Annotated in this window: 48 protein-coding genes and 2 pseudogenes (2 of these 50 running past the window's edge); 20 read left to right on the top strand and 30 right to left on the bottom strand. The window is 73.6% G+C overall.

Going from position 1 to position 55,382, the window contains the following annotated elements:
• The 3 genes from AB0N17_RS19280 to AB0N17_RS19270 form a co-directional block, all read left to right on the top strand.
• Positions 1-595, top strand: partial view of a LysR substrate-binding domain-containing protein gene (locus AB0N17_RS19280; protein WP_366012562.1) — the 3' portion only. It extends 320 nt beyond the left edge of the window; 595 of the gene's 915 nt are visible here — the last part of the coding sequence; its start codon lies beyond the left edge, outside the window; the stop codon is at positions 593-595.
• 67 nt (positions 596-662) lie between these two features.
• On the top strand, positions 663-2,165 hold the full coding sequence (locus AB0N17_RS19275) for a carotenoid oxygenase family protein (RefSeq protein ID WP_366012561.1): 1,503 nt from the start codon (positions 663-665) through the stop codon (positions 2,163-2,165).
• 28 nt (positions 2,166-2,193) lie between these two features.
• Positions 2,194-2,709: a DUF664 domain-containing protein gene (locus AB0N17_RS19270; protein ID WP_366012560.1), complete on the top strand. Its 516-nt coding sequence runs from the start codon at positions 2,194-2,196 to the stop codon at positions 2,707-2,709.
• Here AB0N17_RS19270 and AB0N17_RS19265 read toward each other — a convergent pair.
• The 8 genes from AB0N17_RS19265 to AB0N17_RS19230 form a co-directional block, all read right to left on the bottom strand.
• Entirely contained in the window at positions 2,691-3,761 is a 1,071-nt protein-coding gene (locus AB0N17_RS19265) for an adenosine deaminase (protein ID WP_366012559.1), read from the bottom strand. The two genes, AB0N17_RS19270 and AB0N17_RS19265, sit on opposite strands and share 19 nt — an antisense overlap.
• A 79-nt stretch (positions 3,762-3,840) precedes the next feature.
• A complete protein-coding gene (locus tag AB0N17_RS19260) occupies positions 3,841-4,233 on the bottom strand; it encodes a VOC family protein (protein WP_366012558.1) in 393 nt (130 codons plus the stop codon).
• Between the two features lie 109 nt (positions 4,234-4,342).
• The gene (locus tag AB0N17_RS19255) at positions 4,343-5,269 is read right to left on the bottom strand and encodes a M48 family metalloprotease (protein ID WP_366012556.1); all 927 of its coding nucleotides are present in this window, start codon (positions 5,267-5,269) and stop codon (positions 4,343-4,345) included.
• Positions 5,266-5,649 carry a BlaI/MecI/CopY family transcriptional regulator gene (locus tag AB0N17_RS19250; RefSeq protein WP_366012555.1) on the bottom strand — a complete coding sequence of 128 codons (384 nt, stop codon included), beginning with the start codon at positions 5,647-5,649 and terminating at the stop codon, positions 5,266-5,268. The genes AB0N17_RS19255 and AB0N17_RS19250 overlap by 4 nt, the downstream gene beginning before the upstream one ends.
• Before the next feature lie 110 nt (positions 5,650-5,759).
• The gene (locus AB0N17_RS19245) at positions 5,760-6,695 is read right to left on the bottom strand and encodes an aldo/keto reductase (RefSeq protein ID WP_366012554.1); all 936 of its coding nucleotides are present in this window, start codon (positions 6,693-6,695) and stop codon (positions 5,760-5,762) included.
• A gap of 41 nt (positions 6,696-6,736) precedes the next feature.
• Positions 6,737-8,059: an aldehyde dehydrogenase family protein gene (locus tag AB0N17_RS19240; protein WP_366012553.1), complete on the bottom strand. Its 1,323-nt coding sequence runs from the start codon at positions 8,057-8,059 to the stop codon at positions 6,737-6,739.
• 117 nt (positions 8,060-8,176) lie between these two features.
• Positions 8,177-9,379, bottom strand: coding sequence for an RNA polymerase sigma factor (locus AB0N17_RS19235; RefSeq protein WP_366012552.1), 1,203 nt, complete (start codon positions 9,377-9,379; stop codon positions 8,177-8,179).
• Between the two features lie 11 nt (positions 9,380-9,390).
• Entirely contained in the window at positions 9,391-9,741 is a 351-nt protein-coding gene (locus AB0N17_RS19230) for a YciI family protein (protein WP_366012551.1), read from the bottom strand.
• A 113-nt stretch (positions 9,742-9,854) separates the two neighbouring features.
• Here AB0N17_RS19230 and AB0N17_RS19225 point away from each other — a divergent pair, with 113 nt between their 5' ends.
• Positions 9,855-10,916: an acyl-CoA dehydrogenase family protein gene (locus tag AB0N17_RS19225; protein WP_366012550.1), complete on the top strand. Its 1,062-nt coding sequence runs from the start codon at positions 9,855-9,857 to the stop codon at positions 10,914-10,916.
• Here AB0N17_RS19225 and AB0N17_RS19220 read toward each other — a convergent pair.
• The 3 genes and pseudogenes from AB0N17_RS19220 to AB0N17_RS19210 form a co-directional block, all read right to left on the bottom strand.
• A pseudogene (locus AB0N17_RS19220) lies at positions 10,899-11,434 on the bottom strand (HXXEE domain-containing protein). The gene AB0N17_RS19225 and the pseudogene AB0N17_RS19220 sit on opposite strands and share 18 nt — an antisense overlap.
• Positions 11,435-11,462: 28 nt before the next feature.
• Positions 11,463-11,766, bottom strand: a pseudogene (locus AB0N17_RS19215) (hypothetical protein); the annotation flags it as partial.
• Positions 11,767-12,019: 253 nt separating this feature from the next.
• Positions 12,020-12,196 carry a hypothetical protein gene (locus AB0N17_RS19210; protein ID WP_366012549.1) on the bottom strand — a complete coding sequence of 59 codons (177 nt, stop codon included), beginning with the start codon at positions 12,194-12,196 and terminating at the stop codon, positions 12,020-12,022.
• A 196-nt stretch (positions 12,197-12,392) separates the two neighbouring features.
• On the opposite strand from AB0N17_RS19210, the gene AB0N17_RS19205 reads away from it, so the two are divergent.
• Both AB0N17_RS19205 and AB0N17_RS19200 read left to right on the top strand, forming a co-directional pair.
• Positions 12,393-13,910, top strand: coding sequence for an SDR family oxidoreductase (locus AB0N17_RS19205; protein WP_366012548.1), 1,518 nt, complete (start codon positions 12,393-12,395; stop codon positions 13,908-13,910).
• A 161-nt stretch (positions 13,911-14,071) separates the two neighbouring features.
• Positions 14,072-15,448 carry a deoxyribodipyrimidine photo-lyase gene (locus AB0N17_RS19200; RefSeq protein WP_366012547.1) on the top strand — a complete coding sequence of 459 codons (1,377 nt, stop codon included), beginning with the start codon at positions 14,072-14,074 and terminating at the stop codon, positions 15,446-15,448.
• 824 nt (positions 15,449-16,272) lie between these two features.
• Here the strand turns inward: AB0N17_RS19200 and AB0N17_RS19195 are convergent.
• Positions 16,273-17,310 (bottom strand): MerR family transcriptional regulator, encoded by a 1,038-nt coding sequence (locus tag AB0N17_RS19195; protein ID WP_366012546.1) that lies wholly within the window; start codon positions 17,308-17,310, stop codon positions 16,273-16,275.
• Positions 17,311-17,515: 205 nt separating this feature from the next.
• Between AB0N17_RS19195 and AB0N17_RS19190 the strand changes: the two genes are divergently transcribed.
• Both AB0N17_RS19190 and AB0N17_RS19185 read left to right on the top strand, forming a co-directional pair.
• Complete coding sequence (locus AB0N17_RS19190) at positions 17,516-18,187, top strand: sigma-70 family RNA polymerase sigma factor (RefSeq protein WP_366012628.1); 672 nt, start codon at positions 17,516-17,518, stop codon at positions 18,185-18,187.
• Between the two features lie 260 nt (positions 18,188-18,447).
• A complete protein-coding gene (locus AB0N17_RS19185; protein ID WP_366012545.1) occupies positions 18,448-18,882 on the top strand; it encodes an SPW repeat protein in 435 nt (144 codons plus the stop codon).
• Positions 18,883-19,086: 204 nt separating this feature from the next.
• Here AB0N17_RS19185 and AB0N17_RS19180 read toward each other — a convergent pair whose 3' ends face one another.
• Together AB0N17_RS19180 and AB0N17_RS19175 are read right to left on the bottom strand one after the other, a co-directional pair.
• On the bottom strand, positions 19,087-19,599 hold the full coding sequence (locus AB0N17_RS19180; RefSeq protein WP_366012544.1) for a GNAT family N-acetyltransferase: 513 nt from the start codon (positions 19,597-19,599) through the stop codon (positions 19,087-19,089).
• A gap of 63 nt (positions 19,600-19,662) precedes the next feature.
• Positions 19,663-21,096, bottom strand: coding sequence for an APC family permease (locus AB0N17_RS19175; RefSeq protein ID WP_366012543.1), 1,434 nt, complete (start codon positions 21,094-21,096; stop codon positions 19,663-19,665).
• 117 nt (positions 21,097-21,213) lie between these two features.
• Here AB0N17_RS19175 and AB0N17_RS19170 point away from each other — a divergent pair, with 117 nt between their 5' ends.
• Positions 21,214-22,416: an ROK family transcriptional regulator gene (locus tag AB0N17_RS19170; RefSeq protein ID WP_366012627.1), complete on the top strand. Its 1,203-nt coding sequence runs from the start codon at positions 21,214-21,216 to the stop codon at positions 22,414-22,416.
• Between the two features lie 88 nt (positions 22,417-22,504).
• Positions 22,505-25,213, top strand: coding sequence for an exo-beta-D-glucosaminidase (locus AB0N17_RS19165; RefSeq protein ID WP_366012542.1), 2,709 nt, complete (start codon positions 22,505-22,507; stop codon positions 25,211-25,213).
• Between the two features lie 39 nt (positions 25,214-25,252).
• Here AB0N17_RS19165 and AB0N17_RS19160 read toward each other — a convergent pair whose 3' ends face one another.
• Positions 25,253-26,707 (bottom strand): hydrolase, encoded by a 1,455-nt coding sequence (locus AB0N17_RS19160; protein WP_366012541.1) that lies wholly within the window; start codon positions 26,705-26,707, stop codon positions 25,253-25,255.
• A 212-nt stretch (positions 26,708-26,919) separates the two neighbouring features.
• On the opposite strand from AB0N17_RS19160, the gene AB0N17_RS19155 reads away from it, so the two are divergent.
• Complete coding sequence (locus tag AB0N17_RS19155; protein ID WP_366012540.1) at positions 26,920-27,183, top strand: GlsB/YeaQ/YmgE family stress response membrane protein; 264 nt, start codon at positions 26,920-26,922, stop codon at positions 27,181-27,183.
• An 8-nt stretch (positions 27,184-27,191) separates the two neighbouring features.
• On the opposite strand, the gene AB0N17_RS19150 is transcribed toward AB0N17_RS19155, so the two are convergent.
• The gene (locus AB0N17_RS19150; RefSeq protein ID WP_366012539.1) at positions 27,192-27,968 is read right to left on the bottom strand and encodes a GNAT family N-acetyltransferase; all 777 of its coding nucleotides are present in this window, start codon (positions 27,966-27,968) and stop codon (positions 27,192-27,194) included.
• A 9-nt stretch (positions 27,969-27,977) separates the two neighbouring features.
• On the bottom strand, positions 27,978-28,379 hold the full coding sequence (locus AB0N17_RS19145; protein WP_366012538.1) for a MerR family transcriptional regulator: 402 nt from the start codon (positions 28,377-28,379) through the stop codon (positions 27,978-27,980).
• A 59-nt stretch (positions 28,380-28,438) separates the two neighbouring features.
• Between AB0N17_RS19145 and AB0N17_RS19140 the strand changes: the two genes are divergently transcribed.
• Together AB0N17_RS19140 and AB0N17_RS19135 are read left to right on the top strand one after the other, a co-directional pair.
• On the top strand, positions 28,439-29,737 hold the full coding sequence (locus AB0N17_RS19140; RefSeq protein ID WP_366012537.1) for an MFS transporter: 1,299 nt from the start codon (positions 28,439-28,441) through the stop codon (positions 29,735-29,737).
• Entirely contained in the window at positions 29,721-30,203 is a 483-nt protein-coding gene (locus AB0N17_RS19135) for a nucleoside deaminase (RefSeq protein WP_366012536.1), read from the top strand. The genes AB0N17_RS19140 and AB0N17_RS19135 overlap by 17 nt, the downstream gene beginning before the upstream one ends.
• 190 nt (positions 30,204-30,393) lie before the next feature.
• Here AB0N17_RS19135 and AB0N17_RS19130 read toward each other — a convergent pair whose 3' ends face one another.
• Both AB0N17_RS19130 and AB0N17_RS19125 read right to left on the bottom strand, forming a co-directional pair.
• Entirely contained in the window at positions 30,394-31,248 is an 855-nt protein-coding gene (locus tag AB0N17_RS19130) for a GNAT family N-acetyltransferase (protein ID WP_366012535.1), read from the bottom strand.
• 145 nt (positions 31,249-31,393) lie between these two features.
• Entirely contained in the window at positions 31,394-32,062 is a 669-nt protein-coding gene (locus tag AB0N17_RS19125; protein WP_366012534.1) for a chaplin, read from the bottom strand.
• A 274-nt stretch (positions 32,063-32,336) separates the two neighbouring features.
• Between AB0N17_RS19125 and AB0N17_RS19120 the strand changes: the two genes are divergently transcribed.
• Positions 32,337-33,959 carry an alpha/beta hydrolase gene (locus tag AB0N17_RS19120; RefSeq protein WP_366012533.1) on the top strand — a complete coding sequence of 541 codons (1,623 nt, stop codon included), beginning with the start codon at positions 32,337-32,339 and terminating at the stop codon, positions 33,957-33,959.
• Between the two features lie 125 nt (positions 33,960-34,084).
• Entirely contained in the window at positions 34,085-34,615 is a 531-nt protein-coding gene (locus tag AB0N17_RS19115) for a DUF4232 domain-containing protein (protein WP_366012532.1), read from the top strand.
• On the opposite strand, the gene asnB is transcribed toward AB0N17_RS19115, so the two are convergent.
• Both asnB and AB0N17_RS19105 read right to left on the bottom strand, forming a co-directional pair.
• Positions 34,608-36,449 (bottom strand): asparagine synthase (glutamine-hydrolyzing), encoded by a 1,842-nt coding sequence (asnB, locus tag AB0N17_RS19110; protein WP_366012531.1) that lies wholly within the window; start codon positions 36,447-36,449, stop codon positions 34,608-34,610. The genes AB0N17_RS19115 and asnB overlap by 8 nt on opposite strands.
• Before the next feature lie 281 nt (positions 36,450-36,730).
• Positions 36,731-37,510: an alpha/beta hydrolase gene (locus AB0N17_RS19105; protein WP_366012530.1), complete on the bottom strand. Its 780-nt coding sequence runs from the start codon at positions 37,508-37,510 to the stop codon at positions 36,731-36,733.
• A gap of 156 nt (positions 37,511-37,666) precedes the next feature.
• Between AB0N17_RS19105 and AB0N17_RS19100 the strand changes: the two genes are divergently transcribed.
• Both AB0N17_RS19100 and AB0N17_RS19095 read left to right on the top strand, forming a co-directional pair.
• Positions 37,667-38,761, top strand: coding sequence for a chemotaxis protein (locus AB0N17_RS19100; RefSeq protein WP_366012529.1), 1,095 nt, complete (start codon positions 37,667-37,669; stop codon positions 38,759-38,761).
• A gap of 102 nt (positions 38,762-38,863) precedes the next feature.
• A complete protein-coding gene (locus AB0N17_RS19095; RefSeq protein WP_366012528.1) occupies positions 38,864-39,889 on the top strand; it encodes a Gfo/Idh/MocA family oxidoreductase in 1,026 nt (341 codons plus the stop codon).
• Here AB0N17_RS19095 and AB0N17_RS19090 read toward each other — a convergent pair.
• On the bottom strand, positions 39,879-41,903 hold the full coding sequence (locus AB0N17_RS19090; protein ID WP_366012527.1) for a phosphocholine-specific phospholipase C: 2,025 nt from the start codon (positions 41,901-41,903) through the stop codon (positions 39,879-39,881). The genes AB0N17_RS19095 and AB0N17_RS19090 overlap by 11 nt on opposite strands.
• Before the next feature lie 153 nt (positions 41,904-42,056).
• Positions 42,057-42,467 (bottom strand): SsgA family sporulation/cell division regulator, encoded by a 411-nt coding sequence (locus AB0N17_RS19085; RefSeq protein ID WP_366012526.1) that lies wholly within the window; start codon positions 42,465-42,467, stop codon positions 42,057-42,059.
• Positions 42,468-42,814: 347 nt separating this feature from the next.
• Here AB0N17_RS19085 and AB0N17_RS19080 point away from each other — a divergent pair, with 347 nt between their 5' ends.
• On the top strand, positions 42,815-44,239 hold the full coding sequence (locus tag AB0N17_RS19080) for a SpoIIE family protein phosphatase (protein ID WP_366012525.1): 1,425 nt from the start codon (positions 42,815-42,817) through the stop codon (positions 44,237-44,239).
• 35 nt (positions 44,240-44,274) lie between these two features.
• On the opposite strand, the gene AB0N17_RS19075 is transcribed toward AB0N17_RS19080, so the two are convergent.
• Positions 44,275-45,765: a hypothetical protein gene (locus tag AB0N17_RS19075; protein ID WP_366012524.1), complete on the bottom strand. Its 1,491-nt coding sequence runs from the start codon at positions 45,763-45,765 to the stop codon at positions 44,275-44,277.
• Between the two features lie 270 nt (positions 45,766-46,035).
• On the opposite strand from AB0N17_RS19075, the gene AB0N17_RS19070 reads away from it, so the two are divergent.
• Positions 46,036-47,181 (top strand): aminoglycoside phosphotransferase family protein, encoded by a 1,146-nt coding sequence (locus AB0N17_RS19070; RefSeq protein WP_366012523.1) that lies wholly within the window; start codon positions 46,036-46,038, stop codon positions 47,179-47,181.
• A 258-nt stretch (positions 47,182-47,439) separates the two neighbouring features.
• On the top strand, positions 47,440-49,410 hold the full coding sequence (locus tag AB0N17_RS19065) for a peptidoglycan recognition family protein (protein ID WP_366012522.1): 1,971 nt from the start codon (positions 47,440-47,442) through the stop codon (positions 49,408-49,410).
• A gap of 15 nt (positions 49,411-49,425) precedes the next feature.
• Here AB0N17_RS19065 and AB0N17_RS19060 read toward each other — a convergent pair whose 3' ends face one another.
• The 6 genes from AB0N17_RS19060 to AB0N17_RS19035 form a co-directional block, all read right to left on the bottom strand.
• Positions 49,426-49,923, bottom strand: coding sequence for a hypothetical protein (locus AB0N17_RS19060; protein ID WP_366012521.1), 498 nt, complete (start codon positions 49,921-49,923; stop codon positions 49,426-49,428).
• A gap of 57 nt (positions 49,924-49,980) precedes the next feature.
• Positions 49,981-51,411 carry a 3-hydroxybutyrate oligomer hydrolase family protein gene (locus AB0N17_RS19055; RefSeq protein ID WP_366012520.1) on the bottom strand — a complete coding sequence of 477 codons (1,431 nt, stop codon included), beginning with the start codon at positions 51,409-51,411 and terminating at the stop codon, positions 49,981-49,983.
• Between the two features lie 134 nt (positions 51,412-51,545).
• Positions 51,546-52,796, bottom strand: a complete 1,251-nt coding sequence (locus tag AB0N17_RS19050) for a PHB depolymerase family esterase (RefSeq protein WP_366012519.1) — start codon at positions 52,794-52,796, stop codon at positions 51,546-51,548.
• Between the two features lie 376 nt (positions 52,797-53,172).
• Positions 53,173-54,075: a universal stress protein gene (locus tag AB0N17_RS19045; RefSeq protein ID WP_366012518.1), complete on the bottom strand. Its 903-nt coding sequence runs from the start codon at positions 54,073-54,075 to the stop codon at positions 53,173-53,175.
• Positions 54,076-54,217: 142 nt separating this feature from the next.
• On the bottom strand, positions 54,218-54,460 hold the full coding sequence (locus tag AB0N17_RS19040) for a DUF397 domain-containing protein (protein WP_366012517.1): 243 nt from the start codon (positions 54,458-54,460) through the stop codon (positions 54,218-54,220).
• Positions 54,461-54,553: 93 nt separating this feature from the next.
• Positions 54,554-55,382, bottom strand: partial view of a thiolase domain-containing protein gene (locus AB0N17_RS19035; protein ID WP_366012516.1) — the 3' portion only. The gene runs 338 nt beyond the window's last position; only the last 829 of its 1,167 coding nucleotides appear in the window; its start codon lies off the right edge, out of view — the gene reads right to left on this strand; it ends in the stop codon at positions 54,554-54,556.

Here is a 55,382-nt window from a genome sequence, read left to right as displayed (position 1 = left end):
CCGGCTGCTGGCCGCGTTCCGGGGCCGGCACCCGGACGTGGAGATCCGGCTGCGGCAGGCCGGCTCCCTCGCGCTGGCCGAGGAGGTCGCGGCCGGCCGGCTCGACCTGGCCTTCGCCTACCGCACCCAGGACGACAGCGACCAGCTGCGCTCGGTGGCGCTGACCAGCGAGCCGATGACCGTGCTGTGCCATCCGAGCCACCGCCTCGCCTCGGCCGCGGCCGTCCTGGCCCCGGACGACCTCGCCGGGGAGGTCTTCGTCGACTTCCACCCGGACTGGGGCCCGCGCCGCACCACCGACGCCGCCTTCACCGCGGCCGGAGTCCGGCGCACGGTCGCGCTGGAGGTCAACGACGTGCACAGTCTGCTGGACCTGGTCGACGAGAACCTGGGGATCGCGGTCGTACCCCGGCACTTCCGGCACAAGCGGCCCTCGCTCACGGCGCTGCCGCTGAAGGGCGCGGGCGCGACGGAGTACGAGACCGTGGCCCTGCTGCCGCCGGACCGGGCCACCAGTCCCGCCGCCCGCGCGCTCGTCACCCTCCTGGAGACCGGGGACCTGGCACCACCCCCGGAGGGGGCCCAGCCCTCCTGATTCCGGCCGTCCGCCGCCGCAGACTCATGACCGTCGGCCACGATGACGACGGTCAGGAGCAGACGACATGGCGGAACACACACGGCGCACCGTGCTGCGCGGCGCGGCCGGGTGCGCGGCGGCGGGCGCACTGGCGGGCACCACCTCACCCCGGGCCACCGCGGCCCGGGCCGGGATGCCGGCACCTCGACACTTCCCGTTCCTGGAAGGGGCGTTCGAGCCCGTCACCGAGGAGCTGACGGCCTTCGACCTGCCGGTCACCGGCCGCGTGCCGCGCGAGCTGAACGGCCGCTTCCTGCGCAACGGGCCCAACGTGCTCGGGCTGGAGGATCCCCGGGCCCACCACTGGATGCTCGGGGAGGGCATGGTGCACGGCGTCCGGCTGCGCGACGGCAGGGCCGAGTGGTACCGCAACCGCTGGGTGCGTTCCTCGCAGGTGGCGAAGAAGCTGGGCGAGCCCCACCCGGGTCCCGTCCCGCCGGACGACTTCGCGTGCAACACGCACGTGATCCCGTACCGGGGGCGGATCCTCGCCCTGCAGGAGAGCGGCCCGCCGCCCTACGAACTCGACGGCGAGCTGAACACCCGGGGCACCTACGACTTCCGGGGCACGCTGGAGGGGGCGTTCACCGCGCACACCAAGTTCGACGCGCACGCCGGTGAGCTGCACGCGATCGCCTACTACCCCGCCTGGGACCATGTCCGGCACCTGGTCGTCGACCCGGCGGGACGCGTCGCGCGCACGACCCGGATCCCGGTCGCCGACGCCCCGATGATGCACGACTTCGCGCTCACCGAGCGGCACGTCGTCGTCTTCGACATCCCGGTCACCTTCGACCCGGAGGCCGCCGGGCGCGGTGCGCCGGTGCCCTACGTCTGGAACCGGCACCACCCGGCCCGCGTGGGCGTCATGCGGCGGACCGGAGGGCCGGTGCGCTGGTTCGCGATCGATCCCGTGTTCTTCTCGCACACCCTCAACGCCTACGACGAGGGCGGCTCCGTCGTGGTGGACCTGACGTCCTATCCGGCGCCGTTCGACGTCGCCGGGCGCGGCTCGGACGGGCCGTACGCGGCCGGCACGGCCAGGCTGGAACGCTGGACGATCGACCTGCGGCACGGGCGCGTACGGCAGCGGGTGCTGGACGACCGGCCGCAGGAATTCCCCCGCGTGCACGAGGGGCTGGTCTCCCGGCGGCACCGCTTCGGCTACACGGCGGCGGCCGCCGATATGACGGCCGCGTACCTGACGCCGGACGGCGGCGCCCCGCCCGACCGCGCCTTCTCCAACGCGATCGTCAAGCACGATCTGCTGCGCGGCGGCACCCAGGTGCACCGGCTGCCGAGGCAGGCGGCGGCGGGCGAGGCGGTCTTCGTGCCGCGGGATCCGCAGGACGCGCAGGCCGCCGAGGACGACGGATACGCGATCGCGTACGTCCACGATCCCGACCGGGGAGCGGCGGACCTGCTGATCCTCGCCGCGCAGGACTTCACCGGCGAGCCGGTCGCCCGGGTGCACCTGCCGGGGCGGGTGCCGCTCGGTTTCCACGGGAGCTGGATTCCGGACGCGTGAGCGCGGAGTCTTTGGGATCGTGGACGGTATGCATGCAAAGGACATCCTCATCGACGGCTTCGGCCGCATCCAGGAAGAAGTCCATGCCGCCCTCGACGGCCTCGGACCGGACGGACTGCACCACCGTCCGGCCCCCGACGCCAACTCCGTCGCCTGGCTCGTCTGGCACCTCACCCGGGTGCAGGACGACCACATCGCCGACGCCTTCGACCTCGACCAGGTGTGGCTCTCCCAGGACTGGGAGAAGCGCTTCGGACTCGACCTGCCCCGGCACGACACCGGCTACGGGCACAGCCCCGCCAAGGTCGCGAAGGTGCGGGTCGAGTCGGCCGCCCTGCTGACCGGGTACCACGACGCCGTCCACGAGCAGACGCTCGGCGCCCTGCGCGGTCTCGCCGCCAAGGATCTCGAACGGATCGTGGACGAGCGCTGGGATCCCCCGGTCACCCTGGGCGTCCGCCTGGTGAGCGTCCTGTCCGACGACCTTCAGCACATCGGACAGGCCGCCTATCTCAGGGGGCTGGTTCAGAGCGCCGCCGCGTAACCCGGCAGGACCACGTCCTCGATGAGGGCCTTGCGCTCGTCGAACGGGATGAACGCGCTCTTGAGGGCGTTCACCGTGACCGTGCGCAGGTCCTCGACCGTCCAGCCCGCCTCCTCGACCAGCAGGGACATCTCCCGGGTCATCGTCGTCCCCGAGACCAGCCGGTTGTCGGTGTTGAGGGTGACCCGGAAGCCCAGGTCCTTCAGCGCGGTGATCGGGTGCTCCGCGATCGAGGTGGCGCAGCCGGTCTGCAGGTTGGAGGTCGGGCACATCTCCAGGGCGATGCGGCGGTCGCGCACCCAGGAGGCGAGGCGGCCGAGCTTGCCGTCCACGATGTCCTCGGTGATGCGCACACCGTGGCCGATGCGCTGGGCGCCGCACACCTGCAGGGCCTGGTGGATGCTGGGCAGCCCGTGCGCCTCACCGGCGTGGATGGTGAAGGGCACGCTCTCGCGGCGCAGGTGCTCGAAGGCGTCCAGGTGGTCGGCGGGCGGGAAGCCGTCCTCGGCGCCGGCGATGTCGAAGCCGACGACGCCGGCGTCCCGGTAGGCGACGGCCACGTCGGCGGCCTCGCGGACCCGGTCGAACATCCGCATGCCGCACAGCAGGGTGCCGACGCGGACGGGGGTGCCGGCGGCGGCCGCCTTGGCCATGCCGGCGGCGAGGCCCTCCTGGACGGTCTCCACGACCTCGCTCAGGGACAGCCCGCCCTGGGTGTTCAGCTCGGGGGCGTAGCGCACCTCGGCGTAGACGACACCGTCGGCGGCGAGGTCGAGGACGTACTCCTCGGCGACCCGCAGCAGGCCCTCGCGGGTCTGCATCACGGCGAGGGTGTGCTCGAAGGTGGCTATGTAGCGGACCAGGTCGCCGGAGTTGGCGGCCTCGAAGTACCAGGCGGCCAGCTCGTCGGGGTCGGTGGTGGGCAGGGTGTGGCCGACCGCCGCCGCGAGCTCGACGACGGTGGCGGGGCGCAGGCCGCCGTCGAGGTGGTCGTGCAGCACCGCCTTGGGGAGGCGGCGGATCACTTCGGCGTCTACGCGCGTAGCAGTCATGGCGTGTCTTTCCTTGTGCAGGCGGTTCGAAACTGCGGGGGGCGTGCGGCGGGAGGAGCGCACGCGGGGGGGAGGAAGCTCAGCCGGCGGGCTGCAGCAGGTCCCAGCGGTTGCCGTACAGGTCCTGGAAGACCGCGACGGTGCCGTACGGCTCGTGGCGCGGCTCCTCCAGGAAGGTCACGCCGGCGGCGGCCATGCGGGCATGGTCGCGGGCGAAGTCGTCGGTGTGCAGGAAGAAGCCGACGCGTCCGCCGGTCTGGTCGCCGACGCGGGCCCGCTGTTGCTCGTCCTTGGCGCGGGCCAGCAGCAGGCCGGTGCCGGTGGCGTCGCCACCGGGTTCCACGACGACCCAGCGGGAGCCGTCGGGGCGCGGGGCATCCTCGGCCAGGTGGAATCCGAGGGCCTCGGTGTAGAAGCGGATGGCCTCGTCGTAGTCGTCGACGACGAGGGCGACCAGGGCGACGCGTCGCATCGGGACCTTCCGGTGGGGGTGGTTAGCGGGTGAGGTTATACGTAAAACCCTGCCGGCGCCAGTCCCGTTCTACGCGCGTTGTCCCGGGGTGGCCGCGAGCATCCCGCGGTCAGGGCCGCTCGTCGCCCTGGGCGACCTCGACCCGGTGGTGGAAGTCGGCCATGCCGCTGACCGAGGCCACGCAGGAGACGGCGGTGCAGGCGATGAGCAGCGCGGCGACCGGCCGGCCGGTGCGCCGGGCGCGGGGGGCGGCCAGCAGTGCCTGGACACGCTGCGGGACGGGACCCGTGGTCGCCGCGGCGGCGAAGTCGGGGCGCCCGGAGGCGGCGGGCCGGCCGGCGAGGGCCGCACGGGCGATGGCCCGGGCGGTGAGCCGGCGGTCGCCGACCGAACGCGCGGCGGCCTCGTCGGCGGCGCGCTCGGCGGCGAGGCGGATGGTGTCGCGGACCGGGCGCAGCGCGGGGTGGCAGTGGGCGGCGAGTTCGGCGGCGGCGAGGAAGTAGTGGTGGCCGCCCTCGTTGTGCGCCCGCTCGTGCGCGAACAGGGCCTCCCGCTCGGGGGCGTCCAGGCTGCGGAGCATCGCTGTGGTGACGACGATGCGGTGGGGGCGGCCGGGCAGGGCGTAGGCGTCGGGGCGGGACGAGTCCACCACGCACAGGTCACCGGCGGCGGGTCCGCGCCCGGCCTCCGTGCGGGCCGCGCGGAAGGCGCGGGTCTGGTGCAGCACCGAGCGGACCAGGGTCCAGCCGCAGACCGCCAGGGCGCCGACGGAGGTCGCGGCGGCGGGCAGGACGACCAGGTCGGAGGCGGTGTGCAGCGGATGGACCAGCTCGCCGAACGCGGCGAAGAGCGGGACCTCCAGCAGCCCGATGAGGACGAACGCGCCGAGCGCGGCCAGCGAGCACCCGGCCAGCACGATCGCACAGACGGTGACGGCCCACAGCGCGGCGACCGGGGTCAGCCGGGCCAGCGTCCGGCGGGCCAGGGCCGGCAGGGCGAACGGCAGCAGCAGGGGCAGCAGGAGCAGGGCGGTCATCGGTCGTCGGACTCGAGCAGGTCACGCAGGACGCGTTCGTCGTCCGGGTTGAGCTGGGCGACGAACCGGGCGAGGACGGTCTCGCGGTCGCTGTCGCGGTCCAGTTCGCTGTGCATCCGGCGGGCGGTGAGACCCTGGGCGTCCTGGACGTCCCGGACCGGGAAGTAGGCGTAGCCGCGGCCCTGGCGCCGGCGCTCGACGACTCCCTTGTCGTGCAGCCGGGTGAGGATCGTGGTCACCGTCGTACGGGCGAGGTCCGTGCCGAGGTTCTGCTGGACCTGTCCGGCCGTCCGGGGCGCGCCCGCGGCCCAGAGGGCGGCCAGGACGCTCGCTTCGAGTTCACCGGCCGGCCGGCGTTCGTCCTTCACGTCGTCGGTCATGGGAACGTTCCTCACCCCCGGAGTGGTATGCGGTCAGGGCAACCGTCTACAGAATAGTAGTCAACCGGGCCTTCGTACGGCTGTGCGGCCGCAGGGGACGAGGGGCCCGGTCAGGGCCGACGGTCGCCGGTGCCGCTCGGTCGGCTCCGGCCGCCGTGCAGGACGTCCAGTCGTCTCAGCTCCTCGCCGGTGAGGCGCAGGGCGCCCGCCGCGACGTTCTCCGTCAGGTGGTCCGGGTCGCCGGTGCCGGGGATGGCGAGGACGTGCGGACCCTGGTGCAGGGTCCAGGCGAGGCGGATCTGCGCGGGGCTCGCGCCGTGCGCGCGGGCGACGGCGAGCACCTCGTCGTCGTGGGTCGCGGTCGCCGCCCGTTCCGCGCCCTGACCGGCGACGGCGAAGAACGGCACGAACGCGATGCCGTGTTCGCCGCAGATGCGCACCATCTCGTCGTCGACGGGAGCGGGGCGGTCGAGGGCGTACCGGTTCTGCACGGACACCACCGGGGCGATCCGCAGCGCCTCGGCGAGGTGGCGGGGGCCGACGCCGGAGATGCCCAGGTGCCGGATCAGACCGGCCTCGCGCAGTTCGGCGAGGGCGCCGAAGTGCTCGGCGATCGACTCCTGGTCCATCCGGCGCAGATGGACGACGTCGAGGTGGTCGCGGCCGAGCTGGCGCAGGTTCTCCTCGACGTGGCCGCGCAGCTGGTCGGGCCGGGCCGGTGTGCCCCACTCGCCGTCGTGGTCGCGGACGGGGCCCACTTTGGTGGCGATGACGAGGCCGTCCGGGTACGGGCCGAGGGCGGTGTTGATCAGTTCGTTGGCGGAGCGCAGGGATGAGAAGTAGAAGGCGGCGGTGTCGATGTGGTTCACACCGAGTTCGACGGCCCTGCGCAGCACGGCGATCGAGCGGGCACGGTCGCTCGGGGTGCCGTGGTGGAAGGCGGCGCTGCCCGTCAGCCGCATCGCGCCGAACCCGATGCGGTGGACGGGCAGGTCGCCGAGTCTCCAGGTGCCGGAGGCGTCCGCGGTGATCGTTTCAGCGGTCATCCGGCGGAGTGTCGCACATCCGGCCCCCAGGACGGGGGGATTCAGCTCAGCGGCTTGTGCAGCACGGCCTTGCGGTGGCTGAACGCGTCGAGGGAGTACCGGCCGTGGTAGCTGCCCGTGCCGCTCTCCCCGACGCCGCCGAACGGCAGGTCGGAGACGGTGAGGTGGGCGAGGGGAAGGCCGTGGCCGAGACCGCCGGAGGAGGTTTCGGCGGCGATCCGCGCCCGGGTCTCCTCGGACTCGGAGAACACGTACAGCGCGAGGGGCTTGTCGCGGTCGTTGATGAAGTCGATCGCCTCGTCCCGGCCGGCCACGGTGACGATCGGCAGGATCGGGCCGAAGATCTCCTCCTGCATGACGGGCGACCCGGGGTCGACGTCGGCGAGGACGGTGGGGGCGATGTACCTGGTCGTGCGGTCGCTCGCGCCGCCGGCCGCGATCCGGCCGGAGCCGAGCAGTCCGCGGAGCCGGTCGAAGTGCCGCTCGTTGATGATCCGGCCGTACTCGGGCGAGGCCTCGGGGTCGGTGCCGAACAGCGACTCGACCGCGCGGACCAGCGCGGCCTCCAGCGCGGGGGCGGTCTCCGGGTCGGTCAGGACGTAGTCGGGGGCGACGCAGGTCTGGCCGGCGTTGAGGAACTTGCCGCGGGCCAGCCGGTCCGCGACCACGTCCAGGTCGGTGTCCCGGTCCACGAACACCGGGGACTTGCCGCCCAGTTCGAGCGTGACCGGGGTGAGGTGCTCGGCGGCGGCGCGCATCACGATGCGGCCGACGGTGCCGTTGCCGGTGTAGAAGATGTGGTCGAAGCGCTCGGCCAGCAGGGCCGTTGTCCGGGGGACGCCGCCCTCGACCACGGCGACCGCGTCGGTGTCGAGGTAGGCAGGGATCAGCTCGGCCAGCGCGGCCGAGGTCGCCGGGGCCAGCTCGCTGGGCTTGGCGACGACCGCGTTGCCGGAGGCCAGTGCGCCGACCATGGGGGCGAGCAGGAGCTGCGCGGGGTAGTTCCACGGGGCGATGACGAGGACGACGCCGAGGGGGTCGTACTGCGTCCAGGCCGTCGCGTCGGCGCCGAGGTGGGCCGGGACGGGCGCGGGCTCGGGCCGCAGCCAGTCCGGCAGGTGCTCCAGCGTGTGGTCGATCTCGCGGATCGTGAAGTCGATCTCGGTGCGGTAGGCCTCGGTGCGGCTCTTGCCGAGGTCGGTGTGCAGGGCGGCGGCGAGGTCGGCGCCGCGTTCCGTGAGCAGCGTGCGCAGGCGGAGCAGCTGGTCGGTGCGCCAGGCGACGGGCTTGGTGCGGCCGGTGCGGAAGGTGGCGCGCAGCCGGGCCACGATGTCGGCGGGCTGCTCGGGGGCGGGGTGTGTCACGGGGGCCTCGCTGGTGGTGCACGGGCGGTTGGGCCCGTGCCTGGGTCTCGGCAATCGGATGTAAAGACCAACCTTTCAGGTACTCAAGTTAATTCCGGTCGCGTTGCGTGACGAGGGTCACGGCGCTTCCGGGGCGAGCTCTCGCCGGCGCCGCTGCAGGAAGGCCCGTTCGGCCTCGCTTCCGGCCAGCTCGGCGGCCCTGCCGTACTCCGCCGCCGCCTCGGCGGTCCGGCCCAGGCGGCGCAGCAGGTCGGCGCGTACGGCGTGGAGCACGTGGTAGTCCGCGAGGGCGAGGGCGTCGACCAGACCGAGGGCCGCGGCCGGTCCTTCGAGCTCCGCCACGGCGACCGCCCGGTTCAGGGCGACGACCGGGGACGGGGCCACGGCCATGAGCTGGTCGTACAGGGTCACGATCTGCCGCCAGTCGGTGGCCTCGGCCGTGGGCGCGTCGCTGTGCACCGCGTGGATCGCGGCCTGGATCTGGTACGGCCCCGGCCGGTCCCGGCGCAGACAGCGGCGGACCAGGTCCTGGCCCTCGGCGATCAGCTCCCGGTCCCACAGCGCGCGGTCCTGCGCGGGCAACGGGACCAGGACGCCGTCCTGCCCCTGCCGCGCGGGCCGGCGGGACTCGGTCAGCAGCATGAGCGCGAGCAGGCCGGTGACCTCGGGTTCGTCCGGCATCAGGTCGGCGAGCAGCCGGCCGAGGCGCAGGGCCTCCGCACCCAGGGCGGGGTCGCCGGTGAAGCCCTCGTTGAAGATCAGGTAGACGACGGCGAGGACCCCGCCGAGCCGGTCGGGCAGATCGGCGTCGCGGGGCACGCGGTACGGGATGCCCGCGTCCCGTATCTTCGCCTTGGCCCGCACCAGCCGCTGGGCGAGGGTGGCTTCGGGCACCAGGAAGGCGCGGGCGATCTGGGCGGTGCTCAGGCCGCCGAGCAGCCGCAGGGTGAGGGCGACCCGGGAGCGGGGGGCGAGCGCGGGGTGGCAGCAGGTGAAGATCAGGCGGAGCCGGTCGTCGCGCACGGGGCCCTCCTCGGGCGGTGCGGCGGGCGTGCGCAGCCGGGCGGCCTCGGCGTGCCGGGCGTCCCGGGTGGACTCGCGGCGCAGCCGGTCGACGGCCCGGTTGCGTGCGGTGGTGATGATCCAGCCGGCCGGGCTCGGCGGCACGCCGGTCTCCGGCCAGCTGCGGACGGCGGCGGTGAAGGCATCCTGCACCGCCTCCTCGGCGAGGTCGATGTCGCCGAGGAAGCGGACGAGGACGGAGACCGCGCGCCCGTACTCGGCACGGAAGACGGCCTCGACGCCGGCGCTGTCCCGCACGGTGCCGACCCTCAGTGCTGGTCCACGAAGGGCCGTACCTCGATGGGCAGCGTGGTCGCCAGGGCGGCTTTGCGGCCCCACTCCAGGGCCTCGTCCAGGTCGGCGGCGCGGATCAGGCACAGCCCGCCCAGGTATTCCTTGCCCTCGGCGTAGGGGCCGTCGGTGATGAGGACGTCGCCGCCCTCGGGGCGCAGCACGGTCGCGGTCTCCGGGCCGTGCAGACCGCCCGCGAAGACCCAGGCGCCGGCGGCGCGCAGCTCGTCGTTGAAGGCCTCGACGTTGCGCATGATCCCGGCGAGCGCGTCCGCGGCGGGCGGCGTGCCGTCGGCCGGCTGGACCACACTGAGCAGGTAGTGCTTCATGACGTCCTCCTTGGCGTCTACAGGGTCTCTCGGGGTGCCTGACACCTCCTACACGAACGGCACGCCCGCGGATCGACACCGCGCCCCGGGAATTCTTCGGAAGAATCTTCGGCATGACCACCACCGCGCATCCGCTCGTCGTCCGCGCCCGCCGGCTCGCCACGGACCTGCTCGCCCCCCAGGCCGAGTGGGTCGACCAGGAGGGCGTGCCCGGGAGCCACATCGCGGCGGTGAAGCGGTCGGGTCTGCTCGGGGTGGTCGCGCCGGTCGCTTACGGCGGTTCCGGGGCGCCGCCGGCCGTGCTGCGCGAGACGGCGGAGATCCTGGCCGGGGCGTGCTGTGCGACGTGGTTCGTGCAGACCCAGCACCACACGCCGGTGCAGACTCTGGCGCAGAGCGAACTGCCGGTGCGGGAAAGGCTGTTGGGTCCCATGTCCCGCGGGGAGCTGCTGTCCGGGGTGGCCTACGCGCACCTGCGGGCGTATCCGCGCGTCCCGGTGCGGGTGCACCGGCAGGGGGACGGCTGGCGGTTCGACGGGACGGTGCCCTGGTACACCGGGTGGGGCCTGAACGACGTGATGCTGCTGGCCGGGATGACCGCCGCCGGTGAGGTCCTGTTCGCCTTCACCGAGGCGCGCGAGCAGCCGGGGCTGCGGGCGTCGGCGCCGATGCGGCTGGCGGCCCTCACCGCCGCGTGCACGGTGTCGCTGGAGCTGGACGGGCTCTGGCTGCCCGAGGAGGCCGTGGCGCTGCGGGCACCGTACGAGACCTGGGCGCCCGGGGACCGGGCCCGGACGCTGAACGCCCCTCCGGCCGTCTTCGGGCTCGCCGAGGCCGCCCTGTCACTGCTGGACGAGAGGACCGCGGAGCCCCTGCGGTCCCGGCTCGCGGACGTGCGCCGCCGGGCCTACGCCCTGGCCGACCATCCGGTGCCGCAGGAGCGGGCCGGCGAGCGCCTCGCGGTGCGCGCGGAGGCGTACGAGGCGCTGCGGACGGCCACCACCGCGGCGGTGGTGGCCGGTGGCGGCCGCTCGATGGCCCTGACCAGCCGGGCGCAGCGGCTCGCGCGGGAGGGGCTGTTCCTGCTGGTGCAGGGACAGACGGCCGAATCGCGTGAGGCGCATCTGCGGGCGCTGGTCCACGGGGAGGTGTCGCGCTCAGCGCCGCCGCAGTAGAGCGCGGGCCACGGTGTGCGTGCCCACCGCTGCCGCCGCGGCGAAGGCGAGGCCCTCCGCGAGGTCGCGGGGGCGGGCGGGAGGCAGGGCGCCGGCCCGGCGCAGGCGGGCGCGGGCCCACACGGTGAAGGGGAGCACCACCAGCGGTGTGGTCACGGACCCCGGCGTGTACCCGCGCACGGTCGCGGCCTGGGCCAGGTGGACCAGGCCGTGCAGGCCGAAGCCGTTGAGTGCCGTCCGGTATGCGGCGGAGCGGCCCCCGGTGCGCCGGCCGTCGGCGGCCGCCGCGGCCACCACGACGCCCATCGCGGGACCGCGGTGCCGAACTCGCGGCCGTCCACGGCCTCCATCTGCCGCCACACCGTCTCGGGCACCCGGGGGAACCGCTTGCGCAGCTCCGGCACATGGGTACGCAGCCAGCGCGGCAGCATGAGCAGTTCCTCGGTGTCGTGGACGGCCCGTGCGGCGAGCAGCCCCCAAGTGACCGCCCCGGGAACCTCGTTCGACCTGTCTGTCATGAACCCGAAGTCTGCCAGGGCGGGTTGATCATCCCGCGGACGGCACCCGCGCCGAGGGGGCGTCGGCCTCGCCGCCGGGGTGCGTCCAGAGCCCCTGAGCCGCGAGAGCACCTGTGCCGCGAGAGCCCCTGTGCCGCGCACCGGGGCAGGACACCCTCGCCGAACCGGTACGCCTCCAGACGCGGGTAGCCGGAGAGCACGAGCTCGTCGATGCCGAGGGCGTGGTACTCCTCGATCCGAGCGGCGACCTCGTCGTGGCCGCGGGTGAGGCCCGTACCGCCGCCGCGCACCAGGCCGAAGCCGGCCCACAGGCCGGGGTGGATCTCCAGGCCCCCCGGCCGCCGCGAGGAACCGCGCCGGCGTCGGCGGAGCCGAACAGCCGGACGATCTCCGCCGGCGTCCCGGCGCGTACGTCGACACCGCCGCGCTCGGCGGGCACGGTCACGGCGAGCGGCTTGCACCTATGCCGACCGGGCGCGGTCTCGCTCAACGCGGGCTGTGACGCACGCAGTTCGTCGACCGCCGTCCGGTCGCCCCGGTGGAGGTGGCGGGCACGGGGCAGGCGGACCGCTGAGGCCCGCCGGGTCAGGCACGGCCGTCGTCGTCCGGCCGGTCGACCACGACGAGGAAGGCGTCGGACCTCAGGTCCATCACCACGGTCGCGGGCTGTCCCTCGGCACGGCGGGCCGCCGCGTACTCCTCGGCCGGCCAGGACCCACGCGGCGCCCCGGCGGGGAATCGCTCCAACACCTTCGCAGCCATGACTGCCGGTCACCTCCAGCGATCTCGTCGGACGGAATGTACGTCCTGTACCTCTCGCCTGCCCCGGACAGCCGCGGACATGTCACCCGGCCGGGCGTTGCGGGGCGCCCGGGGAGGGAGACACGGCGGCCGTGCATCCGACCGGGGTACCCGGCGGGAAGAGCCCCGGGAACCACCGACGCGGAGGACCTGAGCGATGAACGACCACGAGCCGACGGAACGACTGCGCTGTCTGGTCACGGGCGCGACCGGCTACATCGGCGGACGGCTCGTGCCCGAGCTGCTGACCGCCGGGCACCGGGTGCGCTGCCTGGCTCGCTCCCCGGGCAAGCTCCGCGACCACCCGTGGGCGGACGAGGTGGAGATCGTCCGGGGCGACGTGACCGACGCGGGCTCGGTCGCCGAGGCGATGCGCGACGTCGACGTCGCCTACTACCTGGTGCACGCGCTCGGCTCCGGCAAGGACTTCGAGGCGGCCGACCGCCGCGCGGCCCGCATCTTCGGCGAGCGGGCGCGGGCGGCCGGCGTGCGCCGCATCGTCTACCTGGGCGGTCTCACCCCGGCCGGTGTTCCCGAGGAGGACCTCTCCCCGCACCTGCGTTCCCGCGCGGAGGTCGGCCGGGTCCTCCTGGCGTCGGGCGTACCGACCGCCGTGCTGCGTGCCGCGGTCGTCATCGGCTCCGGCTCGGCCTCCTTCGAGATGCTGCGCCACCTCACCGAACGGCTGCCGGTGATGGTCACGCCGAGCTGGGTGCACACCCGCATCCAGCCCATCGCCGTACGCGACGTGCTGCGCCTCCTCGCGGGCTGCGCGCGGCTGCCCGGTGACGTCAACCGGACCTTCGACATCGGCGGCCCGGAGGTCCTGACGTACCGGGACATGATGCTCCGCTACGCGCGCGTGGCGGGCCTGCCGCCCCGGGTGATCCTGCCCGTCCCGGTCCTCACCCCGGGCCTGTCCAGCCTGTGGGTGGGCCTCGTCACCCCGGTCCCGGCGTCCCTCGCCCGGCCGTTGACCGAGTCGCTGCGGCACGAGGTGGTCTGCCACGAGCGGGACATCACGCGGTACGTACCGGACCCGCCGGGGCATCCGCTCGGCTTCGACGAGGCGGTACGGCTGGCCCTGCGGCGGGTCCGCGAGGCGCAGGTGATCACGCGCTGGTCGTCGGCCGCGCTGCCCGGAGCGCCGAGCGATCCGCTGCCCACCGACCCCGACTGGGCCGGCGGCAGCCTCTACACCGACCACCGGGGAGCGGCCGTGGACGCCCCGGTGGACGAGCTGTGGCGGGTGATCGAGGGCGTCGGCGGCGAGAACGGCTGGTACTCCTTCCCCCTCGCCTGGAGCCTGCGCGGGTGGCTGGACCGGCTGGCCGGGGGGGTCGGCCTGCGCCGGGGCCGCCGGGACGGGCAGCGGCTGCGGGTGGGCGACTCGCTGGACTTCTGGCGGGTCGAGGAGATCGAGCGGGGCCGTCTGCTGCGGCTGCGGGCCGAGATGCGGCTGCCCGGCCTGGCCTGGCTGGAGATGTACGCCGAGCCGGACGGCGACGGGTGCAGCCGCTATCGCCAGCGCGCCCTGTTCCATCCGCACGGCCTGCTCGGACAGGCCTACTGGTGGGGCGTCTCCCCCTTCCACGCCGTCGTGTTCGGCGGCATGGCCCGCAACATCGCGCGGGCGGCGGCGCGACGCACCCCGGAGGGCGCGCCCGCCAGGTGATGCGGCGTCCGCCAGGTGGCGTCGGCGTCCGCCGGGCCGACCGGGCTGAGCCGTTGGCACCCGCTGCTGAGCCGTCGACACCCGCTGCCGGCACCCGCATCCGCCGGGCCCACCGAGCCGGAACCGCCCATCGTCCACCTCCCGCTGCCCGGAGCCGCACCATGTACGTCTCGCTCGTCCTGTTCACCGGCGACCTCCGTCTGCACGACCATCCGCCCCTGCGGGCCGCGCTGGCCGGGGCCCGCGAGGTGGTCCCCCTCTTCGTGCGCGACCGCGCCGTGGCGGAGGCGGGGTTCGCCGCGCCCAACCGGCTGGCCTTCCTCGCCGACTGTCTGCGCGACCTGGACGGGGGGCTGCGCGAGCGCGGCGGACGGCTCGTGGTGCGCTCCGGCGACGTGGTGAAGGAGGTCTGCGCGGTGGCCGCGGAGGCCGATGCCGACGAGGTGCACCTGGCGGCCGACGTCAGCGCCTACGCCGCGGCGCGGGAACGGCGGCTGCGGCGCGCGCTGGAGGCGGACGGGCGGCGACTGCACGTCCACGACACGGTGACCACGGCGGTGGTGCCCGGCTCGGTGACCCCGTCCGCCTCCGATCACTTCGCCGTGTTCACGCCGTACTTCCGCAGGTGGTCGGCGCAACGGCTGCGGGACCCGCTCGCGGCCCCCCGCTCGGTGCGCGTGCCGGACGGCATCGGCTCGGAGGGCCTGCCGTCCCGTGCCGCGCTGCCGGGGGTCTCACCCGGGCTGGCCACGGGCGGCGAGCGGGAGGGCAGGAAGCGGCTCGCCGCCTGGCTCCACTCGGGCGTGGCCGGCTACGAGGACGGGTACGACGACCTCGCCGGGGACGCGACCTCCCGGCTCTCGCCGCACCTGCACTTCGGCACCCTGTCGCCCGTCGAACTCGTCCACCGGGCGCGCCAGGCGGGCGGCCCGGGCGCGGAGGCGTTCGTACGGCAGCTCGCCTGGCGCGACTTCCACCGGCAGGTCCTCGCGGCGCGGCCCGCCGCGGCCCGTGACGACTATCGCACCCGGCACGACAGCTGGCGGTCCGAGCGGACCGCCCGTGCGGACATCGAGGCGTGGCGGGAGGGCCGTACCGGCTATCCGGTGGTCGACGCGGCGATGCGCCAGCTGCGGCACGAGGGCTGGATGCACAACCGCGGGCGCCTGCTGACCGCGAGCTTCCTGGCCAAGACGCTGTACGTCGACTGGCGCGTCGGCGCCCGCCACTTCCTGGAGTTCCTGGTCGACGGGGACGTGGCCAACAACCAGCTGAACTGGCAGTGGGTGGCGGGCACCGGCACGGACACCCGCCCGCACCGGGTCCTCAATCCCCTCGCCCAGGCCAGGCGGTACGACCCCGACGGCACGTACGTACGGCGCTGGGTGCCCGAGCTGGCGGGGGTGCCGGGCGGCGCGGTGCACGAACCGTGGAAGCTCTCGCCGCCGGACCGGGAGCGCATCACCGGCTACCCGGACCCGATCGTCGACCTCACCGAGTCCCTGGCCCGCTTCAAACACGCCCGTGGCCGCGACTGACCGAACGGTGAGACGGCGGGCGTGACCGGCGCTCGGCCGGCGGGGCGGGGCGGAACCGACGGACGGACGAGAGCCGGTGGACGTGGGATCGGCCACCGGCCGGCGGGGCAGCGCGCGTCGGCCTGCCATCCGCCTGGAACGGGCCCCGATCGGCCGGGGACAGATGTCTGCCGACCGGGGCGGGCGCCTGCCGTCTGGGGCGGGCGCCTACCGTCAGGGGCGGGCGCCCACCGTCTGGGGCAGGCGGCAGGGGCGGCAGGCGGCTGTAGCGGGCGCCTACCGACAGGGGTGGGCGGAGGCCTGCGGGTGGCGGGCGGCAGGCGGCGGACCGCCGCGGCTGTAGCGGGCGCCTACCGACCGGGGCGGGCGGAGGCCTGCGGGTGGCGGACGGCAGGCGGCGGGCGGCTGTAGCGGGAGGCGGTCTCCCGGTAGCAGGCGGCGGGACGCCGCGTCGGCTCGTGGGCGTCCCGCCTCACAGGACGCGCGGCCCGATGGCCGTCACGCACCGGCAGCGATCCGCCGGCCCCCGGAGGGGCTGAGCGCGGACCAAGCCGCCCGCGCCTCCCGCGGCCGTCACGCAGCAGCAGGGACGCCGTCGCCCCCTGGAGGGGCTGAGCGCGGGCCACGGGGCGCCGGCCGGGCTCAGCACGGACCAGGCCGCCCGCGCCTCCCGTGGCCGTCACGCAACCGACAGCGATCCGCCGGCCCCTGGAGGGGCTCAGCGCGGACCAGGCCGCGGGCTCGCCGCACGGCCGTCACGCACCGGCAGGGATGCGCCCGCCCCCCCCGGAGGGGCTCAGCGTGGGCGGGGCCGTCGCCCCGCTTCAGGGATGCGGCGGTCCGAGGCGCCGCGCGGTCCGGGGGCGGTGTGTCGTCGTCAGGAGGTCGAGCGCCTCGCGCAGGCCGGTGGGACGTGCCATGCCTCGGGCGGGACGCCCCGCCCAGCCCGGGCCCGCGAGCAGCACCAGTGGCCCGGCGCGGGCGCCCTTGACGCCCCACTCCATGGCCGCGATGTGCTCGGCCAGCGGCAGGCTCGCCGTGGAACGTGCCTGCGCCCACAGCAGCACGGCGGCCGGACCCACGCGCCGCACCGCCGCCGCGAGCGCCTCCGCCGGGACGGCGGCGCCGAACATGCGCGTCGGGACCGGGACATGGCTCAGCGCGGCGTTGAGCGCCTCCAGCGGGAGGGTGTGCTGCTCGCCGGGGACACAGGCCAGGACGACCGGCGCCGCGCCGGCGAGGTCGTCGGCCGGCCCGGCCTGCCGGGTGTGCCGGCGCAGGGTGGTGGAGACGTGCCAGGACAGCAGGTGCTCCACCTCGACGTACCGGTCGCCCGACGAAGCCCACTGGCGGCCCACGGCGTGCAGGGCCGGCACCATCACGTCCTGCCAGGCGGCCACCACCCCGTACGCGGTCACGACGGCTTCCAGCCGCTCCTCCAGGGCCGCTGCGTCCAGCCGCACGGCCGCACGGGCCAGGCCCCGGCCGTGCCGGCCCACGGAGGCCGGGGACGGGGTGCCGGACGTCCGTGGTCGCGCGGCCGGCGGGGGTACGGCCGGCGGGGGTGCGGCCGATGGGGGTGCGGCGGTGTCGCGGGCGGCGCCCCGGTCCGTGCGCTCGCGCGCGGCGCGCGCGGCTTCCGCGGGGGGCACGCCGGACGCGGTCAGCCGGCACATCGCCTCCAGCACCGCCACGTCGCCCGGCGCCCAGCGCCGGTGCCGGCCGTCGGTGCGGGCGGCGGGGCCGATGCCGTACCGACGGTCCCAGGACCGCAGCGTGGTGGGCGAGACGCCGAGCCGGCGGGCGAGCGCGCCCGTGGTCAGCCCCGGCTCCCCGGCCCCGGCCCTCTCCGGAGTACCCATGCGGCGACTATACGACGCACAACCGATGCGGGTTGAGGGGCCGGCGGACCGGCTCCCACGATGGGGGGCCAGGAGGAAGGGACAAGGCATGAGCCCCGGCACCGTCACCGTCACCGTCACCGTCACCGTCACCGTCACCGTCACCGGTAGCCCCGTCACCGCCCTCCGGGTCCGTAGCCACGCCGCACGGGAAGGAGCCGTCGTCATGAGCCCGCTTCCGACCGCCGTCCCGCCGGGCGGCGCCGTGGCATCGGCCGAGCGGTCCACCCGCCGGCCGCCCCGCCCGTCCACCGGGGGACCGTCCGCAGAGGAGTCGTTCGCCGAGGGCCCGCTCGCCGACGAGGAGCTGGCCCGGGGCCTGGCGGCCGGTGACGACGCCTGTCTCACCGCGGCCTACCTGCGCTGGTCGGGCCTGGTGCACACGCTGGCCCGGCGCTCGCTCGGCGACGCCGGGGAAGCCGAGGACGTCACCCAGCAGGTGTTCCTCGGCGCCTGGCGCGGGCATGCCGGTTACCGGCCCGAGCGCGGCGCGCCGGCCGGGTGGATCGTCGGCATCGCCCGGCACCGGATCGCCGACGCCCTCTCCGCGCGGACCCGCCGCGGCGAGTTGGCCGCCGCTGCCGCCGGGGTGCTGGCGCGGACCGAGCCGGACGAGGACCGGCCCGAGGCCGTGCTGGACCGGGTGCTCGTGCGCGCCGAGCTGGCCCGGCTCCCCGCGGACCAGCAGCGCGTACTGCGCCTCGCCTACTTCGAGGACCTCACCCAGACCCAGATCGCCGAGCGCACCGGGTGGCCGCTGGGCACCGTCAAGAGCCATGCCCGCCGGGGCCTGCACCGGCTGCGGCGCAACCTGTGCGCCGACGACGGGGCCTTCTGAGAGTCCCGCCGAAACGCCCGGAACGCCCGGGACGCCCGGGACGCCCGGAACACCCAGGACACCCGGGACACCAGGACACCCGGGACACCAGGACGCTGCACGAACGATGCGCATGCTGTCCACCGGCCACCGAACGCCCGTCGCCGCACGCATTCACACCTCTACACATAAAGAAGAAATAAGAGCAAAATGGGATAAGCGGCGCTTACCGCACTCCGCACCAGACGCGGTCCGGCCTGCACAGTCAAAGGAGACGAGTCATGGCCAACCTCCACAGGGGTGACATCTCCAGCCACCCAGATGTCTCCGAAATGCGCGACCGTTACGCCCGCATGCTCGGCGGGCGCGACGTGGCGCTCGTGGACGGGCCGGTGTTCCTGCTCGGCCTGTACTGCGCGGCATCGCCGTGGATCGTTCACTACGCGGCGAGCCAGCCGGCCCTCACGACCCACAACCTGATCATGGGAATCGCGATCGGCCTGCTGGCGCTGGGATTCACCAGGGCACCCGAGCGGATGTACGGCCTCAGCTGGGCCATGTGCGCCCTGGGCATCTGGATGATCATCGCCCCCTGGATCGTGGGCAGCAGCCCCGACACGGGCGTCATCGTCAACAACGTCGTCATCGGCGCACTGGCGATCGTCCTCGGGCTCGTATGCGCCGGCACGGCGGCGAGGAGCACACCCAGGCCCTAGGAGGAGACGCGGGGAAGGAAGCACAGGGAGCACCGGACACCGTAACGAAGGGAAGGGCCGGTCCGCTCGGGCGGACCGGCCCTTCCCCGCGCCCGCCTCAGCCGCCCGGCACCGTCCACGGCTCCTGCGGCAGGGTCCGGCCGGTCGCCGGCAGCGACGTCAGGCCGGCCGGCACGGCACCCACGGTTCGGGGATGTGACCGGGTCAGCCCGTCACGGCGAAGGAGATCCAGGCGTCCGGCGGCAGCTCCGGCCGGCCCGGCACCGGCCGCAGCTCGCGCGTCCAGGCGCCCCCGGCGACGTCCTCGGCGACGCGCTCCCAGAAGCACACGGCGGCCCGGTTGTCCTCCTGGAAGGCGATCTCCCAGGGCCCGGGGTGCCGCCCGAGCACCTCGCGCACCGCGCGCAGCCCGATGCCCCGGCGCCGTGCCCCGCGCACCACGAAGAAGCTGTTCAGCACCCGCACCGGGCCGTCCAGCCCGCGCACGAAGGCGAGTCCGGCGGGGCGCTCGCCGCAGGCCAGCAGGTACGGCACCCAGCCGGGCGCGGTGAAGGCGTGTTCGAGGCGGTCGCTGCGGAAGCCACCGTCGGCGCCCGGCAGCACGCCGTGGAACTCGGACAGATCGTGCCGGAACATCAGCCACAGCCGTTCCACGGTGGGCCGGTCCTCGGCGGTCGCGAGACGGACGGAGACGTCGGTCGTGTGTATGTCGGTCATGAAACGGATCCTCCCCGGCGGACGGGGTCCGGGCCGGGGAGGATCGCACGTGCACGGGTAAATCTAGCTCACCGCGACGACGTCGTACTCCTCGCTGACCTCTTTCGCACCGAACGGCCACACCTTCTCCGTCCGCGCCCAGACCAGGAAGGCCACACAGCCGAGGGCGAGCCAGGCCAGGGACCACTCGATGGGATGGCGGCCCGGCGAGTTCTCGTCGGCGTACCCGTAGATGACGCACCAGCCGGCGAAGGCGACGACGCTCGGGAGGGGGTACAGCCACATCCGGTAGGGGCGGGGCAGTTCCGGCTGCCGTCGGCGCAGGACGGACAGGGCGACGATCTGGGCGAGCGCCTGGACGATCACCATCACCGTGGTGAGCAGCTGGATCAGGGTGGCGAGGTCGGTGTGGCGGCCGATGAGGAACCCGACGGCGGTGATCACGCCCATCGTGGCCAGTCCCAGCATCGGGAAGCGGTGCTTCGGGTGCAGCCGCTCGTACGGCCGGAAGAAGACCCGGTCGCGGGCCGCGTCGTAGGGCACCCGGGAGCCGCCCAGCAGGCCGGTGAACACCGAGGCGAAGGCGGTGACGAGGATGAGCACGGTGACCGTGTCGGCGGCCCCCTTGCCCCAGGTCTCCTCCAGCACCGCGGAGGCCACCGAGGTGGAGGCGATGTCGTGCGGGTCGGTCATCCGGTGCCAGTCGACGACGCCGAGGGTGCCGATCTGCAGCAGCAGGTAGATCGCCATGATGCCGAGGATGGAGAAGAGGATCGAGCGGGGCAGCGTACGGCCCGGGTTCTTGATCTCGGCACCCATGTAGGCGGTGGTGTTGTAGCCGAGGTAGTCGTAGATGCCGATGGTCAGGCCCCCGGCGAAGCCGAGCCAGAAGTGGTCGCTCGTCAGGTCGAAGGCGTGGGCCGGGTAGGTGAAGGCCAGGTGCGGGCTGAAGTCGGTGGCCGCCGCGACGATCACCAGGAGCACGGATGCGATCATCACCGTCCACATCACGGCGGTGATCCGGGCGATGTGCTCGATGCCGCGCCAGAGCAGCACCACGACCAGGACGATGACACCGAGCCCGATCAGATCGCCCTCCGTGCGGCCCAGCCCCGGGGCGAGATAGCCCAGGTACTGGACGAAGCCGACCACGCCCGTGGACATGATCAGCGGGATGAAGAGCATCGCCGTCCACACGAAGAGGAACGGCATGAGGCGGCCGGTGCGGTACTGGAAGGCCTGGCGCAGATAGACGTAACTGCCGCCGGAGCCGGGCATCGAGGCGCCCAGCTCGGCCCAGACCAGTCCGTCGCACAGCGCGAGGACCGCCCCCGCGACGAACCCGATGACCGCCTGCGGACCGCCGAACGCGGCGACCATCAGCGGGATGGTCACGAACGGGCCGATGCCGCACATCTGGCTCATGTTGATGGCCGTCGCCTGGAACTGGCCGACGCGACGGACGAATCCACCCGTGGGTGGCGGGCTACCGGACATGGGGACTCCTGACGCGACGCGCGCTCGACGGCACCCGGCGGGGCCGACTGGCCGATAAAGTTAAGGAGCCTTACTAGACGCGTCAAGTATGCGCGGGGAATGCACGAGAATGGTGCGATGGCCGCCGGTGACGTCATGGATCAGCACGAACAGCCCTGGAGCCGCAGGCGTCTGCGCAGCACCAACGAGCGGCTCCTGCTGGACCGGCTGCGCGCCCTCGGCGCCGCGTCACGTGCCCAACTGGCCCGGGAGACCGGCCTGTCGAAGCCGACGGTCTCCAGCGCTCTGGCCTCGCTGGAGAAGGCCGGTCTGGTCCACGAGGCGGGCACCCACGCCCCGGAGCGCGGACGCACGGCCGTGCTCTACGCCCCCGACCCGGCCGCCGGGTACGCGCTCGGCGTGGACATAGGCCGGGGCTGGCTGCGGGTGGCGGTGGCCGACCTGGACGGCTCTGTCGTCGCCCGGTCCGACGTGCGCAACCGGGCCCGGGCCTCGGCCGCCCTGGCCGGACTGGTCGTGGACACCGCCCGCCAGGTGATCGCGAACTCGGGCGTGGACCCGGCGGAGGTGGTGCACGGGGTGGTCGGCACCCCGGGGGTGTACGACGAGCAGCGGCGGCGGGTGCGGTACGCGATGCATCTGCCGGGCTGGGGGCGCGCCGGGCTCGTCGACCGGATGCGCGAGGAGCTGGGGGTGCCCCTGGAGGTGCACAACGACGCCAATCTGGCGGCTCTCGGCGAGTACACCTTCGGCGTCGGCGCGGGCAGCCGGCTGTTCGCGTACCTGCTGATCGGCACCGGTCTCGGCATGGGGGTCGTCAGCGAGGGCCGGCTGTTCACGGGGGCGCACGGGCTGGCCGGGGAGATCGGCTTCCTGCCCTGGCCGGGGCGGCAGAAGCCGGAGCGTCTGGAGGACGCGGTGTCCGGCGTGGCGGTGGTGGAGGCCGCCCGGCACTTCGGGATGAGCGGGCAGCTCACGGCGAAGGCCGTCTTCGACGCGGCCCGGCGGGGCGATCCGGCCGCGGTGCGGGCGGTCGAGCTGGAGGGCGAGCGGATCGCGCACACCGTGGCGGCTGCCACCGCCGTGCTCGACCCGGACCTCGTGGTGCTCGGCGGCGGCGTCGGCCACAGCGTCGACCTGCTGCTCGGCCCGGTCCGGGACCGGCTGCGCGCCCTCACCCCGCTGCGCCCGCGGATCGCCCCGAGCCGGCTCGGCGAGGACGCGGTGCTGCTCGGGGCGGTCGCCACGGCGCTGGACACGGCCAGGGAGCTGGTCTTCGCACGCCGAACGGCCGAAACGCCGGCGGGTCACCGCCCCTGACGGCCACGGTCGTTGACACTCTCGGTACGGCGCCCTAGCGTGCCTCCGGTTAGTAAAGTTTCCTAACTTTACAAGGCTGGAGACCGCCGTGTTCCGTCGCCCCGCCCCCCGCCGCAGGCTCGTCACGGCCGCCCTGGCGTTCGGCCTGCTGGCCCCGCTCACCGCCGGCGCCTGGGACGCGGCACCGCGGCAGCGTCCGGCCCGGATCACCCCCGTCCCCTCCGCCGCCGGCACCGCAACCCCGCTCGCCGGCTACGCCATCCAGTCATCGGCGAAGGTCGACGACTCCCCTGAGGCCGTCTCCTCTCCCGCCTATCCGGCGACGGACTGGTACCCGGCGGGTCCCCGGTCCACGGTGCTGGCCGCGCTGCTCGCCGACGGCGTGTACGCCGACCCGTTCCACTCCACGAACCTGCAGAAGATCCCGCGCGCCGACTTCCAGGTGCCCTGGTGGTACCGGTCCGACTTCACCCTCGAGGACACCGCCCGGCGCACCTCCCTCGACGTCAGCGGTGTGATCTCGGCCGCGGACGTCTACGTCAACGGGCACCAGGTGGCCCGGGCGGCGGACGTCACCGGCGCCTACACCCGGCACGAGCTGGACGTCACCTCGCTGGTCAGGGCCGGCACCAACACGGTCGCCCTCCGGATCAGGCCGAACGATCCGGACAAGGACCTCACCATGGGCTGGCTCGACTGGCTGCAGCCGCCGCCCGACCGGAACATGGGCATCGTCCGCGACGTCGTGGTCCGCAGGGGCGGCCCGGTCGCGCTGCGCGACGCGCACGTGGTCACCGATCTGGCCGTGCCGTCGCTGGCCACGGCCGACCTGACGGTGCGGGCCCGGGCCCGCAACGACTCCGGCGGCGCGGTCACGGCCGAGATCTCCGGCCGGGTCGCCGGCACGCGTTTCACCAAGGCCGTCGCGCTCGCCGCCCACGAGACGAAGACCGTCACCCTCTCCCCCGCCGACGTGCCCGGCCTGCACCTGACCTCGCCGAAGGTGTGGTGGCCGGCCGGCATGGGCGACCAGCCGATGTACGACCTCGACCTCACCGCCACCGTCGCCGGCACCACGTCGGACACCGCGCACACGGCCTTCGGGATCCGCGACGTGCGGGCACCGTTGAACTCCGACGGCGCCCGCCAGTACCGGATCAACGGCCGCCCGCTGCTGGTCAGGGGCGGCGGCTGGTCCCCGGACGAGTTCCTGCGCTGGGACCGCTCCTACGCCGAGGACCGGCTGAAGTACGCCGTCGACCTGGGCCTGAACACCATCCGCCTGGAAGGCCACCTGGAGCCCGACGAGTTCTTCGACCTGGCCGACCGTCACGGCGTCCTCACGCTGCCGGGCTGGGAGTGCTGCGACAAGTGGGAGGGCGACGTCAACCCCGACGGCTCCGGGGAGAAGTGGAGCGACGCCGACCACGCGGTCGCGAAGGCGTCCATGGCCGCCGAGGCCGCCCGGCTGCGCGACCACCCGAGCGTGCTCTCCTTCCTGATCGGCAGCGACGCCGCCCCGGACGCGACGATCGAGAAGGACTACCTGGACGCCCTGGAGGCCGCCGACTGGCCCACCCCCGTGGTCCCCGCCGCCTCCGAGAAGTCCTCACCACGGCTCGGCGCCTCGGGCATGAAGATGACCGGCCCCTACGAGTGGGTGCCGCCCGGCTACTGGTACGCCAAGCGCGAGGGCGGAGCCACCGGCTTCAACTCCGAGACCAGCGCGGGCCCGAGCATCCCCACCCTGGACACCCTGCGGCGGATGATGACGCCGGCCGAGCTCGACTCGCTCTGGAAGGACCCTCAGGCACGGCAGTACCACCGCTCGCCGTCCTCCGTCTTCGGCACGCTCAAGATCTACGACAAGGCCCTCACCGGCCGGTACGGCGCCCCCACCGGGCTCACCGACTACGTCCGCAAGGCCCAGCTGGCCCAGTACGAGAACGTCCGGGCCCAGTTCGAGGCGTACGGGCGCAATGCGACGGACACCAGCCGGCCCGCCACCGGGGTGATCCACTGGATGTTCAACAGCGGCTGGACGTCACTGCACTGGCAGCTCACGGACCGCTACCTCGATCAGAACGGCTCCTACTTCGGTGCGAAGAAGGCGAACGAGCCGCTGCACATCCAGTACTCCTACGACGACCGCTCGGTCGTCGTGGTGAACCGCCGGCACACGCCGGCGCGGGGGCTCACCGCACGGGCCACCCTGTTCGACCCGGACGGCACGCAGAGGTACGACAAGAGCATTCCCGCCGTCACGGTGGACGGCGACGGGGCGCACGCCACCCCCCTCACCCTGCCGTCCTCGGTGAGCGGGCCGGCGCGCACCCGTCTGCTGCGCCTGGTGCTGACGGACCCGGCCGGCAACGAGGTCAGCCGGAACGTCTACTGGCTGTCCACCCGGCCCGACACCCTCGACTGGAACGGCAGCACCTGGTACTACACGCCGACGACGAGCTACGCCGACCTCACGGGGCTCGCCTCGATGGCACAGGTCCCCGTGTCCGTGACGGCGGCGACCACGACGGCGGACGGCACCTCGACCACGACGGTGACCCTGCGCAACAGCGGGAGCGGTACGACCCCGGCGCTGCTGACGGACGCGCATCTCGTCGACGACCGGGGGGCGCCGGTGCTGCCGGTGCGCTGGTCGGACAACGAGGTGAGCCTGTGGCCGGGTGAGTCGGTGACGCTGACCGCCACCTACCGGACGGCCGGCCTGCGCGGATCGGCGCCCCGGGTGCGCGTGTCCGGCTGGAACACGCCGGAGCGGACGGTGCCGGCGGCGTGACGGAACGGGGGCGGGCCGGGCGGCCCGCCCCCGGCCGGTTCAGCTCACGTCGAGCGCGGTGTCGTCCACGACGAACGAGGTCTGGTACTTGGAGCCCTCGGTGCCGGTGAACTTCAGGGTGACGGTCTGCCCGGCGTAGCCGCTGAGGTCGAAGCTGCGCTGGGTGTACCCCGAGGCGGCGTTGAGGTTCGAGTACGTCGCCAGGGTGCCGAGGACCGTGCCCGAGCCGTTCAGGACCTGGACCTTGAGCGTGTCGTAGGCCGTGCCGGTCGTGGTCTCGTCCGTGTCGACGTGCAGGTAGAAGCTGAGCCTCGCCGAGCAGCCGGACGGGACGGTCACCGACTGGGAGAGGGTGTCGGTGGTGGCGGTGCCCATGCCGTCGAGCCAGGCGTAGTACGAGCCGGAGCGGGGCGACTCGCCGCTGGAGCTGGTGATGACACCGCTGGTGGCGCTCCAGGTGGAGTTGCCCGACTCGAAGCCGCTGTTGCCGAGGAGCTGGGCGGCCGTGCAGGTGCCGGTGCCGCCGCCGCCTCCGCCGCCGCCGCTGCCGGTGCCCGCGCCGGCCAGCCAGGCGGTGGCGTTGAGGGCGAGGGCCGCGTTGGTGGCGCCGGAGTCGTTCCAGCCGTCGTACAGGGTGTTGCCGGACTGGCCGGTGCCGTCGTCGATCGGCGAGCTGTCGCCCCAGAAGGCGATGCGGCCGCTGCCGAAGGTGCTGGTGAGGAAGAAGGCGCCGGTGTTGCCCGAGTAACCGCTGCGGTAGACAAGGCCCTTGACGGAGGAGTTGTCGGCGGGCTTGAGGGTGGCGGTCGTGCCGTTGGCGAACAGGCTCTTGGTCACCGTGCCGAAGGACCCGTGCAGCACGGGGTCGGTGCTGTCGCTGATCGCGGCCGGGTAGCCGGAGGCGATGTTCAGCGAGTCGATCGAGAAGCCGAACGGGTCGGTGGAGTCGACGCTGTTGTTCGTCATCAGGTCGTTGAGGATCTTGACCGCGTCGGCACCGTCGTTGTTGCGGTCGGAGCCGGTGTGGTCGGAGACCATGAACAGGCCGCCGCCGTTCTTCACGAAGTTCATGATCGCCGTCTTCTCGGCGCTCGTGAACAGCGTGTTGGGCTCCGGCAGGACCAGCGTGTCGAAGTTCGACAGGTCGGTCGAGGACGAGCCGCCGTAGCTGAGGCTGGAACCGGACGGCAGCGTCTTCAGGCTGTATTCGCCGGTCTTCTGCAGCGCCACGCCCCAGGAGGACAGGGCGCCGGTCCAGTCGGTCTCGGCGGACGGGGAGGAGTCCTGGCCGAGGGGATCGGGCTGGCTGGTGGAGATGATCCAGTCGGCGTTGCCGGCCGTCTCGGCGTGGGCGTTGTCGAACAGGATGCGGTGCGTGGTCGCCGCGTGGGCGGCGGTGCCGCCGCCGAGCTGGACGGCGGCTCCGGTGAGGAGCAGCCCGAATCCGGCCAGGGCGGTGGTGAGTCTGCGGCGGGATCTCCTGGATCCAAGCATCCGGCGAACCTCCATGAGGGGTGGGGAGAGGCGGTGCGGGCGCCAAGTCTGCGCGCGTAGAGCCTGGTTGAGAGTTCTACACGCGTCGATTGGTTGAAAGGTACATGGCATGAAGGCCGGGTGAACAGAAACTCCCGGTAATAAGCGGATCGGAGTGCCTGCGCCCACAGCGGGCAGATGCTGGGTGGGGATCCTGTCGAAAAGGGGTGGACATGGAGATCTCGGGCATCATCAGTGCCATAGTCATCGGGCTCATCATCGGTGTGCTCGGCCGGCTGGTCGTCCCCGGCCGGCAGCACATCGGCATCCTGTGGACCATCGTGGTCGGCATCGTGGCCGCCCTGCTCGGCTCGGCCATCGCCGCCGGGTTCGGGGTCGCGAACACCAAGGGGCCCGACTGGATCGAGTGGTTCATCCAGATCGCCCTGGCCGCGCTGGGCGTCGCGGCGCTGGACCGGGCCCGGCTACGCCGCTGATGCAGGGCTCAACTCCCGTACAGATAAGGGGTCGTGGTGGTCAGCGGATGGAAGCCGAGGCGCTCGAGGATCGGGCAGCTCAGGGGTGAGGCGTCGACCTGGAGGTAGCGGTGGCCGTGGGCGGCGGCGACGCGGGCGCGGTGAGTGACCAGCGCGCGGTAGACGCCCCGGCCCCGCCAGGCCTCGACGGTGCCGCCGCCCCACAGCCCGGCGAACCGGGCGCCGGGCACCAGCTCCATCCGGGCGGCCGCGACGGGTTCGTCCCCGGCGAGCGCGACCACCGCGACGACCGTGCCGGGGTCGGCGGCGAGGCGTGCGAGCATCCGGTGCCGCAGCCGGGAGCCGTCCGTGCCGAAGACCTTCGCGTGCACTCCCACCACGAGGTCGACGCCGGCCGGGTCGGTGGCCCGCACGAGACGGATGCCCGGGGGCGGTCCGGCGTCCGGGGCGATCCGCCCGGCCTCGCCGATCATCAGCGTCTCCTCGGGCCCGGCCCGGAATCCGGCGGCGGCGAGCCGGGCCCCGAGATCGGCCGGCCGGTCGTGGCCGTAGAGCTTCCACTCGAAGTCGCGCCCGAGGGAGGTGAAGCGGGCGATCTGCGCGGCGATCGCCCGGTCCGCGCGCGCCGGGTCCAGATCGGACCAGAGCACGCCGTTCCAGCCCCGGGCGTCCGCGACCTGCCGCACCACCGCGCCGGACCGCTCGATCCGGGCACCGGGGCCGTCGGGAGCCGCGTGCTCGCGCATCTCGCGGTCGTAGTGCGCGAGTACCGCCGTGTGATCCATGGACCCAGCTCAGCAGGAACGTTCCCGGCGGGCAACGGGGTTGTCGTCCGCGGGCCGTACGGCGGCCAGGTAGGCGCTGAGCCGGTCACGGTTGCGGGCCAGACAGTCGATGCGGGACTGGATGCGGTCGATGTGCCCCTGCAGCAGGGCGGCCGTCTCGGGGGTGACGCAGGCGGCGGGCGGATGCAGCTCGCCCGGCCCGGAGAGGTACGGCAGGATCGCGCGGATCATCTCGGTGGTCAGACCGGAGTCCAGCAGGCCGCGGATCTGCCGGACGTCGGCGACCGCGGACTCGGCGTAGCCGCGGTAGCCGTTGGCGCCCCGCTCGGGGTGCAGGAGGTCCTGTTCCTCGTAGTAGCGCAGCAGCCGGGCCGGGACGCCCGTGCGGCGCGAGAGTTCACCGATCCGCATGGCCGCCTCCAGGTCCGCGCTTGACCTTCACACTGATGTCAGGCTCCGACCATGGTCGCATGACCGTGACTTCCACTTCCTTCCAGGTCAGGGACGGTGCATTGCCGTGGCCCGGGCTCCTGGCCCTGTCCTGCGCCGCGTTCACCGCCGTCATGACGGAACTGCTTCCGGCCGGCCTGCTGCCCGCGATGGCGCGGCCGCTCGGGGTCGCCGAGTCCCGGATCGGATTCCTGGTCACCGCCTACGCGGCGGCCTCCTTCCTGGCCGCCTTCCCCGTCACCGCCGCCCTGCGCGGGCTGCCTCGGCGCCCGGTGCTGTACGGCGCGCTGCTGGGCTTCGCGGTCAGCGACGCGCTGGTGGCGCTGTCGTCGTCGTACCCGCTGACGTGTGCGGCCCGGCTGCTCGCCGGGGCGACGGGCGGCACGCTGTGGGCGATGCTGGTCGGCCACGCGGCCCGGATGGTGCCGGCCGAGCGCCGCGGCCGGGCCATCGCGATCGTGCTCGCCGGAATCACCCTGGCCCTGGCGCTCGGGGTGCCCGCCGGCACCGCGCTCGCCGGCGCGGTGGGCTGGCGGGCGGCGTTCGGGGCGCTGGCCGGGTTCGCCGTCCTGCTCGCGGGATGGGTACGGCTGCGGGTGCCGGACTTCCCCGGCGAACCGGCGCACGCGCGCGTGCCCCTCGCCCGGGTGGCCCGTCGGCCCGGGATCCGCCCGGTGCTGTCCGTGACCCTGTTCCTGCTGCTGGGGCACCAGGTGATGTACACGTACGCCGCCCCGTTCGCCGAGCATGCCGGGTTCGGGCGCACGGGCCTGCTGCTCGCGGTGTTCGGGGGCGCCACGGTGGCCGGGATCTGGGTCGCGGGGGTGCTGGCCGACCGGCGGCTGCGCGGCACGCTGCTCGCGGCGCTCGCCCTTCTCGCCGGTGTGCTGGCGGCGCTGGGGCCGGCCGCCGTGGTGCATCCGCTGCTGCTCGGCGCCGTCGCCCTGTGGGGGGTCGCCTTCGGCGGCGCGCCGACGCTGATCCAGACGGCGCTGGTCGACGCCTCGGGTCCGGCCGACGCCGATGTGGCGACCTCGCTGCAGACCACGGTGTACAACGCGGGGATCGCCGCCGGTTCGCTCACCGGCGGCGTGGCGCTCGACACTCTGGGCGCCGGGGCGCTGCCCTGGACGGCGCTGCCCCCGGTGCTGCTGGCGCTCACGACGGTCGCGGTGGGCCGCCGGCACGCCTTCCCCTCCGCCCGGCGCGCCGTTGCCCGCGAGGCAGGGACCTCGGCCGGGCCGGTACCGGTGGCCGTGGCCCGCGTGGCCGGAGATCATGACGCGAGGAGGTCGGTGGCCGATGGTGAAGGACGATGAGCTGCGGCACCTGCGCCGCTGTGTGGAGCTGGCGGCCGAGGCGCTCCAGGCCGGGGACGAGCCCTTCGGGTCGGTGCTGGTCGGGGCGGACGGCACGGTGCTCGCGGAGGACCGCAACCGGGTGGCCGGCGGAGACCACACCCGGCACCCGGAGTTCGAGCTGGCCCGCTGGTCGGCCGCGCACCTGACTCCCGGGGAGCGGGCGGCGGCGACCGTGTACACGTCCGGTGAGCACTGCCCCATGTGCGCGGCGGCACATGCCTGGGTGGGGCTCGGCCGCATCGTGTACATCGCCTCGTCCGCTCAGCTCACCGCCTGGCTGGACGAGCTGGGCGCCCCGCAGGCGCCGGTGCGGGCGCTGGCCGTGCGGGAGGTCGCGCCCGGCGTGGCCGTCGAGGGTCCGGTGCCTCAGCTGGTGGCGGAGGTACGGGCCCTCCACCACCGCTTCCGCACGCGACACGCCTGAGTGCCGGCCGAGTTCGAGAGCGGCGACGCGGGGCACCCGCACCCGGGCGTGCGCGCGGACCGGCCCGGTGCACATCGGCTCACCCGTTCGACTCACGCCCTGACCCCATGAGTTGGGCGCCCACGGTACGTCCACCACCGTTTCCCCGCGGACCGCGCCTGTGCGCCAACACGTGGACCGCGCCGGAGACTCACCCCAGTTCGAGCGTGGTGACGCCGAACACCCGCTCGCGGGCGTGCTCGCGGACCGGTCCGGTGTACATGCGGGCGGTCTCGAACGAGGCGCGGAATCCGGCCTCTTCGGCGAGCGCGACCCCGGCCGCGTTGGGCTCGGGCACGTCGATGGCGACCTCGCGGCCGGCGACGTCGGCGGTGAGGGCGGCGAACAGGGCCCGGGCGTCGTCGGCGGTGTCGGCGAAGAGGGGGCCGATGCGCAGGCTGTCGTGGCCGGGGCGGATCACGCCGTAGCCGGTGAGGCGTCCGCCGTCGTGCCGGACGAGGGCCCGGTGGCCGGGGCCGGTGAGCCACTCGGCGAGGAAGCGCGGACGGTCGGCCGGCGAGCAGGCTCCGTCGTAGGCGGTGATCGCGGCCAGGTCGGCGGGTCCGGCCGGACGGATGCCGGCGGGCGCCTCGGCCCCGGGGGCGGTGCCGGAGAAGCGGACCGTGCGGTAGGCGAGTTCGAAGCCGGACTCGCGGTAGTTGTCCTGCTGGGCGACGACTCCGTCCAGACCGACGGTGCGTTCCCCCGCGTGGGCCAGCGCGGTCTTCCAGGTGGTGAGGCCGTGGCCCTGGCCGCGCAGGTCCGGGCGGACCAGGTAGCAGCCGAGGAACGCGTAGCCGGCGCCGTAGTTGACGACGGAGACGGCCGACACCGGCTCCCCGTCGATCCGGCCGAGGAAGAACCCGTCGGGGTCCTGGGCGAAGAACGCGGGCCCGTCGGACAGCCCGGGGTTCCAGCCCTCCGCGGCCGCCCACCCGCTGATCACCGGCCAGTCGGCGAGGGTGGCCTGGGTGACGACGAGGTCCTGGGGGGCCGCAGCGGTCATCGGTGCGCTCCGTTTCGGTCGGGGTCGGAGTGACGTGCCGCATCCTTCCCGATCAACAGGGGCCCCCGCCATGGGGAGATCAGCCGTTGCGGACCGCACGAGACCCCACCGGGCCGGCGTCCGGTGGGGCCTTGGAGGGGGTGGGTCAGCCGGCGCGTCCGGGACGGAAGCGGCGGTAGAGCGCCACGCCGGTGAGCAGCAGCGCGGCGCTGCCGGCGACGGCCGGAGCGGTGAGGTCCGTGCCGGTGTGCGCCAGCGTGGACGTCGCCTGCGGGGCCGCCGGGGCGGGCGTCCGCGGAACGGGGCGGTGCCGCACGGGGGCCGGGGGCTTGGGGGCCGGGCTGGGGGTGGCGGACTGGTCGCCGGGGCCGTTGACCGACTGGTTGCCCGTCGCCGGGTTGCCGATCCCGACCACGTCGACGCTGTTTCCGGTGACGTTCACCGGGAGGTCGACGGGGAGCTGGATGCCGTTGCCGGAGAGCACGCCGGGCGAGTCCTTCGTACCACCGTGGGCCGAGGCTCCGCCGGAAGCGGCCGTGCCACCCGTGCCGGCTCCCCCGCCGGTGTTCGCGCAGGCGTTGCCCGCGGCCGGATTGAGCAGCCCCACGACGTTCACGGTGTTGCCGCACACGTTGACCGGGACATGCACCGGGAGCTGGACACCGTTGCCGGAGATCAGCCCCGGCGAGCCGGCCGCCGAACCCTCGGCGCCGGCGCCGTCGGCCGCGAAGGCGGCGGACACCGGCAGCGCCACGGCCATCGCGCCGGACGCGGCGGCGACGGCCAGCACACCGTTACGAGTAGCCCGTCTCATAGGTTCCCTGCCTTCCAGACTTCGTCGCGGGCAGTCGCCCGCACCTCTTGAAACGCAGAGGAACCATCCGAGTTATGGCTAATCGGTCTTTCACCCCATCGAGCGACAGTGTTATCGAACTGCCTGCAAAGCGGCTCAATGATCATCAAGGGGAGCGAAGAGTACGGCACCGGGAGCGGTCCCGCTCGCCCGGAGGCGGGCCGTCCGGGGCCCGCTTATGGTGATCGTAAGGACGCTGTCCCCGGTCCGCGGCGAGCGCCCCAGGAGGCTGTCGATGCTGGCCAACCTGTCCACACGGCCCGCGGTGCGGCGTTGCGCGGGCGCCGGAGTCCTCGCCCTGGCGCTGATCGGGGCCGGACTGCCCGCGGCCGCGGCCGACGGGTCACCGCCCGACCTGACCCGGTTCTACCGGCAGAAGCTGACCTGGGGTGCCTGCGCGGGCCCGGACATGCCGAAGGACCTGCAGTGCGGGAAGGTCACCGTCCCGCTCGACTACGCCCGGCCGCGCGAGGGCACGCTCGACCTGGCGCTGGCCCGCTACCGCGCCACCGGGAAGTCCCAGGGCTCGGTACTGCTGAACTTCGGCGGCCCGGGCGGCTCGGGCATCAGCGAACTGGCCACCGACGGCAGACAGTTCATGGACCTGACCAACGGCTACGACGTGGTCAGCTTCGACCCGCGCGGCGTCGGCCGCTCCTCCCCCGTCAGCTGCGGCGAGGGCGGTGACGACGCCCAGGCGAAGGCCCAGAGCGCCGACATCGGCCACCCCCGGGCCATGCTCGAGGAGCTGCGGCGGGCCGCCGACGAGTGCGCCCGGAACTCCGGCCCGGTGCTGCCCCACATCGGCACCGTGGACGCCTCCCGCGACCTGGACGTCATCCGCCAGGCGCTCGGCGACAAGAAGCTCAACTACCTCGGCTTCTCCTACGGGACGCGGCTCGGCGCGGTGTACGCGGCGCAGTTCCCGCACCAGGTCGGCCGGCTCGTCCTCGACGGCGTGGACACGCTGACCGAGCCGCTGTCCGAGCAGGGGGTCGCGGGCGCCGAGGGCCAGCAGACGGCGCTGGACGACTTCCTGGACTGGTGTACGACGGACGTCGCGTGTCCGTTCGGCCAGGACCGGCGTGCGGCCGGGGAGCAGATCGTGCGGCTGGTGCGCTCGCTCGACGACCATCCGGCGCCCTCCGACTTCGGCGGCTTCCTGTCCGGACAGGACCTGGTGGGCGCCATCGGGCAGGCCCTGTACAGCAGGGACCTGTGGCCGTCGCTGGAGCGCGCCCTGGCCTCGCTCGTCCAGGACGGCGACACCCGGGGTGTACTCAACTTCACCACGAGCGGCATCGGTCTCCCCGTGCGCAGCGGCGGGGACCACGACCGGCACCCCGCGAACGCCGGCCTGGTCGATCCGCAGAACGTGCCGACGGACAACCTGCCCGCCGCGCTGATGGCGATCAACTGCGCGGACGACCCCGACCGGCCGAGCGCGGCCCGGCTCACCAAGGACCTCGCGGACCTGCGGGCCGCCTACGACCAGGCCTCCCCGATCTTCGGCCGCTACCGGCTGAACCAACTGCTCATGTGCTACGGCCGCCCCAAGGGCACCGACTTCATACGGGACCGGGTGAAGAACGTCCCCTCGGCGAAGATGCTGCTCGTGGGCACCCGCGGCGACCCGGCGACGCCGTACCGGTGGACCGAGGAGACGGCGAAGCGGCTCGGGTCGTCGGCCGTGGTGCTCGACAACAAGGGCGACGGCCACACCGGGTACAGCTCCTCCGCCTGTGTGCACAGCAGGATCGACGACTTCCTCCTGTACGGCTCCCTGCCGCCGAGCGGCAGCTCCTGCCCCGCGAACGGGAAGGAGTGGAGCGCCGTCACCGGCACCGCCGGCCGATGACCGGAAGGGCGCAACCGGGTAACAGACCGCAAACCGGCACAACCTTCCGCGCATCCCCGCCGTCACACTGGGCAGGCGTGCCTCCGCCGCCGTAACCCCGTACCTGACCACGTCTGGGGACCATCATGCGCATCCGCTCCGCCATCGCCGTGTCCGCCGCTTCGGCCGCCGCCGCGTTCACACTGCTGTCGGCGGCGGCGCCGAGCCAGGCCGCCGCCGGCCCCGCAACCCGGACCGCACGCTGCACCGAGCAGGCGCTGACGGTGCGGGCGCGGGCCGTGCCGGGCCGTCCGACCGTGCTGCGGACCCGCGTCACCAACCGGAGCGGCCGCGCCTGCCTGGTCGACCGCGTGCCCACGGTGACCTTCGGGAACCTGGACGGGATCGCACTGCCGACGCCGCAGGGCGGCGCCGGTTCGTACCGGCTCGCCGCGGGCGGCACCGCCCACGCCGACATCCGCACCATCGGCGACCCGGCGGACCCGCAGGCCCGCCGGGTGCCCGGCGTCGCCGTGGCCGCGTCGGCGGCGCACTGGGGCCGCTCCTTCACCGCCGCGCAGCTGGGCACCGGCGCCAAGGTCCTGGTGTGGGAGCCGGTGACGACGTGGTGGCAGCCCTCGGCGGCGGCCGCCGACCGGGCCATCGGCCTCAGCTGAGCGCCACCTCCGGCGCGTAGACCTCCAGCCACCGCGCGAGGTCGAGGGTGCGCTCCAGGCCGCGCCGGGCCGCCTGACCGCTGATCGGCGCCTCGCGCTCGGCGGCCCGGCGCAGCCGGTCGCGGTCGACGAGATCGAAGACCTGGTGGGAGGGCTGGGCGAGCAGCTCCTTGACCTGCTTCTGCAGGGCGCGGGCGTACTGCGGGTCCTGGGTGGACGGGTAGGGGCTCTTCACGCGGTCGTACACCGAGCGCGGCAGGACGTCCGCCGTCGCCTCCCGCAGCAGGCTCTTCTCCCGGCCGTCGAAGGACTTCAGCGCCCAGGGGGCGTTGTAGACGTACTCGACGAGCCGGTGGTCGCAGAACGGCACCCGGACCTCCAGGCCGACGGCCATGCTCATCCGGTCCTTGCGGTCGAGCAGGGCGCGGACGAAACGGGTCAGGTGCATGTGGCTGATCTGCCGCATCCGGTACTCGAAGTCGCTCTCCCCGTCCAGCCGGTCGACGGCGGCGACGGCGGTGCGGTAGCCGTCGGCGACGTACCCCTCCAGGTCGAGGGACTTGCCCAGGTCGGCGCGCACCACCTCCGCGTCGTCGCCCATGTGCCGGCTCATGCTGACGAGCCACGGGAAGGTGTCGGCGCGGCGGGCCTCCTCGTCGAAGAACTGCAGGTAGCCGCCGAAGACCTCGTCGGCGGACTCACCGGACAGGGCCACCGTGGACTTCTCGCGGATGGCGCGGAAGAGCAGCAGCAGCGAGGCGTCCATGTCGCCGAAGCCCGCCGGCAGGTCGCGGGCGCGGATCACCAGCTCGCGCACGGCGGGGTCGGCGAGGGAGTCCGGGTCGAGCACGATGTCCTGGTGGTCGGTGCCCGCGAGCCGGGCCACGTCGTGCACGAAGGGCGTGTCGGGGGTGCCGCGCAGTTCGTCGGCGACGAAGTTGTCGGCCTGGCCGACGAAGTCGACGGCGAAGCTGCGCACCCGCTCGCCCCGTTCACCGAGCTGCCGGGCGGCGAGGGCGGTCATCGCGGAGGAGTCGAGGCCGCCGGAGAGCAGGGTGCAGCGCGGGACGTCGGCGACCAGCTGGCGGCGGACGATGTCGTCGAGCAGCGAGCGCACGGTCGTGATGGTGGTGTCGCGGTCGTCGGTGTGCGCGCGGGTGCGGAGCTGCCAGTAGACGCGGGTGGACAGGCCCGAGCGGTCGACGGTGACGACCGTGCCGGGCTCGACCTCGCGCATGCCGTCCCAGACGGCGTGGCCGGGCGTCTTGATCATCACGAACAGTTCGCGCAGGCCGTCCAGTGTGACGCGGCGGCGGGCCAGCGGATTGGCGAGGACGGCCTTGGGCTCGGAGCCGAACAGCACGCCGTCGGGGGTCGGGTAGTAGTAGAACGGCTTGATGCCCATGCGGTCGCGGATCATCACGAGCTTGTCGTGACGGCCGTCCCACACGGCGAACGCGTACATCCCGTTGAGCCGTTCGGCGACGGCGTCCCCCCATTCGAGGTAGCCGTGCAGGACGACCTCGGTGTCGGAGTCGGTGGTGAAGCGGTGGCCGCGGCCCTCGAGTTCGCGGCGCAGCTCGGTGAAGTTGTACGCCTCCCCGGAGTACACCATGGCGACGGTTCCCCCGGGGGTGTCCAGGGACATCGGCTGGCGCCCGCCGGGGAGATCGATGATCGCGAGCCGGCGGTGGCCCAGGGCGGCGGGGCCCTCGGTCCAGGTGCCGCGGTCGTCCGGGCCGCGGCAGGCCATCGTCTCGGTCATCGCATGCAACGTGCCGGCCTCGGTGGTCAGATCGCGGTCGAAGGAGATCCATCCGGTGATGCCGCACATGCGCTGCCTCCTGCCTCCGGCTCGCCGCCGGCCCCCGCGGCCACCTGGCGTTTCCCAAGTGAACAGCGGGCCCGGCGGGCAAACCAGTTGTATCTAGCACCTATGCGGCCAGCGTCCGTCAGTTGCCCGAGGCAGTCAACGCGACGGCAACACGGCCGACACCTCTCCCCCCACGATTTCGGCCGTGTTTTGCTCGCGCGAAATGGCGCGAAGCCCATGCCGTCGGGCCGGTGCCGCCGGGAACCGGCCACGGGCAAAAACTTCACAAAACGCCGAACGGGTCAGGCCTTTTCGGTCACGAAGCCCTCCAGGGCGGCGGTCAGCTCGGCCGGCTTCTCCAGCGGCAGCTCATGGCCCGCGTCGAGGATGCGTACGACCGCGTCCGGGTAGGCCTTGGCCATCCGGAGCACCTGCCCCACCGGCAGCTGCACGTCGTGATAGCCGTGCACCATCAGGGTGGGCGTGCGGATCTCACCGGCCCGGTCCAGGACGTCGAAGGCCCGCATGGCGCCGTACAGGGTCATCACCACCTCGCGCGGGGTCGCGGCGGAGGCACGGATGTGCGCGCGGATCTCCTCACGGGGGTACCCCGGCGCGAAGGCCCGCTGGATGTTCGCGGCGACGAACAGCTTGTACGGCACCAGGGTGGAGGCCGCCATCAGCAGGCCCCGGCCGCGGCTGTAGGCCATCCGGCCGATGGAGCCCACCAGCACCATCCGCTCCAGGCGCTCGGGGTGGGCCAGCGCGATGGTCTGCGCGATCATCCCGCCCATGGAGTGGCCGACGAGCACGCACCGCTCCACCTCGAGGCGATCGAGGAGGGCCAGGACGTCCTGCGCCAGCTCCGCGATGGTGCGCACCCCGGCGCCCGTGCTCTCGCCGTGCCCGCGCAGGTCCAGCCGGATCACCCGGCGTCTCACGGAGAAGTGCGCGAGCTGGTGGTCCCAGCGGTGCCGGTCGGCGGTCCAGCCGTGGACGAGGACCAGGGGTGCCTCCCGTGCGTCACGGGGACCCTCGTCGTCGTACGTCAGGGCCGCTCCCTCGACATCGAGCTGTGGCATGAAGGCCTCCTGGGGTGCGCTGCGGTCCGGTTACTGGCCGGTACGGTAGCCGTCCGCGGGGCGCCGCGTCACTGGTGTGCGCGGCGGGGACCGGGGCGGCTCGGGGTCCGGATTACCCCGAATGCCGTACATGTGAATCGGACCTATCGTGCTGTCATGGAGCACGCACTGAGTCCCGCGACCCTTGCCGAACTGCGGCGCCCGCGCCCGTATCCGGCGGTGTCCGTGCTGACCCCGACGCACCGCCGCGAACCGGGGAACGGCCAGGACCCCGTCCGGCTGCGCAATGTGGTCACCGAGGCCCGCAGGCGCCTGGAGTCCGATCCTTCCGTCACCCGTGAGCGGCGCAACGACGTCGTGGCGCAGCTCGACCGGGCGCTGTCGGAGGTGGACCTGGCGCACGCCGAGGACGGCCTGGTGATCTTCGCCGCTCCGGGCGAACACCAGGTGTGGTCCCTGGCCCGCACCGTCCCCGAACGGGTGGTGCTGTCGGACACCTTCCTCACCCGGAATCTCGTCTCCGCGCAGGCCGCCGAGCGCCCGTACTGGGTGCTGACCCTGTCCGCCGACCGCGTCACGCTGTGGAGCGGCGGCCACGACCGGGTCGTCGAGGACCGCGTCGGCGGATTCCCGCTCGTCCGCAGCCGCCCGAACTTCGACCCCGAACGCCAGATGCGCACGGGCGGCATGCCGAGCACCTTCAGCGACGAGGGCACCCGGCAGTTCCTGCGCGAGGCGGACACCGCCATGAGCACGGTCCTGCGCGACCAGCCCCGGCCGCTGTACGTCACCGGCGAGCAGGCGGCCCTGTCCCTGCTCGACGAGGTCGGCAGCGTCGCCAAGGCCGCCGTCCACGTCCCGCACGGCGGCCTCGCGCACGCGGGCCCCGACGCGGTGTGGCAGGCGCTGCGACCGGTGCTGGAGGCGGAGGCCCGCAAGGACGCCTCGGCCGTGGTCCGGGAGCTGACCTCGGCCCGGGGCCACCGCACCTACGCGGCCGGTCTCGACGAGCTGTGGCAGAGCGCCCGGGAGGGCCGGGTCCGGCTGCTCGCGGTCGAGGAGAACTTCCGGGTCACCGTGCGCGACCTCGGCGAGCATCTGCTGCCGGCCGAGCCCGGCGAACTCGACGCCCGTGACGACATCGTGGACGAGATCGTCGAGCAGTGCCTGGAGACCGGCGCCGACGTCCGCTTCGTGCCCGACGGCACCCTGGACGACGCGAACGGCATCGCGGGGGTCCTGCGGTACTGAGGCCCGCTGCGGCAACCCGGGCCCCGCGGGGGCACCGTGGGGAAGCGCTCTCTCGTCGGCGTACGCTACGGCGGATGATCGCCGGCGAGAGGGAGCGCGCACATGGGTGACCTGCTGGGTGTGGCGGTGCTGGGCGCGGGCCACATGGGGGCCGACCATGTACGGCGGCTCGACCGGGTGGTCAGCGGCGCCAGGGTCGCGGCCGTGGCCGATCCCGACGCCGACCGGGCGAGGGACGCCGTGGCCGGCCTCGCCGGCGTCACGGTGCACACGGATCCGGCGGCGGCGCTCGCCGCGCCCGGCGTCGACGCCGTCCTCGTCGCCTCCCCCGGGCCCGCGCACGAGGAAGCGCTGCTCGCCGCCTTCGACCGGGGGCTGCCGGTGCTGTGCGAGAAGCCCATGGTGCCGGACTCCACCGGCGCGCTGCGCGTCGTCGAGGCGGAGGCGCGGCTGGGCCGCCGGCTGGCGCAGATCGGCTTCATGCGCCGCTACGACGCCGAGTACCGGCGGCTGAAGGCCCTGCTGGACGGTGGCGGCCTCGGCCGGCCGCTGATGCTGCACTGCATCCACCGCAACGTCTCCTCCCCCGCGCACTTCACCAGCGCCATGCTGATCGACAGCTCGGTCTCGCACGAGATCGACGCGGCCCGCTGGCTGCTCGGACAGGAGCTGACGGCGGTGACCGTGCTGCGGCCCACGTCGTCCGCGGACGCCCCCGAGGGCCTGGCCGATCCGCAGTTCGTGCTGTTCGAGACCGAGCGCGGCGCGCTGGTGGACGTCGAGGTCTTCGTCAACTGCGGCTTCGGCTACCAGGTGCGCTGCGAGGCGGTGTGCGAGCGGGGCAGCGCCCGGATCGGCGACGAGCACGCCATGGTGGTCACCACGGCGGGCGGCGCCCGCGAGGAGGTGGCGCAGGACTACCTCGTCCGCTTCGCCGACGCCTACGACCGCGAGGTGCAGGCCTGGGTCGACGCCACCCGGCGCGGCGAGGTCACCGGACCGGACGTCTGGGACGGCTACGCGGCGTCGGTCGTCGCCGAGGCGGGGGTCCGGGCGCTGCGGGGCGGCGGCCGGGTGGCCGTCGACCTCGCCGCGCGCCCGGACCTGTACGCCGGGGTCAGCCGCTGACGCTCGCGCCGCCCGTCTCCAGGTGCCCGGTGAACCGGCGCGACCAGGTCGCGTCGGAGTCGACGGTCACCGTGAAGTCGTACCAGCCGTTCTGGTACGCGACGGCGTTGAAGAAGTCCTCCGTCGAGGCGCCCGCGGCGACGGTGTAGGTCCAGGGGCCGTCGCTGCGGTAGTGGTGGGAGGTGATGGTGAACTTCACCGCCGACGCGCCCGAGTTGGTCATCTTGAAGTAGACCGCGAGCTTGCCCGTGCCCGGCTCGACCGCGTACCGGGCGCTCACCTCGGCCGACTTGCCCGCCTTGGTCGCGTCACCCTGGAAGCGGCGCAGGAAGCGGTTGGGCCCGACCATGGTGAAGTCGTACCGGCCCGCGCCGAAGCCCGTGCCGATGTTGAAGGAGTCGGAGGCGGTGCCGCCCGGATCGACCGTGTACTGCCAGGGCGTGGTGTCCCGGTAGGCGCCCGGGTGGATCGAGAAGTGGGCCGCGCGGGAGGCCGGGCCGCCCTGGTTGGTCATGGTGAACCAGGCGAGGATCTTGCCGGCGGCGCCGAACTCCAGGTGGTCCAGGTGGCCGCCCGGCTGGTACGGCAGCGCGCGGGCCGGGCGGGTGCCGGACTCCTGGGCGGGCAGGGCGTTGTCCGTCGGCACCGGGTTGGGCAGCGGGCCGCAGGTGCCGAGCCCGATGACGCCGGTCGCGGGCAGGGTCACGGAGCCGAGGACGGGGTTGGCGAAGTCGAAGACGCCGGTGAGGTCGCCGCTCACCTTGCGGCGCCAGTCGCTGATGTTGGGGCACTTGGCGGGCTTGCCGAGCGCCGCCGTCCAGGTCTCCAGGAAGCGCAGCACCGAGGTGTGCTCGAAGACCTCCGAGGAGACCCAGCCGCCGCGCGTCCAGGGCGAGACGACGATCATGGGCACGCGGAAGCCGAAGCCGTACGGCACCCCGTTCAGGAACTCCCCGGCGGTTCCGGCGGGCGGCGCCGGCGGGGGCACATGGTCGAAGAAGCCGTCGTTCTCGTCGTAGGTGAGGAACAGGACGGTCGAGTCGAGGACGTCCTGGTCGGCCGCGAGGGCCTGGTAGACGAGGCTGACGAAGTGGGCGCCGTCGCCGGGCGGGGCGTAGGGGTGCTCGGAGAAGGCCTGGTTGGGGACGACCCAGGAGACCTGCGGGAGGGTGCCCGCGACGACGTCGGCCTTGATGGCGGCGGCGATGTCGTCGGGGGTGGAGCCGGTCACCTTGGGCACCGAGGCCATGCCGCGGTCGTACAGCGGGTCGCCCGCCCTGGCATTCGTGAAGTTCTTGAAGTAGGCGCAGCCGTTGTCCCCGTAGTTGTCGGCCGCGTTCTGGTAGACCTTCCAGGTCACGCCGGCGGCCTGCAGCGCCTCCGCGTAGTTCTGCCAGGTCAGTCCGGACTCCTCGCCGCCGTCGTAGGAGGCGGAGTCGACCTTGCCGCTCCACAGGTAGGTGCGGTTGGGGCCGGTGGCGCTGAGCGTGGAGCAGAAGTAGGCGTCGCAGATCGTGTAGTTGTCCGCGAGCGCGTAGTGGAAGGGGATGTCGGAGCGGTCCAGGTAGCCGAGCGAGCGGACGTTGCCGACGCCCGCGACCCAGTTGTCCATCCGGCCCTTGTTCCAGGCGGAGTGCTGCGAGGACCAGGAGTGGGGCAGGTCGCCGCTGCACTGGGCCAGGGTCTCGCCGTCCTTGCCGCCGGCGGCCGGGGTCGCGCTGAGCTTCCACGGGTACTGGCGTCCCGTCCCGTTCGGCTGGTTGAAGACCGGGTAGCCGCCGCCGAGGGTGATGCCGCTGCGGTCGTCGAAGCCGCGCACCCCCTTCAGGCGGCCGAAGTAGTGGTCGAAGCTGCGGTTCTCCTGCATGAGGATGACCACATGCTGTACGTCCTTGATCGTGCCGGTCGCCGTGGTCGCGGCAGCCGCAGTGGCGCGCGAGCCGGCGCCCAGCGCCACCCCCGCCGCCACGGATGCCCCGAGCCCCACGAAGCCTCTTCGGCTGATCGGTGTCATGAGCCCGTCCTCGTCGCCTTCGGTGCCCCTGCGGCACACCGCGCGTCAGAGTGCCCGCGGCGCTCGTCAGGGGCCATACCCGTGCGGTGAGGCGGAGGTGAACAATGGTCAAAGACGTGGCCGGGCCGCCGGACGGGCTCCGTGGGCCGCCGCTCACACCCCGCCGAACAGGGCGCTCAGGCCTCGCTCCACCACCCCGGCGACGTCCTCCTGCCCGGGCGCGACCACCTCGTGGGTACGCACCAGGAAGCGGCGCAGCGTCGAGGCCTGGAACTGCAGCAGGGCGAGGCCGTGGGGCGAGTGGAACTCCAGGACCGTGCGGGTCCGTCCGCAGGGCCAGATCTGGACGTCCCCGTGCCCGGCGGGGGTCCGCAGCCCCTGGTCGAGGAGGGTGCGCGCGAAGGTCCAGGTGACCTCCTCGCCGTCCAGGGCGGCCTCGGCCGGGAAGTCCACGAAGACGGCGAGCGGGTCGGCGGCGCTGTAGCGCAGCGTGGCCGAGACCGGCAGTTCCCGGTCCTCGGCGGTGATGAGCCGGGCGTGGGCGGGCTGTTCGATGGTGTCCATGCCTTAATGGAGTGCGTGAAGGCCCTTCGCATGCCGCCAAATCCGGTCAGAGTTCGATACGTACAGGCCGTCGGCGGCGCGAGCGAACACCAGAGCGTCGAACACGCGCTTGCACGCGACACCGAGGCCGTTCGGATGGGTCAACTCGCGTAGGCTCCCTACGACTTGAACGCCCCGGCGCGTACGTCATCCGGGCCCGAGAAGCACTCAGGGAAGACTCTGGCATATGCCGGAAGCACCACCGTATCGTGTGGTGCCAAATCCCTTACGGGGCGTCGCGGGCTGTGCCACAGTCGTAACGGTCCCCCGTCCCTCTTGGCCGTACCGTCCCCCCCTCGGAGTGCGTCATGCCGTCACCGGTCTCCGCGGACCGCTCAGCCGCCCACCCACCAGGACCCGGCTCGGTCGATGCGTTGATCACGCAGACGCGGCGGCTCAAGGGCGAGGTGGACGCCGTGCGGCGGGACGCGCGCAGTGACGGAGGGGACCCCGAGGAGCGCTGGCAGCGCGCCCTGTACGACCTGGCGCTGCATCAACTCGACGACCTGGACGCCCACTTGGCGCAGTTGCGGGACGGACCGGAACCCGAGCCCGCCGCGCCGCCCATCGCCCCCGGGGAGCCGCCGGCCGGCACCGCGGGCGGCTCCCTGCTCAGCCGCGTCGGCAGCGCGGAGTGGCACCTCCTCACGGACGAGGCGACCTGGTCCGGCGAGCTGTACCAGATCCTCGGCCGCGACCCGGCCGAACCCGCCCTCACCCTGGACGAACTGCCGTCCCTGGTCCTGGACGAGGACCGGCCGCGGCTGACCGCGATGGTGACGGACTGCCTGGTCGACGGCAAGCCGATCGACGGCGAGTTCCGCGTCGTACGGCCCGACGCCACCGTCCGGACCGTGCACATGATGGGCGAACCGGTGCTCGGCGCCGACGGTGGCACGGCCTCGATGTGGGCCGTGCTGCGGGACGTCAGCGAGCTGCGCCGGCACCGGCGGACGGTGCGCGAGACCCGTGACTCGCTGCAGCGCCACCGCCGGGAGGAGCGGACCGAGCAGCGGATCGCGGTCGAGCTGCAGGAAGCCGTGCTGCCGCCATGGCGTGGCTCCCTGCGGCTCCCGCACCAGGGACCCCGCGCCCTCGACCTCGCCGCCCACCAACTGCCGGCCGCCACGGCCACGCTGATCGGCGGCGGCTGGTACGACGCGCTGGAGCTGTCCCACGGCGAGACCCTGCTCAGCGTCGGCGACCTCACCGGACACGGGGTGTCCGTCGCCTCCGGCATGGCCACGCTGCTCGGTGCCGTCCGTGGCATGGCGATGGCCGGCGCGCACCCCGGCCCGCTGCTCGCCATGCTCAACCGGTTACTCGACGCCACCGTGCAACCCGCCCTCGGCAGCGCCGTCTGCTGCCGCTACCGGCCCGAGACCCGCACCCTCGTCTGGGCGCAGGCCGGACACCCCGCCCCGCTGCTGTACCGCGACGGGACGGGGTGCGTGCTGACCGCGCCGGACGGCGTCCTGCTCGGCGCCACCTCGGGCGCCGTCTACGGGCAGGCCGAAGTGACGCTGGAACCGGGTGACCTGCTCCTGCTGCACACCGACGGGCTGGTGCCCGGACACACCGGCAGCGCGGCCGTGGACCGGCTGCTCGACCTCGCCCCACGGTTCGGCGCGGCGCGCACCGCGCAGGACTGTGTGCGGACGGTGGCCGAGGAGTTCGGCGCGACCGAGCGCGCGGACGAGGCGTGCGTCCTCGTCGCCCGGGTCACCGCGTGAGCTGACCGGCCGGGACGGACGCGGCGCACAGGCCCTCAGGCCTGGGCGCTGTCGCTCTTGCTCCTCGGCTTGGGCAAGGCGAGCCTGATCTCCTCCCGCAGTTCGTGGATCTTCGGGTAACCCGCGTACTCCGCGGTCAGCCGGTACATCTCGCGCAGCCGGTCCCAGGTGCGACGGGAGGAGTTCGACCCCATCGACATCAGCGCCAGGCGTGCGTAGCGGTTGGCCTGTTCGGGGTCGTCGGCGATGAAGCAGGCCGACGCCATGGACAGATGGTCGAAGATCTTCGACCGCTCCCGCCCGTCGACGCGCAGGGAGAGAGCCTTCTCCGCGTAGTACTGGGCGTGTGTGGCCGCGCTCGGGTCGGACTCCGCCAGGGTGCGGTAGGCGAGCGCCTGCATGCCGTACAGGTCCTCGTCCTTGAAGGTCTGCATCCAGTCCAGCGGTTCGGCCTCGCCCCGGTCGGCGACGAACATGTCCTCCGCCTGACCGAGGGTGCGGCGCATCGCCTGGCCCTTGCCCATCGACGCCTGCGCCCAGGCCTCGATGGTGTGGAACATCGCCTTCGTGCGCGGCTGCAGGCGGTCACCCGCGCCGGACTGGGCGAGCTTCATCAGGTCCAGCGCGTCGTCGGGCCGGCCGAGGTGCACCATCTGGCGGGCCGCCCGGGACAGCGCCTCACCGGCGCGCGGCCGGTCTCCGCCCTCCCGGGCGGCGTGGGCGGCGATGACGAAGTACTTCTGCGCCGTGGGCTCCAGGCCGACGTCGTGCGACATCCAGCCCGCGAGGACGGCCAGGTTGGCGGCGACGCCCCACAGGCGCCGCTGGAGATGGGGTGGATGGTGGTAGGCGAGCATGCCACCCACCTCATTGAGCTGTCCCACGACCGCCTTGCGCTGCAGCCCGCCTCCGCGGGCCGCGTCCCAGGCGCGGAACACCTCGACCGAGCGCTCCAGTTCCTCGATCTCCTGCGACCCGATGGGGGCGGCCTCATAGCGGTCGAACCCAGCGGGGTCGGCGAGCAGGGGGTCGTCGAGGACGGGGGCGTCGGCCTTCAGGGTGGGGTCGGTGTGCAACCAGTCGTACATGGCGCTGCTGAGTGTGGATCCCGCGGCGAGCGCGGCACCCGCGCCCACCAAGCCGCGTCGGTTGAGCATGAGGTCCATTCCCGTGAATTCGGTGAGGACCGCGGCGGTCCGCTCGGGCGCCCACGGCACTCCGTCGGGATGTTCCTCGATCCCGTCGCTCTGCCGTTTCCCCGTGCGCCCGTGCCGTACCAGACCGAGGTCCTCCATGGTCACGACACGGCCGAGACGCTCGGTGAACAGAGCCGCCAGCACCCGCGGTACGGGATCGCGCGGGATCTCTCCCATGTCGATCCACCGACGGACCCGGGAGGTGTCGGTCGCCAGCTGGAGGTGGCCCATGGCCGCCGCCTGCTTGTTGACCAGCCTCGCGAGTTCGCCCTTGGACCAGCCGGCCAGGCCGAACAGGTCCGCAAGGCGGGTGTTGGGTTGTCCGCTCACGTCAAGCCCCCAGGTTCTCGGCTGAGTTGACAGTAGCCCCGTGGAGGTTGCCGGGCGACTATTCGCCACGGTTCGCCAGGGTCCGCCAGATGGTGTGCCACTGGGCGCCGGGTGTCAGGTAGGAAAGCGCCACCCCGACCCGGTCGCCGCTCGGCGTCGACCGGGCCGACGGGCACATTCCCCAGGGTGTGCCCGGGCGACCGGGACGGGTTGCGCGCAAGGACTTACCTCGGCAGGCACTGCAGGCACACGAAGGGATCTGTATCTCCCATGTACGCAGCATCGTCCTCCGTGTCCGCCCCGCCCCGGCCCCTGCGCCCCCGCCCGGCGGGCGGCGGACCGTACCTCGACCCGGTGGCGCGTCCGGGCGGACCCGTGCTGGGCATGGGCCGGCCCCGGCGCATCCCGGGCCAGGTCGGCACCCAGCCGCTCAGCGGGAGACTGGACCTGTCCGGCCCCCAGGGCGCGCAGTTGCGTTCCGCCATCGCCTCGGTGCACCGGATCTGCCCGGAGTTCGCCCCGGTGCAGGTACTGCGGCGCAGCGGACGGTCGGTCCTGCTCGTCGGGACGACCGGGCGCAGCACGGCCGTGGCCAAGTGTCTCCTGGACCACTCGCCCGCCTGGGCCGAGCGGATCCGCCACGAAATAGCCGTATACCGCTCGTTCGTCCGGAACCGGCCTCCGGTCCGAGTTCCCCGGCTGATCGCGGCGGATCCGGACAACTGCACCCTGGTCATCGAACGGATGCCGGGCCGGGTGCTGGCGTTCCAACGGCATCCGGCGGAGGTCCCGCCCCGCGCGGACATCCGGGCGGCGCTCGGCGCGATCTGCCGGGTGAACGCCTGGCGGCCGCCGGCGGGCACCTTCGACATGCCGCTGGACTACGGCACCCGGATGTCCCGGTACCACGAGCTGGGCCTGCTCACCGACCGGGACCTCGGCGACCTGCAGAAGCTGCTGCACGGCATCGCCCACGAGGTGGGCCGGCACGGCCTCCTGCAGTTCAACCACGGCGACGCCCTGCTCTCGAACATCCTGCTCTCACCGGCCGGTCCAGTGCTGGTGGACTGGGAGCACGCGGGCTGGTATCTGCCGGGCTACGACCTGGCGACGCTGTGGCTGGTGCTCGGGGACGCACCGGTGGCCCGTCGGCAGATCAGCCAGATCGCCCAGTCGGCAGGCCCGGCCTCCCGGGACGCCTTCCTGGTGAACCTGATGCTGCTGCTCACCCGGGAGATCCGGACGTACGAGACGGCCGTGCAGCGTTCGATGCACGATCCGGCTCCGGCGGCCCCGGGTGCGGCCCACCCGGGTGCCGCGCCGTCCGGTGAGGAGCAGCGGCTGCTGCTCCGGCGGCTGCACGACGACTGCCAGATGGCCCGCAAGGCCGTCCGCGCGGCGGTCGGCACCCGCTGAGAAAGGGAAGGTCCGCGGTGCGCCAGAGCGGCGGCGCACCGCGGACCTTCGTGCGTCCGCGCCCGCTCCGGCCACTGGTGTATGCCAGTGACGCCCCGCAGGCCCGCGCACCGCCGTCGCGAAACTCGCCGAAAACCCTCCGTGACGTGGGAAATCGCCTCCGTGTCGGCATTATTGACGGATCGTCGGCCAGCCGGTACCACTGACCCAGCTCGGCGCCGAACGCCCCGCCACGCCCGCGCGTCACAGGAGGCCGCATTGCGAGGTTCCGCCACCGACCCCACGTCCACGCCCGGCCACAGACATCTGCGGCGGACCGCCGTCCCATTGGCCTCCGTGGCCCTGCTGCTGCCACTGCTCGGCGCGGCCCCCGCCCCCGGCGCCGAGGACTCCTCCGCCGGCCGGCTGCAGCAGGCGTTCGCCACCGCGGCCGCCGACTACCACGTGCCGCAGAGCGTGCTGCTGGCCGTCTCCTACCTCCAGTCCCGCTGGGACGGGCACGCCGGCGCGCCCAGCGTGAGCGGCGGCTACGGCCCGATGCACCTCACCGACGCCCGTACGGCGATCGCCACCACGGAGCACCACGCCGAGGGCACGGAGGACGCCCGCGGTGACGGCGCCCGTGCCGCCGTGCACCCCGAGATCAAGGTGCCCTCGGAGTCGTCGCTCCCGGCCCGGCTGCGGACGCTGCCGAAGGCGGCGGAGCTGACCGGTGTCCCGGCCGGGCTCCTGCGCACCGACCCGGCGGCCAACGTGGCCGGCGGTGCCGCCCTGCTCGCCGACGCGCAGAAGCAGCTGGGCGAGCCGCTGAGCACCGACCCGGCGGACTGGTACGGCGCGGTGGCCCGCTTCTCCGGCGCCGACGACTCGGCGACCGCGGCGGCCTACGCCGACGACGTGTACGACGTGCTGCGCAGCGGCGAGGAGCGCGTCACGGACGACGGCCAGCTCGTCGCGCTGGCGGCCCAGCCGCGGCTGGCCCCCGACACCGCGCAGCTGAAGCGGGCCGGGCTGCGCACGCTCCCCACCGACGGAGTGGAGTGCCCGCGGTCGGTGTCCTGCGAGGCGGTCTGGGCGCCGTACGCGCAGTTCGGCACCGACGACTACGGCAATCACGACCTCGGCGACCGCCCGGTGTCGCAGCGCATCAAGTACATCGTCATCCATGACACGGAGGGCGCCTGGGACGGGGTGCTGAACCTGATCCAGGACCCGACCTATGTGTCGTGGAACTACACCATCCGCTCCACCGACGGGCTGATCGCCCAGCACGTCAAGGCGAAGGACGTGGCCTGGCACGCCGGCAACTGGGACATCAACGCCCGGTCCGTCGGCATCGAGCACGAGGGCTTCCTCGCCGCCCCGGACGCCTGGTACACGGAGGCGATGTACCGGTCGTCGGCGCGGCTGGTGCGGTACCTGGCCGCGAAGTACGACATCCCGCTGGACCGGCAGCACGTCCTGGGCCACGACAACGTGCCCGGGCCGACCACGTCGACCATCCCCGGCATGCACACGGACCCGGGTCCGTACTGGGACTGGCGGCACTACTTCCAGCTGCTCGGCCACCCCTTCAAGAAGACGGCGGGCAAGCAGGCCGGGCTGGTGACGATCCTTCCGGACTACGCCGCGAACCAGCCCGGGTACACGGGCTGCACCACCAAGGGCGAGCCCTGCACGGTGCACGGCTCCAGCGAGGTGCGGCTGTACACGGACCATGACGTGAACGCGCCGCTGGTCAGGGACATCGGTCTGAAGACGGCCCCGACGACCGATGTGAACGACCTGTCCTCGCGGGTGTCCACCGGCCAGCAGTACGCGGTCGCCGACCGCTGGGGCGACTGGACGGCCATCTGGTACCTCGGGCAGAAGGCGTGGTTCGAGAACCCGCGCCGGCAGCCGACGGCGGTGCCCGCCCGGGGAGCGGTGATCACTGCCCGGGACGGTCTGGCGAGCGTGCCGGTGTACGGCCGCGCCTACCCCGAGAAGGAGGCCTACCCGGCGGACGTCCCGGCGCAGTCGGTGGTGCCGCTGCCGTACACGATCCCGGCCGGGCAGAGGTACGTGGTGGGTGACGAGGTGCCGGGCGAGTACTACTACGCGGTCACCTTCACCACCGACTCGCACCGGGTCGTGGTGGGCAAGGACCTGTACTACGAGATCCAGTACGGCCACCGGGTCGCCTTCGTCCGCGCGGCGGACGTGACCCTGGAGGGCTCGGCCGGCTGATCCGGGTCGGTGGCCTCAGCCCTGCTGGAAAAGCTCCGCCGGGAGCGGCTTCAGCAGGGCGTACAGGTCGTCCGTGATGGGGCGGTCCCAGGCCGCGATGGTGACGAGGACGCCGTCGCTGCGGTCGAACTGCACACAGCTGATCCGCGACTCGGACAGTTTCAGCCGCCGCACGATGAGGAGGTTGTCGCCCTGGAGCACCGGGGTGTCCTCGACGCCGACGACGGTGATCTCCTCGTCGTTCTCCAGCGCCAGCAGCAGCTGTCCCACCTCGAAGGGGATCTCTCCCTCGGCCACGTCGCGGGCCGGGGAGCCCTCCGGCAGATTGCCGATGATCATGGCAGGGCCGCGGCCACCGAAGAGGTCGTAGCGCAGGAAGACACCCTGGCAGGTGCCGTCGGGGGCGGGCAGCAGGCCCGCGCCGAGGTTGCCCGGCCAGTCGCCCGGGTCCATGGCCAGCACGTCGAAGTCAGGTCCGGCGGGAGTGGCGCTGCGGCGGCGGAGGAACGACATGCGGCCATGGTACGTGCCCGGGCTCCGGTGGGTGACCTGCGGACGCGGGGAGATCGTCTATCCCAGGGGGCAGCTGGTGAGCAGTGTCGCCCGGTCCGCGCCGGCGGGGCGGGCGACGGTGTGGCCGGCCGCCGGGCGGCCGTCACCGGCGAGCCAGCGTTCCAGCGCCACGAAGGCCGAGCGGTGGCAGGGCACCATCGGGCGGAGCCGGTCGGGGAAGACGTCGACCAGGGAGTCGGTGTGGGTGCCGTCCTGGATGCGGTAGTAGCGCAGCAGTGAACCACGTCCGGCCGCATGGACCATCCGGGCGTAGACGTCGGAGTCCCGGCTGATCGGCAGCAGCGTGTCGAGGGTGCCCTGGAGGGTGATCAGCGGTTTGCCGATGCGTCCGGTCAGGGCGATCCGGTCGACCGCGCGGTGGACGGCCGCGGGCCGTGAGGCGTAGTCGTAGTCGGCGTCGCAGCCGGGGGTGCCGGGGGCGCAGTAGGGGGTGCCGGCCTCGGTGGCGCCGTCGTAGCCCGGGTCGAGTTCCTCGCGGTAGATGCGCTGGGTGAGGTCCCAGTAGACCTGGTAGTGGTACGGCCACAGGAACTCCGAGCCGGCCGGGAAGCCCGCCCGGTGCAGTGCGGCGCCGGCCTCGGCGGCTCCGGGGCCGCCGGCGGCGTACGCGGGGTAGTGGCGCAGGGCCTGCGGCAGGAAGGTCAACAGGTGGGGGCCGTCCGCGCGCCACAGGGTGCCCTCCCAGTCCACTCCGCCGTCGTAGAGCTCGGGGTGGTTCTCGAGCTGCCAGCGCACCAGGTAGCCGCCGTTGGACAGGCCGGTGGCGAGGGTGCGGGCCGGGGGCCGGTGGTAGCGCTGGGCGACGACGGCGCGGGCCGCACGGGTGAGCTGGGTGAGGCGGGTGTTCCATTCGGCGATGGCGTCGCCGGGGCGCCGGCCGTCGCGGTAGAAGGCGGTGCCGGTGTTGCCCTTGTCGGTGGCGGCGTAGGCGTAGCCGCGGGCGAGGACCCAGTCGGCGATGGCCTTGTCGTTGGCGTACTGCTCGCGGTTGCCCGGCGTCCCGGCCACCACCAGGCCGCCGTTCCAGTGGTCGGGCAGGCGGATGACGAACTGGGAGTCGTGGTTCCAGCCGTGGTCCGTGTTCGTGGTGGAGGTGTCAGGGAAGTACCCGTCGATCTGGATCCCCGGGACGCCGCTGGGCGTGGGCAGGTCCTTCGGGGTGAGGCCCGCGTAGTCGGCCGGGTCGGTGTGGCCGGAGGCCACGGTGCCGGCGGTGGTCAGCTCGTCGAGGCAGTCGGCCTGCTGCCGGGCGGCGCCCGGCACCCGTAGCTGGGCACGGCCGGCGCAGTGGCCGCCGGGTGCCGTCCCGGTCAGGGGTGTCGCCGTGGCGGGGGTGGCGAGGAGCGAGCACGTGGCGGCCAGCGAGAGTGCACCGAGCACGGCGCGCCGGCCGGGACGGGTGAAGGGGGCTCTGCGAAGTGGGAGCATGCGGTTCCTCCGGCGGGTTGGGGACGCGCTGGAGGCTAGGGGCCGAGTGTGGGTTCCCGACATGTGTGGGGCCGCCATGAAGGCGGCCGCCACAGCGTCGTCGGCCACCATGACCGAGCGGGGCTGACCTCCGGTCAGGGGCAACCGGTGTCGGCGACGGTGTAGTAGCCGGCGGGTGACTCCTTCAGGGTGTGGGTGACGAACGTGTTGTACAGGCCCATGTTCTGTCCGGAGCCCTTGGCGTAGGTGAGGCCGCCGGCGGTGGTGGCCCTGCCCGCCTGCACCTGGGCGTAGTTGCTCGCCGTCCAGCAGGCGGCGGTGCCTCCGCCCCCGCCACCCCCGCCACCGCCGCCGTCACCCGGGTCGGTGTCGTCCAGGCCGAAGAAGCGGGCGATCCAGTAGCTGGAGCAGATCGAGTCGGGGAAGTAGGGGGCTCCGGTGCTGCCGCACTGTGCGGTGCCGGTGCCCGGGTCGACGGGGGTGCCGTGGCCGATCCCGGGGACCCGGTCGACCTCGACGGCGACCGTGCCGTCGGCCGCGAGGTACTCGTCGTGCTGTGTGGCGTCGGGCCCGATGGCCGTGGTGCGGGTGGGGGTCTGGGACAGGCCGTGCAGCGCGGTCCACTGGTCGCGCAGCTCCGTGGCGTTGCGCGGGGCGACGGTGGTGTCCTGGTCGCCGTACCAGATGGCGGTGCGCGGCCACGGCCCCCGGTAGGAGGGGTAGGCGTCGCGTACCCGCTGGGCCCAGGCGTCCGGGCCGAGGTCGACGCCGGGGTTCATGCACGTGTAGGGGCTGTTGTCCTTGGTGCAGTCGTAGGGCAGGCCGGCGACGACCGCGCCCGCGGAGAAGACGTCGGGGTAGGTGGCGAGCATGACGGCGGTCATCGCGCCGCCCGCGGACAGGCCGGTGACGTAGACGCGCTGGGGGTCGGCGCCGTAGGCGGTCACGGCCTGGCTCACCATCTGCCGGATGGACAGGGCCTCCCCCTGGTCGCGCCGGTTGTCGGTGGTCTGGAACCAGTTGAAGCACTGGCTCGGGTTGTTGGCGGTGGTGGTCTGCGCGAACACGAGGAGGAAGCCGTCGCGGTCCGCGAGCTTCGGCAGGCCGGAGTCGTCGGCGTAGACCTGGGCGCTCTGGGTGCATCCGTGCAGGGCCACGACCACCGGCGGGTGGGCCGGCAGGCCGGCGGGCCGGTACACGTACATGGTGAGGGCGCCCGGGTTGGACCCGAAGCCGGTCACCTCGGTGAGCGTGACGGAGGCGCGCGCCGCGGGTGCGGGACCGGCGAGCGCGGTGCCGAGGACGACGGCGAGGACGGCCAGGAGGCGGCGCCATCGAGGGGTGGGCGGTGCCGTGGACGCTGTTCTGTACCGGGCGAAGGGCATGGCGGCTCCTCGGGGTGGACACGTGTGTCCCGGCCGCTGGGGCGCGTGGGCGGCGCCTGGCGCACCGGGCGTGGCGGAACCGTAGGTTCACGCGTGTGCCGGCACCATGGCGCCGGGCCCCACAGCCGTCCGCGTGCGGACCGGCGGCGGAGGGATTGCGGGGCCGTCCGTGCTCTGCTAGGGCCTGTCGTCGAACTCCCGTCGTCCGCCCGGAGGGCGGGCTCTGCGGCGTCAGGTGCGTGCTCCCGGTGCGGCGAGTGGGCGTGCCCCCCTCTGGGGGAGCGTGCATGGCGTCGCGGGGCAGGCGGGAGTTCGACGACAGGCCCCAGGCGAACTCGGCCGTGCGGTACGGCAGGTGGGGCCGGAGCCGCGCCGTTCAGTCCTCCGGCGGTGCGGGCGGCACCACGGCGATCGGGCATGCCGCGTGGAGCAGCACGGCCTGGGTGACCGAGCCCATCATGCGGGCGGGCGAGAGCAGCCGCCGCCGGTGCCGGCCGACGACGACCAGGTCGGCGCCCCTGGAGGCGGCGACGAGGTGGCCGGCCGCGTCGCCGGGCAGCACCCGGGTGTCGGCGCGGACCTCGGGGTGCCGTGTGTGGTGCGGGGCGAGGAAGCCCTCGGCGAGGGCGCGCGTCTCGTTCTCGACGGCGGCCTGGTCGACCAGGGGCGGCACCGGCTGGCCCGGAGCGGTCCAGGTCTGCGGCGGCCACGGGTGGGCGGCGATCACCTGCACCCGGGCGTCGCGGAGGGCCGCCTCGGCGAAGGCGAGGGCGAGGACGGCCTCGTCGGGGCTGTCGACGTGCAGGCCGACGACCACCCGGGGCCCGGGCTCGGCGGTGGGCTCCCCGTGCACCTCGCGGTCCGGCCGGGGTACGACGACCACCGGGCACTCGGCGTCGCGGGCGGCGGCGAGGCCGTTGGATCCCAGCAGCAGACTGGCGAAACCGCCGCGGCCCCGCGACCCGAGCACCAACAGCTGGGCGTCCACCCCCAGTTGAGGCAGCACGGCACCCGGGACGCCCTCCTGGGCGACGTACTCCACGGCCGGTTCCCCGGTGCCGTCCCCGAGCCGGGCGCGGACCTCGTCGAGCACCGGGTCGCCCCCGGCCCCGGGCGGCCCGGCGACCAGCACATCGGCCTGGCCCCAGGCGGCGTACTGACGGACGTGCACCACGCTGAGGGGTGCCGCGCGGCGGCGGGCGGCGTCGAGGGCCCACTCCAGGGCGCGCAGGCTGTCCTCGGAGCCGTCGACCGCGGCGATGACCGGCGCAGTGCTCATTCTTCCTCACCTCCGGAAACGGCGACCTTCGCCTTGCTGGGGCCAGCCTCGCTCAGGCGTCGGCCCCGGCAGGGCGCTGCTGGTCGCGTGTCCGGAAATCCGGTCGGAACACCCCCCGGTTCGGCTCGCGGTGCGCGCTCGCTCAGGTGAGGTCGAACTCGCCCTCGCGGGCGCCGGAGACGAACGCGCCCCATTCGGCGGGGGTGAAGATCAGGGAGGGGCTCTCCGGGCGATCGCTGTTGCGCATCGCGATGAAGCCCTCGACGAAGGCGATCTGGACATCGCCCAGACCTCGGCTGCTGGACTGCCACTCGGCCCTGCTGAGGTCCAGCTCCGGCTTGCGCCAGCCCGTGAACGGCTGCTGCTGGGTGGTGGTCTCGGCCACGTCCGTGCTCCTCCCGGTTCGTCGTCCGCGGCTCAGCCTAGCGACCGCCCGGGACGGCCGACAGGCCATGTGAGGAGGACTTTCGTACGACGGTCAGGAGTCGGGGGGCTCGGACCCCACGAGCCACATGGAGAAGAACTGCGAGCCGCCGCCGTAGGCGTGCCCGAGCACCCTGCGGGCGCCGTCCACCTGGTGCTCCCCGGCCCGGCCGCGTACCTGGAGGGCGGCCTCGGCGAAGCGGATCATCCCGGAGGCTCCGATGGGGTTGGTGGACAGCACGCCGCCCGACATGTTGACGGGCAGGTCGCCGTCGAGCTCGGTGACCCCGGACTCGGTGAGCTTCCAGCCCTCGCCCTCCTCGGCGAAGCCGAGGTTCTCCAGCCACATGGGCTCGTACCAGGAGAAGGGCACGTACATCTCGACGGCGTCGATGTCCCGGCGCGGGTCGGCGATGCCGGCCTGCCGGTAGACGTCGGCGGCGCAGTCCTTGCCCGCCTGCGGGGAGACGAAGTCCTTGCCGGCGAACAGGGTCGGTTCGCTGCGCATGGCGCCGCCGAGCATCCACGCGGGCGGCCGGGGGGCGCGGGCGGCTCCGGCACGGTCGGTGAGGACCATGGCGCAGGCGCCGTCGGAGGACGGGCAGGTCTCCGAGTAGCGGATGGGGTCCCACAGCATGGGTGAGGCCTGGACCTTCTCCAGGGTGATGTCGTGCTCGTGGAGGTGGGCCCAGGGGTTCTTCAGGGCGTTGCGCCGGTCCTTGTAGGCGACGAGGGAGCCGACGGTGTCGGGGGCGCCGCTGCGCCGCATGTACGCGCGCACGTGCGGGGCGAAGAACCCGCCCGCGCCGGCGAGCAGGGGCTGCTGGAAGGGGATGGGCAGGGACAGGCCCCACATGGCGTTCGACTCGGACTGCTTCTCGAAG

The sequence above is a fragment of the Streptomyces sp. NPDC051133 genome, assembly GCF_040682635.1.
Lineage (GTDB): Bacteria > Actinomycetota > Actinomycetes > Streptomycetales > Streptomycetaceae > Streptomyces.
The sequence above is the reverse complement of the archived record's forward strand: the minus strand, read 5'-3'. Positions and strand labels throughout refer to the sequence as shown.

Excerpts from the sequence above, each read along its gene's own strand:
- AB0N17_RS19275 (WP_366012561.1), top strand. The coding sequence starts at position 663 with ATGGCGGAACACACACGGCGCACCGTGCTGCGCGGCGCGGCCGGGTGC.
- AB0N17_RS19270 (WP_366012560.1), top strand. The coding sequence starts at position 2,194 with ATGCATGCAAAGGACATCCTCATCGACGGCTTCGGCCGCATCCAGGAA.
- AB0N17_RS19265 (WP_366012559.1), bottom strand. The coding sequence starts at position 3,761 with ATGACTGCTACGCGCGTAGACGCCGAAGTGATCCGCCGCCTCCCCAAG.
- AB0N17_RS19260 (WP_366012558.1), bottom strand. The coding sequence starts at position 4,233 with ATGCGACGCGTCGCCCTGGTCGCCCTCGTCGTCGACGACTACGACGAG.
- AB0N17_RS19255 (WP_366012556.1), bottom strand. The coding sequence starts at position 5,269 with ATGACCGCCCTGCTCCTGCTGCCCCTGCTGCTGCCGTTCGCCCTGCCG.
- AB0N17_RS19250 (WP_366012555.1), bottom strand. The coding sequence starts at position 5,649 with ATGACCGACGACGTGAAGGACGAACGCCGGCCGGCCGGTGAACTCGAA.
- AB0N17_RS19245 (WP_366012554.1), bottom strand. The coding sequence starts at position 6,695 with ATGACCGCTGAAACGATCACCGCGGACGCCTCCGGCACCTGGAGACTC.
- AB0N17_RS19230 (WP_366012551.1), bottom strand. The coding sequence starts at position 9,741 with ATGAAGCACTACCTGCTCAGTGTGGTCCAGCCGGCCGACGGCACGCCG.
- AB0N17_RS19225 (WP_366012550.1), top strand. The coding sequence starts at position 9,855 with ATGACCACCACCGCGCATCCGCTCGTCGTCCGCGCCCGCCGGCTCGCC.
- AB0N17_RS19210 (WP_366012549.1), bottom strand. The coding sequence starts at position 12,196 with ATGGCTGCGAAGGTGTTGGAGCGATTCCCCGCCGGGGCGCCGCGTGGG.
- AB0N17_RS19205 (WP_366012548.1), top strand. The coding sequence starts at position 12,393 with ATGAACGACCACGAGCCGACGGAACGACTGCGCTGTCTGGTCACGGGC.
- AB0N17_RS19200 (WP_366012547.1), top strand. The coding sequence starts at position 14,072 with ATGTACGTCTCGCTCGTCCTGTTCACCGGCGACCTCCGTCTGCACGAC.
- AB0N17_RS19195 (WP_366012546.1), bottom strand. The coding sequence starts at position 17,310 with ATGGGTACTCCGGAGAGGGCCGGGGCCGGGGAGCCGGGGCTGACCACG.
- AB0N17_RS19190 (WP_366012628.1), top strand. The coding sequence starts at position 17,516 with ATGAGCCCGCTTCCGACCGCCGTCCCGCCGGGCGGCGCCGTGGCATCG.
- AB0N17_RS19185 (WP_366012545.1), top strand. The coding sequence starts at position 18,448 with ATGGCCAACCTCCACAGGGGTGACATCTCCAGCCACCCAGATGTCTCC.
- AB0N17_RS19180 (WP_366012544.1), bottom strand. The coding sequence starts at position 19,599 with ATGACCGACATACACACGACCGACGTCTCCGTCCGTCTCGCGACCGCC.
- AB0N17_RS19175 (WP_366012543.1), bottom strand. The coding sequence starts at position 21,096 with ATGTCCGGTAGCCCGCCACCCACGGGTGGATTCGTCCGTCGCGTCGGC.
- AB0N17_RS19170 (WP_366012627.1), top strand. The coding sequence starts at position 21,214 with ATGGCCGCCGGTGACGTCATGGATCAGCACGAACAGCCCTGGAGCCGC.
- AB0N17_RS19160 (WP_366012541.1), bottom strand. The coding sequence starts at position 26,707 with ATGCTTGGATCCAGGAGATCCCGCCGCAGACTCACCACCGCCCTGGCC.
- AB0N17_RS19155 (WP_366012540.1), top strand. The coding sequence starts at position 26,920 with ATGGAGATCTCGGGCATCATCAGTGCCATAGTCATCGGGCTCATCATC.
- AB0N17_RS19150 (WP_366012539.1), bottom strand. The coding sequence starts at position 27,968 with ATGGATCACACGGCGGTACTCGCGCACTACGACCGCGAGATGCGCGAG.
- AB0N17_RS19145 (WP_366012538.1), bottom strand. The coding sequence starts at position 28,379 with ATGCGGATCGGTGAACTCTCGCGCCGCACGGGCGTCCCGGCCCGGCTG.
- AB0N17_RS19140 (WP_366012537.1), top strand. The coding sequence starts at position 28,439 with ATGACCGTGACTTCCACTTCCTTCCAGGTCAGGGACGGTGCATTGCCG.
- AB0N17_RS19135 (WP_366012536.1), top strand. The coding sequence starts at position 29,721 with ATGGTGAAGGACGATGAGCTGCGGCACCTGCGCCGCTGTGTGGAGCTG.
- AB0N17_RS19130 (WP_366012535.1), bottom strand. The coding sequence starts at position 31,248 with ATGACCGCTGCGGCCCCCCAGGACCTCGTCGTCACCCAGGCCACCCTC.
- AB0N17_RS19125 (WP_366012534.1), bottom strand. The coding sequence starts at position 32,062 with ATGAGACGGGCTACTCGTAACGGTGTGCTGGCCGTCGCCGCCGCGTCC.
- AB0N17_RS19120 (WP_366012533.1), top strand. The coding sequence starts at position 32,337 with ATGCTGGCCAACCTGTCCACACGGCCCGCGGTGCGGCGTTGCGCGGGC.
- AB0N17_RS19115 (WP_366012532.1), top strand. The coding sequence starts at position 34,085 with ATGCGCATCCGCTCCGCCATCGCCGTGTCCGCCGCTTCGGCCGCCGCC.
- asnB (WP_366012531.1), bottom strand. The coding sequence starts at position 36,449 with ATGTGCGGCATCACCGGATGGATCTCCTTCGACCGCGATCTGACCACC.
- AB0N17_RS19105 (WP_366012530.1), bottom strand. The coding sequence starts at position 37,510 with ATGCCACAGCTCGATGTCGAGGGAGCGGCCCTGACGTACGACGACGAG.
- AB0N17_RS19100 (WP_366012529.1), top strand. The coding sequence starts at position 37,667 with ATGGAGCACGCACTGAGTCCCGCGACCCTTGCCGAACTGCGGCGCCCG.
- AB0N17_RS19095 (WP_366012528.1), top strand. The coding sequence starts at position 38,864 with ATGGGTGACCTGCTGGGTGTGGCGGTGCTGGGCGCGGGCCACATGGGG.
- AB0N17_RS19090 (WP_366012527.1), bottom strand. The coding sequence starts at position 41,903 with ATGACACCGATCAGCCGAAGAGGCTTCGTGGGGCTCGGGGCATCCGTG.
- AB0N17_RS19085 (WP_366012526.1), bottom strand. The coding sequence starts at position 42,467 with ATGGACACCATCGAACAGCCCGCCCACGCCCGGCTCATCACCGCCGAG.
- AB0N17_RS19080 (WP_366012525.1), top strand. The coding sequence starts at position 42,815 with ATGCCGTCACCGGTCTCCGCGGACCGCTCAGCCGCCCACCCACCAGGA.
- AB0N17_RS19070 (WP_366012523.1), top strand. The coding sequence starts at position 46,036 with ATGTACGCAGCATCGTCCTCCGTGTCCGCCCCGCCCCGGCCCCTGCGC.
- AB0N17_RS19060 (WP_366012521.1), bottom strand. The coding sequence starts at position 49,923 with ATGTCGTTCCTCCGCCGCCGCAGCGCCACTCCCGCCGGACCTGACTTC.
- AB0N17_RS19055 (WP_366012520.1), bottom strand. The coding sequence starts at position 51,411 with ATGCTCCCACTTCGCAGAGCCCCCTTCACCCGTCCCGGCCGGCGCGCC.
- AB0N17_RS19050 (WP_366012519.1), bottom strand. The coding sequence starts at position 52,796 with ATGCCCTTCGCCCGGTACAGAACAGCGTCCACGGCACCGCCCACCCCT.
- AB0N17_RS19045 (WP_366012518.1), bottom strand. The coding sequence starts at position 54,075 with ATGAGCACTGCGCCGGTCATCGCCGCGGTCGACGGCTCCGAGGACAGC.